A 57,671-nucleotide genomic window follows, 5' to 3' on the forward strand; every position below is an offset into this window, starting at 1 on the left:
ATTTGCTTGGTGACAATAGCGTTTTGGACCCACCTGACCCCATGCCGAACTCAGTAGTGAAACGAAACAGCGCCGATGATAGTGTAGCATTTGCTATGTGAAAGTAGGACATTACCAGGCTCCAAATTAAAGAAAGCCCGACTAGAAATAGTCGGGCTTTTTTACGTCTGCAGGAAAGTAAAAATATTAGCTATCAGCCGTCAGCTATCAGCTGCACAGCGTTAACTTGACCACTGTATCATGGGTTGAGTATCTCGAAACCTATGGGTAAAAGAATGCGACGACCACCTCAGAGCCTAATATATACTCTACCGCTGTAGGGACCGCGACATTCTATTGCGTTGTCGCTAAGAATAACGTATCAGCATCAGGTAGCAAATCCATATAAATTGGTAATAAATACTCAAATAAGGGGGTTGCGCCCTTATTCTGATTGATACATTTCTGATCTTACTTGAAAAAAAACCAATGAGCCCAAAGTCTACTTAATCAACACTTATTTTTATAGAGCCTATCATGTCGTTATTACCTTCATCTTCCAGCGTTAAGCAATTCGTATATTTAGCACAGCAAATAAGAGAGCATGAGGGTAATGCTGCAAAAGCCAGTGGTTGTGATCTGTTTACCCTAATGGAACGAGCGGGGCATGCCGCATTTTTAAATTGGAAATCATTCAATGCACAGCAGACTCTAGTACTCGTAGGGAGTGGCAATAACGCAGGAGATGGCTATATTGCGGCTAGCCTTATTAAACAAGCCGATAGACATGTAGTGGTGTGTGCCGTAGATGAAAATAAAGAATTAACCGGCGATGCTGCAAAAGCACAAAAGCGCTGGATTGATGCCGGTGGTGAAATTTGTAACTTTAGCGCTGATGCACTCGATGAGTGTGATGTAATCATTGATGCATTACTGGGCACTGGTCTTGAAAATACGGTACGCGATAATGTTGCCACTATAATTAAAGCGGCGAATGAAAGCACTAAACCAATACTCAGTATTGATGTGCCATCAGGTATAAATGCTGATACAGGCCAACCTTTAGGTATTGCAATTAAAGCCACTAAAACAATTACTTTTGTAGGGGTAAAACAAGGGTTAACAACGGCTGCGGGTAAACAGTATGTTGGTGAACTTATCTTTGATGACTTGGCTATTGGCGAGTCATTCGTAGAATTAGCAAGCCCTTCGGGTAAGCTTATTAATATCAATAGTTTTAAAGGCTTAGGCCCACGTGCTTTGAATAGTCATAAAGGTAGTTATGGAAAATTACTGTGTATTGGTGGGAATCAAGGAACGGCAGGTGCTATCAGCTTAACAAGCGAGGCAGCGCTTAGAGCTGGTGCTGGAATGGTCAGAGTGCATACCCATGAAAGCTCAATTATGCCAGTCAGTTTTGGCCGACCAGAGCTTATGGTAAGTAGTAATAACTTGCAACACGCATTGGAGTGGGCAAGCTGTGCTGTTATTGGCCCAGGCCTTGGACAAGACGAATGGGCGCAAAATACCTTTAATCAAGTCATTGAGTATTGTACACATAATAATATGCCTTTAGTTATTGATGCTGATGCACTTAATTTACTCGCTAAACAAGCTTCACCGAAAATGCCCACGCGGTGTGTACTTACCCCGCATCCGGGCGAAGCCTCTCGATTATTAAAGGTGTCGACTGGGGAGATAGAGTCTGATCGGTTCAGCTATGTTCAACAATGTGCTAAACGTTACTCAGCAGTTTGTGTTTTAAAAGGCGCAGGAACTTTAATAGCCGATGGTAAGCATACTTGGGTTTGTGAAGAAGGAAGCCCTGCGCTTGCTGTTGGCGGTAGCGGTGATGTTCTTACTGGTATTGTAGGGGCATTACTTGCTCAAGGGTTAGATTGTGCTGAGGCGACTTGCTATGGTGTTACACTGCATGCTAAAGCGGGTGATATTGCTGGGCAAAAAAATGGAGAGCGAGGTATGCTACCTAGCGATCTGTTTTGTATAGTGAGGCGGTTAATTAATAATATAAAACCATAAGATAAAAGCATTCATATTAATTTTGTTCTTTTTTTGATAAATCCATTAACCTTCTTATACTTAGTTAACGCTGTTTGGTTGTAACTGAGGTTAAAAATGTTAATACAGAAAAAAATGTATGCGGGAAGCTTATTACTTATCGTTTTCTCTTTGCTCGTTTTAACCGGAATTATGCAATGGGTGATAACGCCAATTATAAAAAATGAAGCTATTTCTGCAGCTAAGTTACAGGCTAAAGTAATCGGAGAATCATTTGCTAAGGATTTAGGAAAAAGTGCAGCATTAACTAAAAGCTTATCTGTTGTTGCTCAAACACTTCCCCTTGATAAAGATCAATTTATTAAAAATTTGGCACCGTTAATTGCTAGTGGTACAGGTATTGCCGGTGGTGGAATATGGCCAGAGCCAAATATGTTAGATGCATCAGCACAAAGGGCATCTTTGTTTTGGGCTAAGGGCGATAATGGTCAATACACTTTATTAGATGACTACAACCAAGCTGATAGCAGTCCATATCAACAAGAAAGCTGGTATACAAGTGCTGCTAACGCTCAACCAGGCGTATGTGTTTGGTCTGAGGCTTATATTGATGCAGTTTCGAATGTACCTATGGTAACTTGTTCCGTTAAAATTGAGCGTAATAATCAGTTTTGGGGAGTCGCTACTTTAGATATAGAGCTTTCTCATATTGAAAAGTCACTACTTGCTGAAAACCAAGCAACCGGTACCTACAGTTTTATTATTGATAGTGCGCAGCAGTTTGTTTCTATTCCTGCATTTAGAGATACGAATTTAGCCATGCTAAATTTTTCACAAGTTGTGAGTAAAGATAGCTCTTTACAGCCTTTAGTTAACGCCTTGAAAAATGAAGATAGACTCGTAGCAGAGTTTAGTTCTGGTGTCATAAAGGGGGATAGCTCAATTCTAGTGACATTCTCACTGCCGGAGCAAAAGTGGCGCTCTGGCGTGATAATTCCAACAGCGATTGCAAAAAAAGCAGCTAATACGCTGACATATTATTTGTATGGTTCATTCATTGTACTCATTGTTATATTTATATCGGCATTATTAGTCTTTGGTAAGCGATTAGTTGAGCAAATAGAGCAGACTTCGGCGCAAGTTAGGTCATTAATGCAAGGGCAAACAGATTCTAAATTACCAATATCGGGGGATGATGAAATGAGTCATCTTTGCGAAGCAATTAATGATTACGGTGATCATCTTATTAAAATTCTTGGGCTGATTAAAGAAGAGGCGGCCTCAGTAAAAAACAATGCTGAATCTATTGATAACTTGAGTAGTAATAGTCAGCAACGCGCACATGAACTAATGCAAGAAAATGAACTGTTAGCCACGGCTATCAATGAAATGTCGATAGCGGCTTCATCGGCATCAGAAGATATTGGTGGCGTTGCAGATATTACCGCTAAGTCATCAGATCTTGTAAACTCTGGATTTAATGTTATTGAACAAAACGCAGAATCTATCCAGCTGTTGTTCAATAAACTAACTGAGTCGTCCAATGCAATATCACAAATCTCTGAAGATTCACAGCAGGTTGGTTCGGTATTAGATGTGATTATGAATATCTCTGAGCAAACTAATTTGCTTGCGCTTAATGCTGCTATTGAGGCTGCTCGTGCTGGTGATTCTGGAAGGGGGTTTGCGGTCGTTGCTGATGAAGTTAGAACACTGGCACAAAGAACGCAACAATCAGCTGGTGAGATTGAAACCATGATAAGTCAGTTACAACAAGCGGCTGCAAAAGGAGTCAGTGTTATTCAAGAATGCCGAGAGTTCTCAGAAGTGGTCAATGATCGTTCAAATACAACACGCACGAAATATGAAAATATAGTTGATGCATTTAACGACATTAAAGGGCGCTCAGCAAGTATTGCCGTAGCCACAGAAGAGCAGGCTCAAGTAACCGTCAATGTTAAAAAACTAGCGGAACGGATCCGAGAAATATCAGGGCAAAATGCTGCCGATGCCGAAGACTTTAGAGAAGTAAGTAAAGCCTCTAATAGTCAAGCACAAAGGCTATACGACATTAGTCAGCAGTAACTCAATATAAAAAATCCAAGCCTTGCTTGGATTTTTTATATAAATTTGTTTATTAATTTAAAATTATGAGGATTTAAAAGTCTATCTATGAAGCTCGCCAGCTCTTTCTGGTTGATAAGTTACCTCTTTAATAGTTACTGTTATTAACCCACCGCCTGGCTTTGGCCATTCAATTTGATCTCCCTGTGAAAGGCCAAGTAATGCACTACCAACAGGGGCTAAGATTGATATTTTGTTGCCACTTGAGTCAATATTCTTCGGGTAAACAAGCGTTAAAGTAAACTCCTCACCTGTAGATTCAACAACAAAGTTCACTGTTGAATTCATGGTTACCACGGTTGAGGGAACTTCGTGTGGCTCCACTATGTTAGCTCTACCAAGTTCTGCTTCAAGTTCTTTTTCACCCGCAAAACTGTTCGCAGGTAATGATTCCATTAGCGCATACAATCGATCTGCATCCAGTGATGAGATGATTATTTCAGGTTTAGTATTCAACTTAATATCCTTAATCATGTTAAATAAAATTTACTCTGGGTATAGCTTGCAGGAACTCAGTTGCATTGGAATACACTGAGATAATTTTATTGTTGTCTTAGTGAATTTATTTTATCTCTATTGCTAAAAACCCAGCCGAAGCTGGGTTTTATTTGAGCTAGGTGTGTGAGGGAATGATTTACATCATGCCGCCCATACCACCCATTCCGCCCATGCCACCCATATCAGGAGCGCCCGCTTCTTCTTTAGGAATTTCAGCGACCATTGCTTCTGTGGTGATCATTAGACCGGCAATCGATCCTGCAAATTGTAATGCAGAACGGGTTACTTTCGTTGGATCTAGGATACCCATTTCAATCATGTCGTTGTATTCGCCAGTGGCTGCGTTGTAACCGTAGTTACCTTCACCGCCTTTCACTGCGTTAATAACAACAGATGCTTCGTCGCCTGCGTTTGTAACGATTTGACGAAGTGGTGCTTCCATCGCGCGAAGTGCCACTTTAATACCGTGGTTTTGGTCTTCGTTATCGCCTAGTAAATCTGCTAATTTGCTAGCAGCACGCACTAAGGCAACACCGCCACCTGGTACAACACCTTCTTCAACCGCTGCGCGAGTTGCATGTAATGCATCTTCAACACGATCTTTTTTCTCTTTCATTTCAATTTCAGTAGCGGCACCTACTTTGATTACTGCAACACCGCCAGCTAATTTAGCCATGCGCTCTTGTAGCTTTTCTTTATCGTAGTCTGAAGTCGCTTCTTCAATTTGTGCTTTGATTTGTGCAACACGGCCGTTAATACCGTCTTCTTCACCAGCACCATCAATGATTGTTGTGTCGTCTTTAGTGATTACTACGCGTTTAGCTGTCCCTAAGTCTTCAACTGTTGCTTTTTCAAGCTCAAGGCCGATTTCTTCAGAAATCACAGTACCGCCAGTTAATACCGCGATATCTTGTAGCATTGCTTTACGGCGATCGCCAAAACCAGGTGCTTTAACCGCTGATACTTTTACAATACCACGCATGTTATTCACTACTAGTGTCGCTAACGCTTCACCTTCAAGGTCTTCTGCGATGATGAGCAGAGGTTTACTTGCTTTAGCAACCGCTTCTAATGTTGGTAATAATTCACGGATGTTAGATATTTTTTTATCTACAAGTAAGATAAATGGGTTATCTAGCTCAACCGCGCCTTTTTCAGCGTTGTTGATAAAGTATGGAGATAAGTAACCACGGTCAAACTGCATGCCTTCTACAACATCTAGTTCGTTTTCAAGTGATTGCCCTTCTTCAACCGTAATAACACCTGTGTTACGGCCTACTTTTTCCATTGCATCAGCAATGATTTCACCAATTTCTTTATCAGAGTTAGCTGAAATAGTACCTACTTGTGCAATCGCTTTAGTATCAGCACATGGAACAGAAAGCGCTTTAAGTTCTGCAACTGCAGCAATGATTGCTTTATCAATACCGCGCTTAAGATCCATTGGGTTCATACCCGCAGCAACCGCTTTAAGACCTTCGTTTACAATAGACTGAGCAAGCACAGTTGCGGTAGTGGTACCGTCACCAGCAGCATCATTTGCTTTAGACGCTACTTCTTTAACCATTTGTGCGCCCATATTTTCAAACTTGTCTTCAAGTTCGATTTCTTTTGCTACAGATACACCATCTTTGGTGATCACAGGAGAGCCAAATGATTTGTCTAATACAACGTTACGACCTTTAGGGCCTAATGTTACTTTTACTGCATTTGCTAGAATATTTACGCCAGTTAGCATTTTTGCACGTGCGTCGCCTGCAAACAGTACTTCTTTTGCTGCCATGTTTAATTTCCTCTAAATTCTTAAAATGTGTGTTAAACGAAAAGTAGGTTTAGCCTACAATGCCTAAAATATTGTCTTCACGCATGATCAGGTACTCTTGACCTTCGATCTTTTCTGTTTTTTCAACATATGAGCCAAATAACACAGTGTCACCGGCTTTCACTTCTAATGCTCGAACGTCACCGTTTTCTAAAACGCGACCATTACCTACGGCAACAACTTCTCCGCGAGTTGATTTTTCAGCTGCAGAGCCAGTTAATACAATACCGCCAGCAGACTTGGTTTCTTCTTCTAGACGCTTGATGATTACGCGATCTTGTAAAGGACGAATGTTCATGTTTTTAGTTCTCCTAACAGTTTCTGAACAGTACAGAAAAAAGTGTATCTAATTTGCTTTCATTAATGGGGGTGGAGTGAAAAATTCCAAGAGAAAAAATGATAAATTTTTAATCTTTTCGCTCGTATTCACCATCTATGGTCTTAGGGCGGTTTTCATCTTGCTCATGATGCATTGATTGATGAGTTTGCGAAAACCCTGAAGTGCCAGTTTGATGCATGCTAGCGCTCATTCTTACAGTTGCTTGACTAGCAAGTCCTGCAGCTAATTTGTTACGAATAGCAGGGGTAAGGAGTAGTAAGCCAAATACATCTGTCATAATGCCGGGTGTTAATAAAAGTACCCCTGCAATAATTACGCAAATACCGGTAAACAATTCTTTAGCAGGCATTTGCCCTTGAGCCATTTGCACTTGTACGTTTTGTAGTGCGCCCATTCCTTGCTGTTTCACCATTTTCGCACCCACAATCGCGGTTAGTACCACTAAAGCGATTGTTACGAAGCCACCTATCACGTCACTAACCTGAATTAGTAAGGCAATTTCAATAATAGGGATGATGATAAACAGCAAAAATAAAATTCTAAACATAAGACTCTCTAAAAAAAATGACACTTATTAAGGTGCTAATGAAATATAAGTGAGGGTTGTCGGGTCTATTTTCAAGCTAATAAGAGTAAGTAATAAACGTTAATGTTAGTAAAGTTATAGGTAGCGGGTTTAAATCAATTTACTGCAAAGACCCAAAATGTAGACAGAGTTCGTGTCTACACATTATACCCGCTATCAGCTACTATGGGGCTAGACCCCCGTAAACAAGTAAAGGTTCACTATGACAACGCAATTTAAACTTATTTTTACCACTTGCAAAGATAACGATGAAGCCCGTTTATTGGCTATGGCGCTAATTGAAAAGAAACTAGCCGCTTGTGTAAATATTTTACCGGCCATGACTTCTATTTACATATGGGAAGGTGAAGTAGCTGAAGCAACTGAAGTAAAGCTGCTAATTAAAACTAAGGCTGACAAAATGAATGATGTATTTTTAACCTTAAAAGATCTTCACAGCTACGAAGTACCAGAAATACAAGTTGTTGATGTGGCAACGGGTAACTTGGCTTACTTTAATTGGATGGATGAGGTGCTTCATTAATGCGCTTTATTTTATTTTTTTTATTAAGCGTATTAATGGCGCCTGCTTGGGCGGCACAAAATACCCTTGATGATTTTCTAAAACCGACTCAGCACACATTTTTGCCGGTAAATGAAGCGTTTGTATTTGATTTTGATCAGCAAGGAAGTACGTTATTTGTTGGTTGGGATATCGCTGATGACTATTACCTATATAAAGATAAAATAGAAATTATTGCCAAAGGTGCGAGCATTGACGTGCCTGAGTTGGGCGCTGGTGAAATAATTGAAGATGAATTTTTTGGCAAAACTGAGGTGTTTTTTAATTCTCTTAGCGTTATCAGCAAACTAAGTAATGTGAGTGAAGATGGCGTTGTTAAGGTGCGTTATCAAGGCTGTGCAAAAGCAGGGCTGTGTTATCCACCTGAAATCATCAGCATTCCATTAAGTGTACTGGCAAGTGAAACTAATACTAATGACAGTACCGCAGCAAGCAGTGCATTTGCAGCACTTAGCCAATCTGCAGAAAAACCAGCAACTGCATCAACACCTGATAAAGAGCTCACATTTACAGAGCAGTTAGCCAGCCAAAGCTTAATGGTTAACTTAGCTATTTTCTTTGCCGTGGGTGTGGGTTTGGCATTTACACCGTGTGTATTTCCGATGTTCCCTATTTTATCTAGCTTAATTGCGGGTCAAAAGAACCTATCTACCAAAAAAGCATTTGCCCTATCATTTGTTTATATTCAAGGCATGGCGGTTACCTATGCAGCATTAGGGCTTGTGGTTGCTGCGTTAGGCGGGCAAGTGCAAGGCTATTTACAGCATCCATATGTATTAATTAGCTTTAGCTTATTATTTGTACTGCTGGCTATGTCGATGTTTGGTTGGTACGAAATAAAGTTACCCAGCGGCATGATGAACAAGCTAACCCAAGTGAGCAACAACCAAAAAGGCGGTAACTATATTGGGGTGTTCTTGATGGGGGTTTTATCAGGGCTTATTGCATCTCCTTGCACTACAGCGCCTTTATCAGCCGCATTATTATTTGTGGCACAAAGCGGCGATTACCTAGTCGGCGGGCTAACACTTTACGTACTGAGTTTAGGTATGGGGCTACCGCTGTTATTATTAGGTACATCGGGAGGTAAGCTATTACCGAAAGCTGGCGGCTGGATGGAACAAGTTAAAACCTTATTTGGTTTTATTATGTTAGTTGTGCCACTTATTTTGCTAGAGCGCATTATAGATATTGAAATTATTATGCTTATGGCAGGCTTATTAGCTATCGCCACAGCGCTTTATTTCCACTATTGGCAAAGCGCCCAAACTCAAGGCAAATTAAAAACCTTATTGTGGTTTATGGCTGTTTTATTGATGCTTACTGGCTTTAATTTAACCCAAAACTATTTTTGGCCAACACAAGCCGTGAGTTTACAAACAACCTCGCAAAGCAATGAGTTTAAACACGTTGCCAATTTAGCCGAGCTTAAACAAGCCGTATCACAAGCAAATAGCGAAGGGCGCATGGTTATGGTGGACTTATACGCTGACTGGTGTGTAGCGTGTAAAGAGTTTGAGCATTACACCTTTCCCGACCCGCAAGTACAAAGTGAGTTTAGCCATTACCAACTGATTCAAATTGACTTAACTCAAAGCGATAATGAAACAATTGAGCTAATGGAAGCATATTCAGTGTTTGGTTTACCGAGTATTTTATTCTTTAATACTCAAGGTGAAGAGCTAAGTGCACAACGTGTCACTGGCTTTTTAAATGCGGATGATTTCGCTAAGCACCTTGCTGCAGTGCGTGCCAGCGCTGAATAACCATTCTATATGGCACAACATGATTGTTAATGTTGTGCCATTATTCCCCCTTAAGATACGTCCCCAAAATAGAGATTAGACCAGTATTTTGCTGCTATTTACTTCGAAATCACTATAATAGTTGGTTAACGTGAGAAATTGTTGCTATCTTACTTTTTTCAGCTTACTTTTTAGTGAAAAATTAGTTAGTAACCGCTTAACTCATTACTTATAGGATATATCGCGTATTATGGCTGCAAAATTAAAGATTTTAGTTATAAATGGCCCAAATTTAAACATGCTAGGAAAGCGTGAGCCCGATAAGTACGGTTCGCACTCTTTAGAGCATATTATGAGCGAGTTAAACAGCGCTGCTAATAGTTTAGATGTGGCGTTAACGCATTTTCAAAGTAATAGTGAGCAAGCGCTCATTGAACGCATTCATGATGCTTGGCAAGCGGTTGATTACATCATTATTAACCCTGCAGCATTTACGCACACAAGCGTCGCATTACGTGATGCATTGCTAAGCGTTGATATTCCGTTTTTTGAAGTGCATTTAAGTAATGTGCATGCACGTGAAACGTTTCGCCATCATTCTTATTTTTCTGATGTGGCGCAAGGCGTTATTTGTGGATTAGGTGCAATGGGCTATCACGCTGCTTTACATGCAGCGGTGAGCCGATTGCAAAACTCAAACTAAATTTAAACTAACAAACTAATAGGCGGGTCGTTTATGGATATTCGCAAGATCAAAAAACTAATTGAATTAGTAGAAGAATCAGGTATTGCAGAACTAGAAATCACTGAAGGTGAAGAATCAGTACGTATTAACCGTAACAACATGAGTGCCGGCCCTGCATACGCGCAATTTGCTCCACAGCAATATGCTCCAGCACCCGCTCCTGCGGCTGCACCAGCAGCACCTGTAGCAGAGTCTGAAGCACCAGCGGCAGGTCCTACAGGACACCAAGTTAAATCACCTATGGTAGGTTCTTTTTACGCAGCAGCTTCTCCAGAAGCGCCAGCATATGTTGAAGTCGGTTCACAGGTTAAAGTTGGCGACACATTATGTATCGTTGAAGCAATGAAAATGATGAACCAAATTGAGTCAGATAAAGCCGGTACAGTAAAAGCTATTTTAGTAGAAAACGGCGAGCCAGTAGAATTTGATCAACCTTTATTCATCATTGAATAATAGCGCAACGTAAAAGGCCAACTCTCATGTTAGATAAAGTAGTCATTGCAAACCGAGGTGAAATTGCACTTCGTATATTGCGCGCCTGCAAAGAGCTTGGGATCAAAACGGTTGCTGTGCATTCAACGGCGGATCGCGATCTTAAGCACGTATTACTAGCAGATGAAACCATCTGTATTGGTAAACCAGCAGCAACTGAAAGTTACTTAGACATTCCACGCATTATTGCCGCAGCTGAAATAACTGATGCGGTCGCTATTCACCCAGGTTATGGTTTTCTTGCCGAAAATGCCGACTTTGCCGACCAAGTTGAGCAAAGTGGCTTTGTATTTATTGGTCCTCGTGGCGACACTATTCGCCTAATGGGCGACAAAGTATCAGCTATCGAAGCGATGCGTAAAGCCGGTGTTCCATGTGTGCCAGGTTCTGATGGTCCGGTATCGGATGATAAAGAACGCAACATGCAAATTGCTAAGCGTATTGGTTACCCGGTAATTATTAAAGCAGCTGGCGGCGGCGGTGGTCGTGGTATGCGTGTTGTACGCAACGAGGCTGAGTTAATCAACTCGATTGCGCTTACGCAGCAAGAAGCTAAGCAGTTCTTTGGCAACAGCATGGTTTACATGGAAAAATTCCTTGAAAACCCACGCCACATTGAAGTGCAAGTATTGGCCGATGGTCAAGGTAACGCGGTTCATCTAGGTGAGCGTGATTGTTCAATGCAACGTCGCCACCAAAAAGTAGTGGAAGAGGCGCCAGCACCAGGGATTACTGCAGAAGTACGTAAGTTCATTGGTGAGCGTTGTACACGTGCGTGTATCGAAATTGGTTATCGTGGTGCAGGTACGTTTGAGTTTTTATACGAAAACGGCGAGTTTTACTTCATTGAAATGAATACCCGTATTCAGGTTGAACACCCAGTGACTGAAATGGTTACCGGTGTGGATTTAATCAAAGAGCAGCTAAAAATTGCCGCTGGTCAGCCATTATCATTCACTCAAGACGACGTTGTTATTCGTGGCCACGCTATTGAGTGTCGTATTAATGCTGAAGACCCTGAAACCTTTATTCCATCACCAGGTAAAATCACTCGCTTTCATCCAGCTGGTGGTTTAGGTATTCGTTGGGACAGCCATATTTATGCTGATTACACGGTACCGCCACATTACGATTCTATGATTGGTAAGCTGATCACTTACGGTGAAAACCGTGATGTTGCTATTGCTCGCGCTCGTAATGCATTGAATGAGTTGGTAATCGACGGTATTAAAACGAATACGCCATTGCATAAACGCATTCTTGCAGATGAAAACTTCAAAAACGGTGGTACAAATATCCACTACCTTGAGAAGAAATTAGGGCTGTAAAGTCTATGCTAATTAAAAACCGGCTCAGGCCGGTTTTTTTATCTTTAAAAAAGAGGCAGTATCACCTTAAATAAATAATCTGGTATGATTAACAAATATGCGCTTTTCGTAAATTTTGAGGTAATCATGTCGTGTAGTTTTGATTTTCATTTAGTCGATGAAAATGCCACTGTTGCTATGGGTAATAAATTAGCTGCCATAATAGAACAGGGCGCAGTTATTTATTTGCATGGTGATTTGGGGGCCGGTAAAACGACATTTACTCGCGGTATAGTGCAAGGTTTTGGTCATACAGGTAAGGTTAAAAGTCCCACTTATACACTTGTTGAACCTTACGAGCTTGTGCGTGGCAATGTCTATCATTTTGACTTATACCGATTAGGTGACCCAGAAGAGCTTGAATTTATGGGAATTCGTGATTATTTTTCAGAAACGGCAACTTGTATTGTTGAGTGGCCGGAAAAAGGCGGAGAATTTATTCCTGTTCCCGATCTAAATGCTACGCTAAGTTATGTAGGTGATGAGCGTAAAATTGTTATTAACAGTGCGAGTGAGCGTGGTGTAGCAATTGTCGAAAAACTAAATAATAGATAATAAAATAGTTAAGGCAGTGATTATCAAAATGAGTCGTGGTTTAGTTAAACTTTTTATTTACCTCATGGTTTTTACAGTGAGCTTGCCATTGTGGGCGCAAAACACTATTAATAGTGTGCGTGTCTGGCCATCCCCTGATAGCACCCGGGTGGTGTTTGATCTCGACGATAAACCCGATTTCAGCTACTTTATGCTAAAAAATCCAAGCCGTTTAGTGGTTGATTTAGAAAACACTGATGAGTTGAAAACATTGCCAGGTGTGCCACCAAAACACCAAATTGTTAGTAAGTTACGTTACTCAAAACCTAAAAATAACCACAGCGTGCGTTTAGTGTTTGAATTAAATGGGCCAGTTAAACCGGTTATATTTGCACTAGCCCCCACAGGCCCTTATAAAAATAGATTGGTGGTCGATTTATACGATAAAAGCCAAGCTAAAGGTGCAATTACCCCTGCGCAAACGGCGGCTAAAAAACGCCAATTAAGCCAAGAGCGCGATATTGTAATTGCTATTGATGCAGGGCATGGCGGTGAAGACCCTGGCTCCATTGGCCCGACAGGCACTTACGAAAAAGACATTACACTGCAAATTGCCAAGCGTTTAGAGCGGATGATTGATGCTGAGCGAGGCATGATTTCGCGTATGGTTCGCAGTGGCGATTACTTTGTAAAACTCAATACACGTACCAACCGCGCACGTCAGAAAAAAGCAGACTTTTTTGTTTCTATTCATGCAGATGCGTTTACCAGCCCTGGGCCAAATGGTGCTTCTGTATGGGTGTTGTCGCTGCGACGTGCCAATTCAGAAATTGGTAAATGGATTGAGGATAAAGAAAAACACTCTGAGTTACTTGGCGGTGCTGCCGATGTAATTAAAGATGCTGCAAATGAAAAGTACTTAGCTCAAGCCTTGCTTGATATGTCGATGGATCACTCCATGAAAACCGGCTTAAATGTGGCTGAGGAAGTAGTTAAAGAGCTACGAAAGGTGGCTAAACTTCATAAAAAAGAGCCGCAACATGCCAGCCTTGCAGTATTAAAGTCGCCAGATATTCCGTCTATTTTGGTTGAAACTGGGTTTATCTCTAATCCACGTGAAGAGCGACTGCTTAAAAGTGCCAATCATCAAGAGCGCTTAGCTAAAGCCATGTTTACCTCAATTAAAAATTACTATTTACGTAACCCGCCTGACGACTCACTGTTTGCGTCATTAAAGTCTCAATACCCAACAAAACATAAAGTACGCCCTGGTGAGTCACTGAGCATGTTGGCAGGTCGATATGGCGTGAGTATCAGTAAAATAAAACAAGTTAATAAGCTCAGTTCAAATACGCTATTTATTGGTCAGGAACTTGATATTCCTCAGAGTTAATTTTAAAAGCGCACACATTTAAGGTTGTTATGAGTATTGAAATATTACCTGCGCGCTTAGCAAACCAAATTGCGGCGGGTGAAGTTGTTGAGCGTCCCGCATCGGTGGTTAAAGAGTTAGTAGAAAACAGCCTTGATGCAGGCGCGACACGTATTCAAATAGATATTGAACGCGGGGGCCACAAGTTAATTCGTATTCGCGACAATGGAGCGGGTATTGCAAAGGATGAGCTCACATTAGCGCTCTCTCGCCATGCAACCAGTAAACTAAAGTCCCTAGACGACCTAGAAAATATTTGTTCTCTTGGTTTTAGGGGGGAAGCCTTAGCATCTATTAGTTCGGTATCTCGCTTAACCTTAAGCTCTAAACCCGAAAATCAAGAAGCTGCTTGGCAAGCCTTTGCACAAGGCCGAGATATGGCCGTAGAGGTAAAGCCGGTTGCTCACCCTAGCGGTACCACAATTGAAGTTAAAGATTTATTTTTTAACACCCCAGCAAGACGTAAGTTTTTACGCACTGAAAAAACCGAATTTAGTCATATTGATGAGCTTATAAAGCGTATTGCGCTGAGCCGTTTTGATGTATCAATTACATTAACCCATAATGAAAAAGTGGTGCGCCAGTATCGCGCTAAAACTGATCCCGCTCAAGCGATTACGCGAGTCGCACAAGTGGCGGGTAAAGCGTTTGCTGAGCAAGGATTGCATATTCAATCGGGTGAGGCTGGGTTGCAACTACACGGTTGGGTATTGCCAGTTGGATCGGCTAATACTACTCAGTATACCTATGTCAATAATCGTATGATGCGCGACAAACTTATTCTGCATGCTATTCGTCAAGCATTTGAAGAGGTCAGTGGCGAGCAAGAACTTCCCGGATTTGTGATTTACATAGATATAGACCCACGCCAAGTGGATGTTAACGTGCACCCGGCAAAGCATGAGGTACGTTTTCATCAAGGTCGTTTGGTACATGACTTTATTTTACAAGCTATTAAACAAGTTGTGGTGCCACTTCAAGCTGAGTTTGTTAATTCGCCAGCCGCTCACGCTCATCATTCACCAGTTACATCGTTTAACCAAGAACACACTTCCAGTAGTGAACTTTTTGATTATCCTAAGTCGTCATTACAACCAAGTCATTCGCCATCTACAAGTAGTGCCTCTTATAGTGGCAGTCGTCAAGGTGGGGGTAGACAGGTGCGTGCTGAAAGCCAAAATTACCATGATGTGAATGCGTTTTATCAGGGCGTGAATGAGCAACAAGCGCAGCACTTTGATACTGCGTCAGCATTTCTACAACCTAATGAGACGCAAGTATCAGATACAGCACTGCGCACTGTCGATATAATAAGCATTGAAAAGGGCGTTTGCGTGTTCAATAATGAAAATCAACTTTATTGTTCACACTTTAAATACGCATTAGCGGATGATTGGCATACACAAATAAAAGAGCACGGCAGCCTTGAAGGTAAAGCACTCCTATTGCCTGTGCGTGTCAACGTATCAAAACAAGACACGGCGCTTCTTGCTGCTCAGCAGTCTTGGTTTACCTTACTAGGTTTTGAGTTATTAATAGAAAAGCAGTTTGTTATGGTAAAGAAGTTGCCTACAAGTCTGTACTTATTAGATGTAAGTGCTGCAATAGATGCATTGCTTGAGGGATGTAAGGCTCAGTTAGCAAGTATTGATGAATGGCTACGATGGCAGGTAAATATAATTCCCGCACGGTTCTATGCGAGCAATGCCTTTTTAGAGCAGCAAGCGCGCTTACAAAATAATCCGCAAACAATTGAACGCTTGCGAGAAAAAGCAGTTAAAATAGATCTAAACTCTTATCTAACGCAATTTAATTAAGGTATTCGTGTTGAGTAATTTACCGGTCATATTTTTAATGGGCCCAACCGCTGCTGGTAAAACAGCATTGGCAATTTCACTGTGTGAGTATTTAAATACTGAGATTATTAGCGTTGATTCTGCGCTTGTTTATAAAGGTATGGATATTGGTACGGCTAAGCCTGATGCCGACGAATTAGCTCGTGCCCCACATCATTTAATTGACTTACTTGATCCGAGTGAAACGTATTCGGTTGCTGATTTTAGACGTGATGCTATAGAAAAAATTGATAAATTTCATCAACAAGGTAAAGTGCCTGTATTGGTTGGAGGTACAATGATGTACTTCAAAGCGCTAATTGATGGGTTGTCGCCATTACCTGAGGCCGATGCAGACGTTAGAGCCGAACTAGAAACACAAGCTAAAGAGCATGGCTGGCCTTATTTATACAAAGAGCTGGTTAAAGTTGATCCGCAAGCCGCACAAAAGATGAGTGAAAATGATTCGCAGCGAATTAATCGTGCTTTGGAAGTTTACCGTATAACAGGTAAAACGATGACTGAATTGCAAAAGCAAAAGCAGCCAGCATTACCCTATACTTTTCATCAATTTGCAATTGCACCCGATGATCGCAGTGAATTACATCATCGAATTGAAGAAAGGTTTAAAATAATGATTGAACAGGGGTTTGAAAAAGAAGTTTCGACCCTATATCTACGTGAGGATTTACATCCCAATATGCCTTCTATTCGTTGTGTAGGTTATAGACAGATGTGGGATTACCTTGCGGGTGAAATTGATCATGATGAAATGATTTTTCGCGGCATTGCAGCCACACGTCAATTGGCTAAACGTCAATTAACGTGGTTAAGAAGCTGGCCTGATGTTACATGGTTAACAACAGGTGATGAAGAAAACTTGCATCGTGTAGTAAGTTCGCTAAGCTAGTAGTAGTTGAACAAAATTTATCTTTGTTAAATCAGTTCAGCCACTTAATTATAATAACACCTAGAACGAAGGAATAATAACATGGCAAAAGGCCAATCGTTACAAGACCCATTTTTAAATGCACTACGCCGTGAGCGCATTCCAGTATCAATTTTTTTGGTAAATGGCATAAAATTACAAGGTAAAATTCAGTCATTTGACCAATTTGTAATTTTGCTGGAAAACACTGTTAACCAAATGGTGTATAAACATGCAATTTCTACAGTTGTACCTGCACGCGCAGTCAACTTCCAAGGTGTTCAGGGAAATGAAGACACTGAAGAACCTGAAGCTGGAAACTTTTAAATTAGGAGCGTAATGCTTGTTTGACCGCTATGAATCTGGCGAACAGGCAATTTTAGTCCATATCGACTTACCTAAAGAGGGGGATCGTGAAGATCTCCACGAATTAGAAATGTTGGTATCTTCTGCTGGTGTTAGTAGTTTGGCGGTTGTGCAAGGCAGCCGTCAAGCACCACATCCGAAGCTATTTGTCGGTACCGGCAAAGCAGAAGAAATAGCTGAAATTGTCAAAATCCACAATGCCGATGTTGTCATTTTTAACCATCAGTTAAGTCCGTCTCAAGAACGTAATTTAGAGCGTGTTTGCCAATGTCGGGTGCTTGATAGAACCACACTTATCCTCGATATTTTTGCTCAGCGCGCACGTACTCACGAAGGTAAACTTCAAGTTGAGTTAGCGCAGCTTCGTCATATGTCGACTCGTTTAATCCGAGGTTGGACCCACCTTGAACGCCAAAAAGGCGGTATTGGTTTACGTGGTCCTGGTGAAACGCAGTTAGAAACCGATCGACGTTTATTACGTGCACGTATTAAAAATATACGCGCCCGTTTGGCTAAAGTTGGCGTACAACGTGAGCAAGGTAGACGAGCACGTACTCGTAATGAGATCCCAACGGTTTCTTTAGTGGGCTATACTAATGCGGGTAAATCAACCTTATTTAACCGTATTACAAATTCTGATGTGTATGCCGCTGATCAGTTGTTTGCAACACTAGACCCAACCTTACGCAAATTAGATATTGGCGATGTTGGTTCGGTTATTTTAGCGGATACTGTAGGGTTTATTCGCCACTTACCGCATGACTTAGTGGCTGCATTTAAAGCAACGCTGACAGAAACGCGAGAGGCTGATTTACAATTACACGTGATAGATGTAGCCGACCCTCGTCGAAAAGAAAATATTGAACAGGTACAAGAAGTACTCAAAGAAATTGAAGCTGATGATGTACCGCAATTACTTGTATACAACAAAATTGATGCGCTGGATGATGTAACCCCACGTATTGATCGCGATGACGAAGGCCAACCTATAAGGGTATGGTTATCAGCAAAAACAGGTGAAGGTTGCGAGCTGCTAAGTGAGGCTATTAGTGACCTACTAGCTAAAAAGATGTTGAGTGAAACTTTACTACTGGCTCCTCAGTATGGACGTTTAAGAGCATCTTTATTTAACTTAAGTGCAGTACATAACGAACGTTTTGATGAGCAAGGTAATTGGTTGCTAGATGTGCGATTACCTATGATTGAGTGGAATCGTTTGATTAAAGATTTTGGCCCAGAGATTGAAAGTTTTATTAGCTGCGACTAAAAACTGAAAGATTAATGTCGGTTTTAGTATAAGAAATGCATAAGATTTGTTAGATTTAACACAATTTCCGAATTTATTTAGATAACAATGGAGTATAGCTATGGCCTGGAATGAACCGGGTAATAATGGCAATGACAAAGATCCGTGGAATAACAAAGGCGGACGTGATCAAGGCCCACCTGATTTAGACGAGGTGTTCCGTAAATTCAGTAACAAGTTTAACGGCTTATTTGGCGGTAAAAAATCCGGCAATGGTAGCGGCGGTGGACTTGGCGGAGCCGGTATTTCATTTGTACTTATTATCGCTGCCATTGTGTGGGCGTTAAGCGGTATTTATACGGTGAAAGAAGCTGAACGCGGTGTCGTTCTTCAATTTGGTAAGTTTGACCGAATTGCAGATCCAGGCTTGCGTTGGAAAATGACCTTTGTTGAGACGGTTATTCCAGTCGATATCGAAGCTGTTCGTTCGTTATCAGCATCAGGCTTTATGCTAACTGAAGATGAAAACGTAGTAAGCGTTGAGTTTGAAGTACAGTATCGAGTAATCGACCCATACTTATACAAGTTTAGTGTCACTAACGCTGACAGCAGCCTTGAAGAAGCATTAGATAGTGCACTGCGTTATGTTGTTGGCCATTCAAAAATGGACCAAGTACTGACTAACGGCCGTGAAGTTGTGCGTCAAAATACCTGGGATGAGCTAAATCAAATCATCGAACCTTATAACTTAGGTTTAATCGTAACTGACGTTAACTTCAAGGATTCACGTCCGCCAATGGAAGTTAAAGATGCGTTTGATGATGCAATTGCAGCCCAAGAGGATGAACAACGCTTTATTCGTGAAGCCGAAGCGTATGCCCGTGAAATTGAACCGCGTGCGCGTGGTCAAGTAACGCGTATGACGCAAGAGGCTGAAGGTTACCAAGAGCGTATTACTTTAGAAGCGCAAGGTGAAGTGGCTCGTTTTGAGAAATTACTTCCAGAATACCAAGCAGCTAAAGAAGTAACACGCGAGCGTTTATACATAGACGCAATGCAAGAAGTATTAGGTAATAGCTCTAAAATATTGGTTGACGTTAAGGGCGGTAACAACATGATGTATTTACCACTTGATAAAATCATGGAAAAACAGGGTTCATCAACACGCGTTGCTTTACCTAGCTCAAGCGATATTAACGATTTACGTAACAAGGTAAATACGTCACGTAACAGCACTGTTAATAGTGGTAATGATCGCTTTAACAATGATCGCTTCAACGACGGGAGATAAGCATAATGAAAAACTTTAGTTTAGTAATCCTATTAGCTGCCATTGTAATGTGTTTCTCGTCAGTATTTGTGGTTTCTGAAGGCCAAAAGGCGATTGTACTTTTATTTAGTAAAGTACAAAAAGACAGCGATGATCAAGCGGTAGTTTATGGTCCAGGTCTACATCTAAAAGTGCCATTTTTTAGCCAAGTGCGCCGCATTGATGCGCGTATTCAAACGCTAGATGGCACACCGGATCGCTTTGTAACTAGCGAGAAAAAAGACTTAATTGTTGATTCGTTTGTAAAATGGCGTGTTAACGACTTTAGCTCTTTTTACCTGCGTGCACGTGGTGATAAGCAATACGCTGAAACACTGCTTAAGCAAAAAGTAAATAATGGCCTACGTACTAACTTTGGTACTCGTACTATTCGTGAAATTGTATCGGGTGAACGTAGCGAGCTGATGGAAGAAGCGTTAGTACAAGCCTCTGAAAGTGCTAGTGAGCTGGGTATTGAAGTACTTGATGTACGTGTTAAGCAAATTAACTTACCTCAAGAGGTGAGTAGCTCTATTTACCAACGTATGCGTGCTGAGCGTACTGCCGTTGCTAAAGAGCACCGTTCTGAAGGTCAGGAAAAAGCAGAGACGATTCGTGCAGGTGTTGACCGCCGAGTAACAGTAATGCTTGCTGATGCAGAACGTAATGCGCGTTCTGTTCGTGGTCAAGGCGATGCTGATGCTGCTGCGATTTACGCTAGTGCTTATAATAAAGACCCTGAGTTCTTTAGCTTTGTTCGCTCTTTAGAAGCTTACAAGCAAACTTTCAAAGGAAAGCAAGACGTGATGGTGTTATCACCGGATAGCGACTTCTTCCAATACATGAAAGGCGCGAAAGCTCAGTAATCACAGCTTTAGTTAAATTTAAAAAGCCCTGCAATTGCAGGGCTTTTTGTTATCTGAATTTTAATCTTATAAATCACTGTTATTTATGTGATTATTAGCTAAACACTGATGTTTACTAAGGGCACGAGGAAAAAATAAGCTAAACGGGGTGAACTTTGCTTTAGTTTTCTGGTAAAATCTCGTCCTAATTTTCTCTAAGTGAATTTGCAATGGGTAAAAACGTTGTAGTACTAGGCACCCAATGGGGTGACGAAGGTAAGGGTAAGGTAGTTGACCTCCTTACAGATAAAGCATCTTTAGTAGTTCGTTATCAAGGTGGTCATAACGCTGGCCATACCTTAGTGATCGACGGTGAAAAGACAGTTCTACACCTTATTCCATCGGGTGTATTACGTGACAATGTTAAATGTGTGATTGGTAATGGTGTTGTTTTATCACCAGAAGCGCTAATGAAAGAAATTGGCATGCTTGAAGAGCGTGGCGTACCAGTACGCGAACGTCTTTTAATCAGTGAAGCATGTCCGCTAATATTGCCTTTCCATGTTGCATTAGATGTAGCTCGCGAAACAGCGCGTGGCGATAAACCAATCGGTACAACGGGTCGTGGTATCGGTCCAGCGTATGAAGATAAAGTAGCACGTCGTGGTTTACGTGTTGGCGATTTATTCAATCCTGAATTATTTGCTACTAAGTTAAAAGAAGTATTGGAATACCACAACTTCACATTAGTGAACTACTACAAAGTAGATGCAGTAGATTTTCAAAAAACGTTTGATGACGCAATGGCTGTTGCTGACATCTTAAAAGCAATGGTAGTTGATGTAACTGAGCTTTTAGATCAAACGCGTAAAGCCGGTGACAACATCTTATTTGAAGGTGCACAAGGTACATTACTTGATATCGATCACGGTACTTATCCTTATGTTACATCTTCAAACACTACTGCTGGTGGCGTTGCTACAGGTGCGGGTTTTGGCCCATTACACCTTGATTATGTACTAGGTATCATTAAAGCGTACACAACACGTGTAGGTTCAGGTCCTTTTCCTACAGAGCTTTACGATGGCCTTGAAAAACAAGACCCAGTAGGTAAGCATTTAGGTGACAAAGGTCATGAGTTTGGTGCTACTACTGGTCGTTTACGTCGTACTGGCTGGTTAGATGCAGTGGCTATGCGCCGTGCAGTTCAAATTAACAGCATTTCAGGTTTTTGTTTAACTAAACTTGACGTTCTAGACGGTTTAGAAACACTTAAAATCTGTACTGGTTATAAGCTTGAAGATGGTACTGTGACTAACGTTACGCCATTAGCGGCTGAAGGTTACGATAAAGTAACACCAGTATACGAAGAAATGCCTGGTTGGTCTGAAAATACCGTGGGTGTAACATCGCTTGAAGGTTTACCTAAAGCAGCAATTGATTACATTAAACGTATTGAAGAAATCACGGGCGTCCCTGTTGATATTATCTCTACAGGTCCAGATCGTGTTGAAACCATGATACTTCGTAGCCCATTTGCATAATTGGGTTTATGTTGAAAAGAAGCTGCCATGTGCAGCTTTTTTTATGCCTATAAAAAAGCACACCTATTAATAGTGGAACGATCTTTGTATATTATTTGGTAAGTTTATTTTTAAAGTGGTTAATATGCGTTTATCTTCTCGTTGCTCAGTGTGGTCATTATCACTACTTACACTTTCTTTATTTAATATAAGCAATAGCTTAGCTGAAGAAAGCCCTGCAGCTGTGCCGCTGTATACTGAATCTGAGTTAATAGCTTTAATTAATGAGAACACTCATCTAGCCCGCGTCAAGGCAGATAATTGCCAGTTAGTGCAAGATATAGAAGCGCGAGCCAATAAAATGGCATTGCCGTCGTATCAATTTTTATACGGTGATATGCTCGCCTACAAGGTGTGTGTTGAGCGTGATGTAGCTTTAGGTGTGTATTACATGAAAAAAGCGGCTGAGCAGGGCTTAGCGGCAGCATTAGAGCAGCTAGGTCGCTATTACGATGTTGGGCAGTTAGTCCAAAAAGACAAAGCCATGGCAATAACCTACCTCCGTGAGGCCTCAGCGCAAGGTAACTTAAAAGCGCAATTACGATTAGTGGGCTTGTTTAATCAAGGCTATGGTAGTCCAAGAGACTTTGAAGATGCTTATCGTTGGCTGTTTAACACCACGGTAGCCGATAAAGCGACACATAAAAAAATAGAGCGAGCATTAACTAAACTTGCTGAAAAAATGCCAGCTAGTGTCGTTACCCGCGCGCGCTTACCTATGTAACCTAAACTCTAGCTAGAGAAAATCAACCTAATTATGACTATGATTTAATATGTTAGTAAATCTCTTAATCAGAGTTTAGGTTTGTAAATAAAAAAGCGAGAGTGCTTTTTTTAGCACTCTCGCTTTTTAGTTATTACTCGTCTTTTTTATTGTCTTTGGCTTTGTTATTGGCCGGATCTTTTAATAGCGATATTTTAGGCGGTTGCAATGCAACTACTCGTTCACCCTCTTGTGGTGGCTTTTCCATATCACTGGTAAAAGGCCTCATTTTCACTGGTGCGTCTTCATCACTGTCTTTATCCCCTTTGAGAATAAACAGTGGGATCGCTTCAGGATTCATTTCTAAATACTGCTGCCAGCTAAACTCTTCAGATATACGTGTTGCACTCACTTTACCGCCTTTGGCAATAACACTGCTTAAGCGTGCATATGCGCCGTTTTCACCAAACAGAATTTGTCGAGATAAAAACGTCGCACTGTCTTTATTTGCTTTGGCGTGCGAAGAAGAGGAACGTAGTGAAAATACATTTTTTTCATTTAATAAATGAGAGAAGTACTGCACCCCTAATGCGTTGTGGTGGCGATTAGGTGAAAGCGCTAAAACACTGCGAATCGTGGTTAAAGGTAAATAACGTTCAGCATGCTCCGATTGCGGGTTACCGTAATAACAAGGCAGGCCATCCATGCGCGCCATTCTACAGTTCTCCCAAGCAGGATCTGATAGATGAACAGGAATATTTTGCTCTTTTAAGCCACGTGCAATTGCACGCGATACATGGTTTGCACCAATGATTAAAATAGTATTAGGGGATGGTTGACGCACTCCAAGTAGTTTCGCAACAGGGATAGCCGTTAAGCTTTGCAGTACCACAGTAACAATAATAACAGTAAATATGAGTGGCACCATTTTTTCGGCATCGGCCACTCCCGCTTCCATCATACTCAGCGCAAATACTGAACCAACGGCTGCTGCAACAATACCGCGAGGTGCAATCCAAGCAAGTACTAGGCGTGATTTCATCGGTAAGTCTGTACCAAAGGTTGAAATAGCAATACACAATGGGCGCGCAATAAATAGCACAATAGCTAAAAATATAAAGACGTCGCTGTCGAGCATCATTAAATCAGAGAGTTGTAGTCTTGCGGCCAATAAAATAAATAAAGTTGAGATTAAAATCATCGACAAATCTTCTTTAAACTCGAGTACCGAATCTATTTCCAAGTCATCTTGATTAGCTAACCAAATGCCAAACACCGTCACAGCCAGTAAGCCTGACTCATGGCTTATGTGGTTTGAAATAGAAAAGCTAATTAACACTAACGCTAAAATACCAAACTTATGTAGCTCAAATGGCAGCCATTCTCGGCGCATTAGTTGCGTCGTGATCCAACCCGAAACCACACCAATACTTAAACCAACGCCAACGGTTTTAACCAGTGCAACGATAGTGTGGCTAAGTACTTCACCCTGACCAACCAGCATTACGGCTTCAAACACTAACACTGCAAATAAAGCGCCAATGGGGTCTATTACTATGCCTTCCCAGCGTAAAATACGATCGATATCCTGGGTAGGTCGCATCGAGTTAAGTAATGGAGCAATAACGGTTGGCCCCGTAACAACAAGCACTGCGCCAAGTACTGCAGCAACTCGCCAATTTAACTCGAGTAACCAATAGGCGCTAAAACTAATAACAATACAAGTTGTAAGCATACCAATAGAGCAGAGGTTTCTGACGACTTTACTGATCCCTTTAAGTTCTCGAAAATGTAAAGTTAAGGACCCTTCAAATAAAATCACAGCGACACTCAAAGAGACCACAGGAAAAAGTAAATCACCTAATAATGCATCAGGGTCTAATACGCCACTAAATGGCCCTAATAAAAGCCCTGTAAGCAATAAAAACAGAATAGCGGGTACTCTAAACGCCCAAGCGACCCATTGGGCTAACACTGAACACAGTGCAATACCGGCTATATAAATTGCTGACATAGAGTAAAAACTCCTTAATTTTAATAATGTTTAAAAGTATAACGGTTACCAACCAGTAATACAGTGGGTATACACGTGTAAATTAAATTTAGCTAATAAATAATGTTTATTTATTTAGTGTTAACGTCTTTTGTGAGAGTGTTATCAAAGTTATAGTCTCTATAATTACCATTTATAGTAGTCTAACTTTATGATATCTATTGCAAAATGTGCATGCCTTGTCTGTTATCACCTATTTAGCTTTAATTTTAGCCTTGATCTAAGCGGCTATTTTAACGTATTATACTTCGTGTTCGAATAATTAGTTATCTAATAAAGTTTGTTGTTTAAGTAAGTAAACGTGTTAGATATAAACATCTTAACTCTCTTAGTGATTGTTTCAGCGATGTTTTATAATGTTCGAACATAAAATATCATTTACCGAACTCTTTGGTATAGTTTTGCTCAAGGTGTTTATTTGCTTAACGCATATAAATTAAAGTTTGAGTTGAATTATTACCTTTCAATATTTAATCCCCATCGTGGCGGTTAAATCTCGGTCCTTAAGTCATCACCCTATCTGTTGGTGTACCAGACTTAAGAGGCTCTATGTATGTTGTTAATAAAAAAGCCGCACACAGCTTTTTACAGCGATACATAAACAACACTTTATATTTTTTTAGTTAGTACAATCCAATTTTATTGGGTTAATACTATTTATTTTTTGCATCTCAATTTAAAACAATGGTTTTAGAGACGGTGTACGCGTGTGTAAAAAAAGTGTGGGCAATGATAAACAAATTCGACGTTATGTTTTAAACATAGCGACCTGGTTTCATTCATCAGTGTGATGAATACAAATAAAATGGAAAGTTGAGCATTTATGCAAAAGTTAAATTGGCGACGTATCGTACTTAAAGTGGGCAGTGCCTTAATTGCACCCGATCAAGATGGCTGTCGTTCACGCTACTTGTTAACCATCGCACAGTTTATCGTTCACTGTCGCGCACGTGGTATAGAGGTTATTTTAGTGTCATCAGGCTCTGTAGCGGCAGGCTCGCATTTATTTCCATCAGAGAAGCCGCGCTCAGTTGTTATGAAAAAAGCCATGGCAGCAGCAGGGCAAACAGAAATGATGGCCATGTGGGATCGTTTCTTTGATTTTCCTTCGGCGCAGCTACTATTAACTCATGGTGACCTACGTGACCGTGAGCGCTATCAAAGTATTCGTGAAACTGTATTTACCTTGTTAGAACACGGCGTGCTACCTATCATTAATGAAAATGATGCGGTGACAACAGATGATTTAAAAGTGGGTGATAACGATAACTTATCAGCTATGGTGGCAGCTGCCGCTGACGCTGACGCATTAATGATTTTTTCAGATGTAGATGGGCTGTACGACAAAAACCCAAATTTGCATGACGATGCCGTATTATTGCCTGAAATAAAATCAATTGATGATTCTATTTATGCTATGGCAGGATGTGCTACCAGTGCAGTAGGCACCGGTGGTATGAAAACCAAGATTGAAGCGGCAGAAAAAGCCACATCACATGGTATTGCAACGTATATTATTAACGGCTTTAAAGAAGAAACCTTTACTCGTTTATTAGCGGGCGAAAATCCAGGTAGTGTGTTCTTGCCTTATGAAAAACCAATGCAAGACTCTATTCACTGGATGACACATACCGCAAATGAACAAGGTGAAGTGGTTGTCGATGGGTCATTTGATGATTCACTAGAAGGCGAAGACGGCTGTTTACGAGGCGATGAGATCAAGGAAGTACATGGTGAGTTTGCTGTGGGCGATACTATCTTAGTTCGCAGTGAAGATGGTACGCGTTTAGCTAAAGCCACAGCAAATTACAGTAGCTGTTTGTTAAACTTTATTGCAGACAACGAACAGAGTGAATTCAGCGAAAAAATGCAGGATTCAATTGGACCAATTATTTCAGAAAAAGATATCGCATTATTGGAGAAGTCATGAGTTTAATTACGGATATATCACGCCAAGCAGCAAAAGCTGCACATACACTTGCTTTACTCGATACCGAGACTAAAAACAACGTGTTAACCGATATGGCAGCGGCATTAAGAGATCAAAAAGAATTTATAATCAAAGAAAACGAAAGTGACCTAAGCGCTGCGCGTGACAATAATTTAGCAGCGTCAATGATAGACCGTTTAACATTGAATGATGAGCGCATTGAAGCGATGGCTGAAGGTATCGAAGTGATTGTTTCACTTGATGATCCGGTTGGCCAGTTACGTGATATCACTGAACGTCCAAATGGCATTAAAATTCGTAAAATGCGTGTACCACTGGGCGTGGTATGCATGATTTACGAAGCACGACCTAATGTAACGGCTGACGCGGGTGCATTGTGCTTTAAGTCGGGTAATGGTGTTATTTTGCGCGGTGGTAAAGAAGCGCTTAAAAGCTCACAAGCCATTGCTAGTGTAATGCACAGCGTGCTTACTAAACATGGTTTGCCAACGGCGCTAATTTCAGTTATTCCAGATCCTGACCGTGCTTTACTAATGGAATTAATGCAGCAACGCGACAGTATTGATTTAATTATCCCACGGGGCGGTGAAGGGCTTATTAACTATGTAACAGAAAACAGTACAATTCCTGTTATTCAGCACTTTAAAGGCGTGTGTCATTTATACGTAGATAAAGATGCAGACTTAGAAGTGGCACTTAATCTACTACTTAATGGTAAGACTCAGCGTACTGGTGTATGTAATGCACTTGAGGGTTTAGTGGTACACCAAGATGTAGCTGATGAGTTTTTAAATTTGTGTGCAGTTGTACTTCGTCAAGAAGGTGTAAAAATTAATGCTGACGCTAAAGCGGCTGAATATTTTGATAATGCCACTGTGCTTGCAGATAACGAATTTGGTGAAGAATATTTAGATTTAGAAATTGCTATTCGTATAGTGCCAAGCTTTGATGCAGCCGTTGAGCACATTGCTCAATTTGGCTCAAATCATACCGAAGTTATCTGTACTAAAAACGATGCTGCGGCAGAGTTATTCCAACGTAGTGTGGATGCATCGGTTGTTATGGTTAATGCGTCATCACGTTTCTCTGATGGCTCACAACTAGGTTTAGGCGCCGAGATTGGTATTGCAACGACTAAGCTGCATGCTTATGGTCCAATGGGGCTTGAGTCACTAACTACTGAGAAATATTTAGTTAATGGTGTTGGTCAAGTTCGCGAATAACTTACCCAACCTAATAAACGATAAAAATGCCGAGCTTTTGCTCGGCATTTTTGATCTCGATTTAGCAAAATCAAACAACTAAGCAAACATAAAGATTAAAACAGGGCAAAAAATTATTAACAGAGAAATTTATTTAGAATATAAAAATAAGGATATTACTTAGGGGAGAGAGTAGGAAAGTGGTGGAGCTAAGCAGGATCGAACTGCTGACCTCCTGCGTGCAAGGCAGGCGCTCTCCCAGCTGAGCTATAGCCCCACATTCCTAATTTACATACAATGTAAATGCTTAAGTGCTGAGTCTCAAGCGGGGTGAACTTTAAATATTTTTACGATTTTGGTCAAGTATTTTTTCACAAATTTTTCCGTTTTAACTAATTTTTGTTAAACTCGAGCTCAATATTTACTAAAACGACAATACATAATGAAAAAATACGCGTTAGTTTTCATGATTTTCCTTTTTGGTTGTGCCAGTTCAGTAGATGAACCGCCCTACGAAATTAATAATAAACAATTTTATGACACCCTTGATGAGCAAGGTAACAAGCTTTTTGCTTATGTGGTTTCTGTAAAGGCTAAAAGTCGTGAGCAAATTAATGTCAATAAAAAACTAACCCGCAGTGATGTTCAGCGTTTTGCTGAGCAAGAGCATTTTGAAGAGTCGAGTGTTTTAAAATTACAATTAGAAGATCAAGCGGTAGAGTTTCTTAATAAAGAACTAGCACAGCGTAACTATTGTGCAGATAAGCATGAAATAAACGAAGTACTATGGCGTGATTTAAGTGTGCAGCTAAGAGGGCGTTGTTTGTAGTATGTTAGCGGATAAACAAAAACTAGCGGCAGTGTTAGCCCAACTAAATATAGAATATGACGTAATAGAACATCCAGCGCTACATGGCAGTTTAGATGCCGATGAACTGATGGTAAATCGCCCAGGAACACGCTTAAAAAACCTATTTTTGCGAGACAACGAAGGTAAGCGTCATTTTTTAGTGATCACCGCGCATGATAAACAGTTGGATTTAAAGTCACTTGCTAAACAGCAAGGGCTATCGCGCTTAGGCTTCGCCTCTAATGAGCGCTTGGCTAAGTACTTAAAGGTTGCACCTGGTTGCGTGTCAATGCTCAGCTTAATGAACGACAAACAACGAGATGTAACGCTTTGGCTTGACCAAGATATTTGGTTTGGCGATTTATTTCATTGCCACCCGTTTGAAAATACCCAAACATGGTTATTAACTAAGCCTGATTTACTGCGTTTTTTTGACTTTACTGAGCATCAGCCGCGGGTGATGTTTTTGCCATCGCGCTGAGCCCACAAAATAAGCCCTAGTCCACACAAACACACAGCGAGTAATGTTGCCATAAACGCCGTTTGTCCATGAGTTTGATAAACCACCCCAGGTAATAACGAGCCCAGTGCGCCGCCGCTGTAATAAAATGATACATAGCACCCGTTGGTAACGCTTGGCGGTGCGTGACTGATTTTATTAACCAGTGGTGCCGCTGTGGAATGAATTACAAACATAGCGCCACAAAAGAGTGTGAATGCAATTAAAAACAACAACAGTGAATGACTAATTAATAACACAATACTGAGGTTATAAAACACGAATACCGCGGCCAACAATCGCCAGGCTGAAGTCATTTTTTTTAATAGCCAAGGAGTGAAAATAGAAGCCAAAGCACCCACCAAATAGCCACTATAAACAAAGCCAATGTCGCGCGTGTTATTAATTAAAAAGGTATTTTTTAAAATAAAAGGCAAGTAGTTTAATAATGCTGCAAAGCAAAAAAACATACAAAAAATGGCACCATAGAGCTTAAGTGCAGAGCCCTCTTTAAGTTGTTTTATATAATCTAATGGTGATAAAACCTCGGTTGATTTAACGAGATTAAAACGTTTATGGGGAATACTTAACGCTAGAATAATCAGCATGGCTGCTATTAGGTAATAAAAACTCTGCCACGACCAAACATCGCTAAAGAGCGCAGCCAATACACGACCAAAATAACCACCGACAATCGTACTACCTATATATAGCGTCATATTTTTTTGTAATGTATCGGCTTGATAGCTCATACCAATAAAGCTGGTCATGGCAGTCAATGCGGCAGGTAAAGTCAGTCCTTGTAAAAACCTTACCAGTAGAAGTAATTCAAAACTCGGGGCATAAATAAATAAGATACAACCCACACCCAGTAACAACATAGCGAAGCGTAATATCAATAAAGGGTTTCGCTTAGCTAAAAACAGTCCATACACCAAAGGGGCAATAGCTAAAGGCAACATAGTGGCCGTCATTAAGCTGCCTGCAACAGCAGGAGCAACATTAAATTCAGTAGCAAATAAACTTAATAATGGCTGTGGTGCGTATAAAACAAAAAAAATGAAAACTGAACAGATGAGTAGGTGAGGTAAGCGCATTAACTGCCATATACATTGCTTATTAGTTGAGCTGCATTATATACAAAACTGCTAGGGTTTTCATAAATTAACCTTTATTGCGCTAAATCATGCTTTGTTTTCAGTAGTTTGTTAGATTAATACCAATAGCGCTGTTATTTACGCTCGTTGGTGATTAAAATAGCATTAATATTCGTTTTTAGTGGGAACACGCCATGGGGTCACTACAAGAGCAATTGCTCCAAGCTGGTTTAACAACATCACATAAAGCTAAAGTTGCTAAATCAGAAAAGCGCAAGCAACAGAAAAAGCAAAAGAAGGGAGCGACGAGCAACCCGAACGATTTACAAAAGCATATTCAGCAAACTAAGTTGGAGCAGCAGCAAAAAGCTGAAGAGCTCAATAAAGCGCGCCAAGAAGAATTAAAGCAGCGCGAGCAAGTCGCCCGTGTTAAGCAAATTTTAGAGCATCATAATCAAGAGTCAATTCGCGGTGAGCGTACCTTTAACTTCACTTATGAAAATAAAGTGAAAGGGCTTGATGTGAATGAGCAAACGCAAAAGGCGCTCTCGGGCGGGCGTTTAGCTATTTGTGTGTTAGAAGGTCAGTTTTACGTATTAGAAGATGAGCCTGCGCGTAAAGTGGCTGAGGTGGATGAAAAGTATATTGTGTTTCATGTTGAGCCTGAAAATAAAGCCAAAGATGAAGACGATCCGTATGCTGATTTTGAAGTGCCAGACGATCTTATTTGGTAAGCCTATTAAGTATCTGCTCAGTTAAAGCAAGCTAGTATGTGTTTTATGAGGGATACACGTATTTGTTCTGATTGATCGTCAAACCTTACCAAGGACGTATGCTTTTTAAAGATTTATTGACTACAATAATCACAACCGTTTTTTTTTAACCGTAAAAAGAAGAGTAAATACAATGAGCAAGATAAAAACACTTTTATTAGGCGCGGGTATTGGTTTAGCCGCAAGTTTTTCATTTTCAGCAGCCGCTGCAGATGGCGCTGCACTTTACACAGCTAAAAATTGTCAAACATGTCATGGTGCAGAAGGTAAAGCACCTATTATGGCGATGTACCCTAAACTAAATGGTCAAAACAAAGAATATTTAGTAGCGCAAATGAAAGACATCAAGTCAGGCGCTCGTAACAACGGTATGTCTATGGCGATGAAAGCGATGGTTGCGACTGTGACTGATGAAGAATTTGAAGCGATTGCCGATTACCTATCAAAAGTACAATAACCGTTAACGCTAATTAAAAAGAGCCACACCTATGTGTGGCTTTTTTATTTGGTGATTGCCATCATGCTAATACTCATTTAGACTTCTAAACATCTACAATCACTAGCGCTATGCTGTGTTTTAAAAGGCTTGTTATGTTTGATTTACCCCAGCTCAATTTAAAAAATAAAGTATCAGAACAAGAGTGGCAACTACGTGTTGATTTAGCCGCATGTTATCGATTAGTTGACCATTTTCGTTGGGGGGATTTAATTTATACGCACCTTTCTGCTCGCCTACCGGGCACGGATCATTATTTAGTGAATGCCTTTGGCTTAACGTTTGATGAGATCACTGCATCTAACTTAGTCAAAGTAGATTTAAATGGCCGCATTATTGACGATACACCCTTTAATATTAACCCTGCAGGGTTCACTATTCACAGTGCCATTCACGAAGTACGTGAGGATGCACATTGCGTTATACACCTGCACACCAAAGAAACGATTGCGGTTGCAACACAAAAAGAAGGGCTGTTACCGCTAAGTCAGTATTCGATGTTTTCATTGCCGTCTCTGTCTTACCATGGCTATGAAGGTTTAGCGGTGAATGACGATGAGCGTAAACGCCTGCAAACAGATTTAGGCACCACCAATCATATGCTATTGGTCAACCACGGCGGTTTAACAGTAGGCCCAACGGTAGGCGATGCGTTTATGCGCTTTTATGACCTTCAGCGTGCCTGTGAAATACAGTTAGCCATTCAATCAAGTGCGCAAGAAGCGGTGGCTGTACCTCAAGCTATTATTGATAACATTTATAACCAAGCGAACGTCGTTCACAGCGGCAGTACAGGGGGCCAGCTAGCATGGCCTGCCATGTTACGAAAAGCGTATCGTCTTGATCCTAGTTTTGCAAAATAACCCACTGAAGGTTAATAAGGAATTTTTATGAAAGTAAATCGCGTTGAAGTCTTTGATATTCATTGCCCTGATCGTCCTGCATGGACGCCGGTATTTGTTCGAATTCATACCGATGAAGGTATTAGCGGTGTTGGTGAAGCAGGTCTTGCGTACGATTTAGGACACAGTGCCGCTGCTGCGATGATCAAAGAAATGGCCGATGCCTTTTTAATTGGACACGACCCGTTTCAAACTGAAAAACTATGGTCGCGTATGTTGCGTGAAAGTTTTTGGGGTCTAGGTGGTGGGCCGGTGGTTTACGCAGCAATGAGTGCGATTGATACGGCGCTTTGGGATATAAAAGGTAAAGCATTGGGTTTACCGGTTTATCAGTTGCTTGGCGGTAAAGTTAACGACAAGCTGCGTACTTATGCATCACAGCTGCAGTTTGACTGGGACAGTGAATTTAAAGCGCTGGTACAGCCACAAGAATATGCAGAAGCGGCACTAAAAGCGGTGGCGGAAGGTTACGATGCGGTGAAAGTCGATCCAATTCAATACGATAAAGACGGTAACACCTATTACGACCGCACAAATATTATTTCTCGCCCAGAGATGAAACTATACCGCGCACGTATGCAGGCTATTCGAGAGGCCGTGGGTGACGAAGTAGATATTATTTTTGAATGTCATAGCTTACCAGGGGCGACATCGGCAATTCAAATTGGTGAAATTGCAGAAGAATTTGACTGTATGTATTTTGAAGAGCCGGTGAATTACTTAAACCATTCATTACATGCAAAAGTGGCTGACAAAGTGGCTGTGCCTATTGCAGGCGGCGAGCGCTTGTATAACCGCTGGGGGGTACGTCCTTATTTAGAAGATCAAAGTATTGATGTACTACAGCCAGATATCGGCTTATGTGGTGGCTTTACCGAAACTAAAAAAGTATGTGATTACGCTGATATTTTTGATGTGCGTATTCAGGCACACGTATGTGGAGGGCCGGTTGCAACGGCGGCATCATTGCACTTAGAAACAGCGATCCCTAACTTTTTAATTCACGAGCATCATACTTACGCGATTAAAAAGTGGAATAGAGAGCTATGCTTACAAGATCCACAACCTAAAAATGGTTTTTTTGAAGTATCAGAAGAACCAGGTCTTGGGATTGAGCTTAACGATGAAATTGTAATGCGCTCACAACGCGTAGAAATAAAATAGTTTACTCTGTTGAGGAATAGCCGGTAAGTGAGTTGTCACTTACCGGCTTTTTTATCGCTGTGGGTTTATTTTACAAAGTACTTGTTTTAGTTCAATGGTTGCTTTGCTATCAAGGTGGCGAACAAAACAGCGCTCTCCCTTAGTCACGAGCTCAAATTGATCTGGCATATTAAGTTGCTTGCCCAAAATAGGGTTGCCCTGAGGATCTTTATGATTAAGTTGCTCAAGGGTAACCGTGCTTGAGGTGACAAAAACATCGTCTGCTAATTGAACCTGCGAGCTATGCAGCAGCTGCGCAATTGCGTCGGCTACTTTAGCGCTATTAGGCTCAATTAGTAACGCATGTTGCAATTTAGGTGTGGGCTCTGAGCTTTGTGCTAAGCACCCACTTAAAAATAGCGAAATTGCAGTTATTGCTAATAAAATCTTCATTGCTTATCTCATGTTATCACTAAGAATAATATTCTGTTTAAGTACAGTCTGAATTCGCGCGTCTTTTACTTCAGGCATATCGGTGGCGATAGTGGGCGCAAAACCGAGAACACTATTTATTGAGCTTGGGGCTGGGCAACTGCCGGTTGCTCTATAACTAAGTGCGGTATTAAGTAAGCCTTCACTTGCATCACCTAAGCGTTTGCTAAAGTCATCGGCAACAGCACAGCCTGCAATAAGTACGGGCTGGCGCGCATTATCAATGGTATTTTGCGGTGCAAAGCCATCTGAATATTCACCAAAACCTTTGTTATTTTCGCCAGTAAATTGAATGGTAAAATAAGTAGTGTCGCAGTTATCGGTTGGGTAAAAGCCATACGGTTTACCACAGGTGCCAGCCCCTATCTGAATGATTTCAACATCGGCTCCGCGCAGCCCGTTAATTATAGCCTCACTGGCTGAGCAGGTACTGCTGGTGGTGAGTACAAATACCCGATCTAAATTTAACGTTGGTAATGGGGTGCCTGCAGCTATTGCAGGGTTATTTTCAAACCCGACAAAACGATTTGTAAAGGGCATGGGGGTCAGTGTTTGCCCTGTGATAGGGTTGGTATTGGGGTATTTATCGTTAAAAATAGTGCGTTCAAATATTTTGCCTTGGGTATTGCTACCTGCCACCATATAGCCTACTTGGCTGGCCATTTGTAACAAACCACCGCCGTTATAGCGCACATCAATGACTAAATCTTTAATGCTGCTGGCAGCGAGTTGGTTAAAGGCGTTGTAAAGCTGCGTTTCGGCTATCGCGTTGTGGCTATTAAATTGAAAGTAACCCACATCGCCGTTTGCTAAATCAGTACGTACGTTCATTACTGGTTGCGACTCGATATTTTGAGATGTGAGCGTAACAATGCGATTTTCATTAGTGCTGATATCCCTAAATACAAATTCGGTAACTTTACCTGTTTGTTCTGGGAATAAACCTGCGTTAATAATAGCTACCTCGCTTGATGAGGTCGTGTTAATAAAATCAACACCATCAACTTCTAAAAGCTCAAAGCCCCTAATAATATTTTGATTACTAGCAGGGGTATTTGGCTCGGTATAGCTAACAATTGCTTGGCGCGGCGCACTACCAGCGATTATTTTTATATTAAAGCCATAACCAAAGCTTAGGCCTGATTGATTTTGTCTTTGCCACTCATCGGTTGGCAAACTAAAGTGAAAGTTATCTTTTTTCGCACCCGACTCAGTCAGTTGCTCCGTTTTTAAAGTATTAAAGTAATCAATGACGCCTGACGTTAATGCCGGATTAGTATCAATAATTTCGTCGTACCATAAGTAGGTTTCGTTACTCCAAGAGCGTAGCCAGTTTTTTTCATTAATTGCTTGGCATTGACCTTTAAATTGCCCTGAGCTAGCAAATACACCAGAAGTCCAGCCGCTATTGTCTGTTGTTGGGTTGGTCGCATTGTCGCTACCTCCACCGCCACAACCTGTTAATAAAGTGGCTAGCGAAAAAGGGAGTAATGTGTATTTGAGAGAAGATGAATTAAAAATGGCCATACGCATGCTCGTTTTTTAAACTGTTGAGCTAAATATAGCGGTTTTTATTTAGAGTTGATAGAGTCGCGCTGCATTTTTGTAACTCAAATGTTGCCATGTAAGCTCATCGCTACATAGGCTGCGATAATGATGCCATAACTCATTGTAGTTAATGTTAATTTGGCACACGGGGAAGTTGCTGGCAAACATCACTCTTTGCATACCAAAATGCTTTAAAATATGTGTTAAACATTGGGTTTGCTGCTCGCTATTAAGCATTAGTAATTCAAAGCCTGAAAACTTCATCGCAACATTAGGCTGTTTTGCAAGTAGTTCAATTGCAGTTGCCCAGTTAGCAAGGTTGTGTGCAAGCCCTGCGTGATTAATGATGATTTGTAAGTCACTAACTTGGTTGGCATAAGAAATAAGTTGCTCGGTGATGTTGAGGTTTTCTATTTCAAATTGCGCTTCAAAATGCAGTTTTAAGTGGCTCAAGTGGCGCAGGTTATCGAGACAATGAGGGTTCAATAAGCGCGTGGCATCATGACCTTCAGTGATATCTCTAATGCCGACAAGGGATGAATGTTTTAGATGTTTAAGTGCTAGTTTAAATCCGTTATTTGGCTGGTTAATTGTTGCAAAGCTAATCGCTTTGTAAGGTAGCCTTTTTATATGCTTTGCTAACCAGTTTAATTCATTAATAGGTTGCTCATTATCAAAGCCAGCTTCTATATGCACTAAACCAACGAGTTCAAAGTCCGTACTTTTGATTAGTTCAGCAACGCTAATCGGTTGTTTTATTTTATCTAAGTTAGGCCAAGCGGGTGGGTTAGCACCTTGCAGCCAGGTGTATTGACCCTCCAGCAAATTAAAAAAATGCACATGCGGGTCAATAATTTTAGTACTCATTGCACTGTGTAACCGCCATCAATGCGTTGCAAACTGCCGGTAATAAAGCTGGCTTCTGGACTTACTAAAAAGTTTACCAGTGCTGCAACTTCATCGGCTTGGCCTAAACGATTAAGTGGTTGTAAAGCAGCTTCTTCGGCAACAATATCTGCCTTATTTGCGCCACTTTTTTTGCAGTATGCATCAATCGCATTATGAAATAATGGCGTTTCTATGGTGCCAGGACACACGGCATTAGTGCGAATATTAAAGCTTGCGTAATCTAAGGCGGTGGTTTTAGCCATCGAAGCCAATGCATGTTTAGTCAGGTTATAAGCAAATGAGTTTTGTTTGCCAATAATGGCCTGATCTGAGGCAATTAACACAATAGCGCCATCTTGTTGTGCTTTCATGGCTGGTAATACGCTTTGTATAGCCGCGTACGCACCTTTAACATTCAGTGCCATTAACGCATCGAATGTCGCTTCATCGGTTTGCTCAATTGTGGCACTTAGGTGCTTGCCAGCATTTGAAACAAGTACATCAATGCGTTGTGTTTTTTCAATAATAGCCTGTATACACTGGCGTACGACGGTTACATTACTAACATCACATTGATGAAAAACACCACTCTTACTGGGTTCAATATCTAGGTTATGAACCTGATAGCCGCTCGTTAATAATCGCTGAACCACAGCAAAGCCAATGCCTTTAGAGCCACCGGTTACTATTGCAACTTTTGACATACTTGTTCCTTTAATTAGCAATTAATGTGCGTGGCCGCAACCACCTTCAGCATGAACATGGCCGTGAGAAATCTCTTCGTTTGTTGCTTCTCGAACTGAGACAACCTCAACATCAAAAGTCAGCGTTTTACCAGCAAATGGGTGGTTTAAATCACAATCAGCATTAAAGCGGCCTACTTTTACAATGGTTACTTGGTGGCGACCTTGGTTTGATTGCACCATAGCAGTCATGCCTGGTTTCCATACTTTTACATCACCTTGAAGGTGCTTAAGCGGAATGCGCTGAATTAAGTCATCAACACGCTCACCGTATGATTCACTTGGAGATAACGTTACGCTAAATTTATCACCAGCAGTTTTACCTTCAAGTGCGGTTTCTAAACCGGGTAGCATGCCTTCGCTGCCGTGAATGTAACTTAATGGCGCGTCGTTAAGGCTACTTTCTATTTGCTCACCGGCTTCGCTAAGGGTGTAATGAAATTCAACGGCCGAATTTTTACTGATTTGCATGCATGTCTCTTTAAGATTTAAATAAATTAAAAAGCAATTTTACGCGAAATACTGCGCTTTAGAAACTTAACGGGGATGATTTAATGTATTTTGTAAGTCGAGTAACAGATCTTTTTTAGCCGGTGTGGTTTTAGGTGTCGCAGCTTGGGGTATAAATAAAACTAACTGAGTCCCAGGCTTTAATACGCTAGATGCTGATAACTTATTCCAACGTGCTAAATCGCTATGAGCAACGCCATAAAACTGACTTATATTCCACAGGTTATCACCGGGTTTAACGTGGTAATCTACCTCGATGGTTGGAATGACGGGCTCTTTTTGTTCCAGGTAAGGGCTTATTTTATAGTTAATAGTGAGCGATTCAGGTAACGTTTGAGGCTCTCCTAAAATAAGTTTTTCGCCAACACCAATAAAGTTATTTTGCTTATTATTGAGCTGTTTTAGTGCCTTTAAAGGCAAGCCAAAATGCCTAGCAATACCGTATAGTGTGTCATTTTTTTTGACTATGTATTCGCCTGCAAAATTGGCTTTAAAAAAACGGTTTTTTAGTAAAGCTTGTTGCTCAATAGGAAGCAATAAAGTATGCGGGCCATGGGGGGAACTTTGGTTTTTTAAATAACCCCGATTAAGAGCATGTAGCTGTTTTACACCCATACCAGAGAGCTTGGCCATAATTGAAAAATCGAACTGTTTTGCCACATTTAACGAGGTGGTCAGTGCTTTATAAGGAAGCTTTGGGCGTTTAAATTTTGCCTTAGGGTGTTTTACTAAATAGCTTAATGCTAATAGTTTTGGTACATAGTCAGCGGTTTCTTTTGGTAGGGTTAGTGCCCAAAAGTCAGTTGACTTCCCTCGTTTTTGATTGCGTTTTATAGCACGTTTAACTCGGCCTTCACCGGTGTTATAGGCCGCAAGTGCATGCAACCAATTACCATCAAAACGTTTATGTAAATAGCTTAAGTAATCTAGTGCTGCATCGGTTGAGGCCAATACATCTTGGCGTCCGTCGTACCATTGATCTGATTTAACCCCAAAATGATGTGCAGTTGCTGCAACCAGTTGCCACACACCCACAGCGTGCTCACTTGAGCGGGCGGTAGGTCTAAAGCCACTTTCTACAAATGGCAGTAATGCCAGTTCCATAGGGAGCTGCTTTTGCTCTACTTTTTTTACGATATGATATAAAAAAGGCTCTGCACGGCGAGACACTATTTTTAAATAATTCGGTTGTTTTAAATACCAGTTAATGCGTTTCTTTAACGCCTGATTTTGCTCAACCGGTAAATGTAAGTTATCAGCAATATGTGCCCATAAGTCAGTTGGTTGAGTTACTTTTAGGGCTTTAGGTATTGTTTTTTTATTAATGATTTTTTTGGTGTTTGTAGAGTTCGGCGTGTTTGATTGTGCGGTTTTTTGCTCTACAGGTGCAGGGACTACAGGCGCAATGATCTCTGGCTGTGTGGTTTTACAGCTACATAGCAATACAATGGCAAAGCATAAGATCAGGTGACGCATTTTGTTCCTTTTTAAAAAATATATTTCCATATTTTAACACAATCCATTGTGTTCAGTTATTGACTGTTTTTAGCGCGAAGTAATCCCGATTGCAAAAATAAGTTACTTGATTTTATATCAAGTGGTTCTTGTTGGTAAGGTTTTAGTACTTCACTTGGGAATTTTTTTTGTAATTGCTCAATACTGGCTTCAGGGTTATTTTTAACCTGCTCCGTAATTGCTTCTAAAAACGTGAGTGACTGTTTTAATTTAACTTTATCGACTAAATTGCCATGGCCAGGAACAAAAAGTGACAGCGAATTATTATTTATATATTTTTTTAATAAACTTTGCCATTGTTTAAGCTCGCCATGCCCAGGGTAGGGAAGCCAGTCAATGATATCACCACCTATTAAGGTTTTACCTTTGTCGGCAAGCAGTGTTAGATCGCCATTAGTATGTGCCTGATGCGGGTTGATAGTTAATACATAATTTCCTAAATCTAATGTTTTAGGCTCACTAATACTCATTTTTGGTGGTGTTAGTTGATAATTCTGCCAGCGAAATAAGCGTGTTTTAGCGCGAGTGAGCTTTTCTCGCCATTGAGCTTGCTCTGCATCGGGTAAGGTGGCTAATCGCTGATAGCTCAGCTCAATGCTTTTCTCGAACCCCTCTAGCTTATCTGTTAATGCTTGCTGATAACGCGAAAAGTCGTTAGCGACTTGTTGGTGAGAAATCAGTTTTGCGTCTGGGAAGTAATGCTGCATAACCGCCATGCCCAGCAAGTGATCGTCATGAAAATGAGTGGCAACTAAGTAACATAAAGGCGTCTTTAGCTGTTGTTTTAGTTCGGTAACCAGTTGTTCTACTGCTGCAAAGTTACCACTGGCATCTACCAGTAAGGCACACTCACTGCCCTGAATTAACACTTGATTAGAGTCGTAAAAACGTAACCTATCTGGCTGCTTGATAAATTGAATATTAGCCGATAACGATTGCCACTCAACTGCTGCATTGCTTTTTGTATGTATAAATAGGCAGATTAAAGGGAGTAAGCACTTACCTATTTTTTGAGCTTTAGTTAAAAGTGGTTGCATCTTTTTCTCTAATTATATTTTGACGGTAAAAACAATAAAAGCGCAAAATGCGCTTTTATTTAGTGTGTTCAGAGTTTGAGCTTAAGTATTGACTCAGCTTATCAATCAATTGATCTTGATGCTCAAGCTCAACTGATTTTTGAGTTTTTGCTTCAAGCAATTCGTGGCTTAAATTCAAAGCAGCCATAAGTAATGCCTTTTGATCGTTTCTGACAGTTGAACGTTGTTTCATTTGTTCAACTAAATCATTCAGATTTTTGGCGGCCGCTTTTAGTGCCTCTTCTTGCCCAGCCGGACAAGCAAATTGCTGCTCTTTACCAAGCAATTCAACAGTGACTCGCTGGTTTTGCAGCTCAGACATTAGCTTGCCTGTTGTGCGCTTTGTAATTTATCTAATAATGACGACAAGGTGGTGCTTGCATCTTTTTGTTTTTCTTCATTTTCAAGGGCTTCTAACTGTAATAACTCATTTTCATCAAGCAGTTTACTGTTTTGCTCTTTAAGCTCTGTAATATCAGTTTGCAACTGATTATTACGGGTAATTAGTTGGTCGATCAGTTGTTCGAGTTGTTGAAGAGTATTGTTGTTCATAAATGCGCTCATATAACTGTAATTAATGTCATGCAAATGTAAAGCAAAGTGTGTTTATTTGCCAGCATTTACGCTGGTTTTAGGTGATTTTTATTCTATGTTAAGGGATAATTCATGCTATTGGCTTTTTCATTCAGAAATGGTTCACGTAAACACCCGCTTTTGCTGTGACGATTGCCAAAGCAGTGTGCTTTATGGTTCACTAATTTTATTAAACAGCGTATGGCGAAAATAAATAATGCTTAGTTACAGACACTCCTTTCATGCGGGTAACCCTGCCGATGTACTTAAACATTTAGTGTTAGCGCAAGTGCTGGGTTATCAAACAATAAAAGATAAGCCGCTTGACTATATCGATACGCATTCGGGTGCTGGTTTTTTTGAGCTGGCAGCACCAGACGCGCAAAAAACCCAAGAGTACCAAGATGGCATAGAAAAACTTTGGCAACATACCAGTCAGCACGGTGCCTTAAACGACTACATTGAATTAATAAAATCGTTTAATGAAAGTTCGTCTCTGGCTTTTTACCCAGGTTCACCAAAAATCGCCGAACACTTTTTACGCCGCCAAGATAAGGGCTGGTTTTTTGAGTTGCATCCGCGAGATTTGGTATTACTTGAAGAAAACATGCAAGGTAAGCGCTCTATTCGAGTGCGCGGCGAAAATGGGTTTGCGGGCTTAATTGGTTTATTACCGCCAGCCTCGCGCAGAGCCTGTGTGTTAATAGACCCACCTTATGAAATAAAAGACGATTACAATACGGTAGTACAAACCATTGTCAAAGCCCACCAACGCTTTGCGACGGGTACATATATGATCTGGTATCCGGTTGTGGACAGAGAACGTATTGATAATATGGAGCAGGGTTTAATTGACGCGGGAATTAAAAATATTCAATTATTTGAATTAGGTACCGAAGCAGATACAGAAGTACATGGTATGACCGCCTCTGGAATGATAGTGATAAATCCACCATGGAAGCTGAAACAAACGATGGATGACGTGTTACCTGAACTAGTAAACTTGTTGAGTAAGCCTAGTGGTTTTTACCGTAGCGAGCAGCTAGTCGCCGAATAAAAATAAATAAGCCTAGGGCCTGTTGACCTTTGCGGATTAAAATTTGTTCAAACTAGGGGCGGTTTAATCGCGGCGCGAGGTTTGTAACCTAGTGGGCTAAGTAAAAACCGAGCAAAGCTTCCGCGTCCTGCTCACGCCCCTTACCTACATCCATGTAGGCAACAAAGAGTAAATCAGAACCCTTCGGGCAGCGCCTGTTTGGCATTGATGCTGCGTTATCGCCTATTTATGGGGAATAACCACACCACATAGGCTCTGCCTTGCCTAAATACCAAACAGACTGCTGCAAATTTAACCTTGAAAAATCAACAGACCCTAGTTTAACTGGGCTTATTTATTTGCTTAGATGTGGGGTATTGTTACGTTCTTAATCAAAAGTAAACAGCGTTAAAGGTAGCAAGTTGGTTGCCTGCCTCATTTTGTAATACTAATTTTTCACCATTAATTTGCCATTGCGTTGCTGCCTGAAGCACAGCCGCCATCGCGCTTTCTTGTTCCATATTGTCATGACACATTTTTTGCGTGGTAGCTAACTGCGTAAAAGTCACTGCTTGCTCCGATACTTCATAACCGCCATTAAAGTTATTACATCCTAAAAAGCCGTGTACAGTGTTATCACTATTAAACTGAATAAATGGCTCTTTGGTATTCACTACAACAGGGTTGCCGTCGATTGAAACTGCTTTGAAGTAGGTGTTTACTAAGTCAACGTCTGGCTTTGGCGCTACTTTTGAAACAATAATCTCTAAAGGCTCTGATGAGGCCGTATTATCAAAAGGCGGGTTACTCGTTGTGCTGGTGTATAGCAAGTTTCCTTGATTATTAATGGTTGCACGCACGCTATAGCGGTGAGTTGGGTCAATCTTTTCAAGGTTATACTCAAGCTCTACTTTATAAGGCGGTGCGCCTACTAAATCAATTACCTGCTCAGAGATAACCGTTGCTGCCACATCCATTTTTGACACATCAACCAAGGTAACGGTTAGCTGTGAATTAGGCGCAATTAGGCTGCGATCTAAGTAACTAACTTGCACAGGTAAGGTGGTCATTGTTTGCGCCACAGCACTATTTTGCTGCGCTGCGTCATCGTTACATGCGCTCAGCATAAGTGTGCCACTTGCTAAAAAACATAGGCCTGCAACCGACTTTAAGATTGAGTTTGGCTTTGGTGAGAACATAACAGTTCCTAGATATAATTACGGATATAAACAGTAGCATACGGCTAAGTTACTTAATCATCGCTTAACTTGTAAATACAGCCAATACAGAAAGTTGAGATATAAAAAAAGACGCTTGGCGCCTTGATTCGTTACTTATTTTTTAACGTATTTAGTTAAAATTACAATACGTTGTCCATCAACACGCCCTTCAATATGTTCTGGGTTGCTAGTTAAGCCAATATTGCGCACAGCAGTACCGCGCTTTGCAGTTAAGCTGCTACCTTTCACATCTAAGTCTTTTATTAAGGTGACGGTATCGCCAGCTTGTAGCACTACGCCATTACTATCAATGTGTTTAATATCATCATCTTCAGCAAGCGCTTGCTGAGCCCATGTTAATGTGTCTTCTTCAAGGTAAATCATATCAAGTGCGTCTTGTGCCCAGCCATTATCGGCTGCTAGTCGTGTCAGCATGCGATAAGCAACAACTTGTACCGCCGGTGTTTGGCTCCACATGCTGTCATTTAAACAATGCCAATGAGTAGGAGTTAAATCGCGGGTGCCCTCAATTTGATCTTTACATGTTTGACAGGTGTAAATGCATTTATCTGAATGAGCTTCGGTAACTGGAGGTACTTCGTATACAGTTAAGTTATCTGTTGCTGCGCAGAGTTCACATTGGTTGTTGCTACGCTCTATTAAGGCTTGTTCAATGCTCATATTAGGGGCTCTTGTGAGTTTATAAAAAATTTATAATCGCATTATACCTTATAACCATAACCTTTGGGTATGCTCAGAGCGGCTGATAGCAGCAAAACCTTATAAAAAATAAGGTTAATAAAGGTTTTTATTTTAAGAATATAAATTTAGGCTTAGTCGCTTGTTTTTTATTCGAATTAAAATTGCAGCAAGTCTTTAAAGTTTCACTATACTGGTTAGGTATAACAATAAAAATAACGCTTACATCACTGCAAAACAGGAAGGGTAATGCCAAATAATCCAGACGTAAAAAATTCATCTATTTTGGTCACTCAATATATTGCTAGGCAACCCATTTTTCATGCTGATAGAAGCATTTTTGCCTTTGAGTTACTTTATCGCGATTCAGTTAATAATGCCTTTCCTGCGGGAACAACCGACGGGCAGGCCACTGGGCGACTTTTTTTTAATGCGTTAATGCTGGTTGGGGTGGAAAAGCTGGCGCTTAATCAGACCGTGTTTATAAACCTATCTAGCGAAGGGCTTTTAGAGGATTTACCTACATTATTGCAGCCTGAAAATACTGTAATTGAAATTGTTGAGCGTACTGAAAATATCGAGCTTGTTACTCAACGAGTAACTGAGCTAAAAAAAGCAGGGTATGTATTTGCGTTAGATGATTATGACGCGCATGAAAAATGGCAACCTTTGCTCAGTTTGGTTGATTATATAAAGCTTGAAGTAGAAGAGCCTATAATAAAAACCACCATGCTACTTAAAAAGCTCAAACGCAATCACCCTGAGGTTAAAATAGTGGTAGAGCGAATTGAAACCTATGACGAATTTAGGCAGCTTAAAGAAGCTGGATGCGATTACTTTCAAGGATTCTTTTTTGCACGGCCAGAAATGCTCAGTTACGGTAATGTTGAGCCGTTAAAAATGGCGGTTTTTGATTTATTGCGCTGCACATCTCGTCCTGACTTGGATTTTAACGAAATTAATCAACGTATTTCTAAAGATGTGGGTTTAACCGCACGTGTTCTCAAACTAGTTAATGCCCGCTCTGCTAATAAAAATTTAGTGATTACGTCAATTCCACAAGCGGTTGTGTATTTAGGGGAAGATTCTATTAGAAAGTTTGTACGAGTACTGGCGCTGAGCGAACTTGGCTCAGACAAACCTAGTGAGCTTACTCGTTTAGGTTTATGTAGAGCGCAGTTTATGCAATTGATTTTAGAGCCCGGCGGAAAGATTATTGCAGAGCAAGGCTATTTAGTCGGCTTGATGTCGGTGCTTGATGCTATTTTAGATATGGAACTGGAAGCTATTGCCAAAGAGTTTAGTTTAGGGGCTGAGTTATCTGGTGCACTTTTAAGTTTTGATGGCATGATGGGGAACTCATTACATTTAATAAAAGCAGTAGAAGAAGATAACTGGCAATTGGCTAAAAAGTTGCTAGAGACTATTCGCCCTGCATCAGATATAGAGCTGGTGTATACAGCCATGTTAGATGCGCGCCAATATGCGGATGAGTTATTAGCCACCATTATTGAACAAGACTAACGCAAAACGTTTGGGTATGATTGGCACATATTGATTTTTACTTAGTATTACACCATGCGTTTACTTTTACCTATCACGACTATTTTAATTGCCTTAGCTTTATTGATCCCCGGGGTGACACAGCCGGTGTTGAGTATGGAAGGCAAAATTGATAAATCTAAACTTGCTCAAGCTGGTATTGAAATGCTGGCAGATGAAGGAAATCAAAACACCCGCAATATGCTAATGATGGTCTCGAGTATGTTGGGGTTAGACAAACTTGAAGGTGAGATCAGCGCTTATCAAAAAACGCGTAGTATTTGGGGCACCGTTAACGAACTGGCCGATAACAAAAACTACTTAGTGGCGATATTAGTGGCGTTTTTTTCAATAGTGATCCCAACAATTAAGCTGCTGCTTCAATTGTTTTATTGTGCACTGAAGGAGACTTCGTTTAAGTACAAGCTTGGTAAAGTGATAATTGGCTTAAGTAAATGGAGTATGGTGGATGTGTTTGTTATTGCATTAATCGTGGCTTACATGGCTGGTAATGCAAACGCGAACTCAGAAGACTTACTAAATATGCATGCTGAGTTTGGTACTGGTTTTTGGTATTTTACCGGCTATTGCCTGTTCGCTATTGCGGCTAGTAGCTTGATAAAGCCAGTGGTAAAAACCAGTTAATGATTGAGTTTTAAACGCAGTTACCATAAACTTTTAGCGTCTATTTACTTTTAGGTTATTTCATTGCAACGTATTTACTGTATTTTACTCACGCTGACCTTGCTACTCACTTTTGTGGGTCAAGCTGTTGCGTCTGTATCTATGGTATGTGATATGCCGCATATGAACATGGCAACCCATGCATCGATGCAGCATAGTGAAATGGCAATGAGTGACGACGCTGATACAACAACCATGTCTATGGATTGCTGTAGTGAGCAAAGCACGTTAACCCAAGATTGCAGTTGCCCGATGAGTGCTTGTAATTCGCATTCGGCCTTGCACGTAAACTCGCTATTTATAGCCTCTAAATTATCCTCTGAAAAAGTGCACCTTGCTGTCATGCAGCGCCAACCTAATTTTGCACGATCTCTTTATCGTCCTCCTATGCCTGCATAACCGCAGGATAGGTGTATTCAAAATCTAGCCATTTAGCTTTTTGTCATCTATCTGCTTAAAAATTTAATCGTTTTTTATTTTTTAAATTTAAGTGGAGCAAGTGATGAATCACTTCGCAGTATTAAAAGCCGTTTGTGTGAGCAGCTTATTGAGCATTAGTGTCTCTGTACACAGTGCTGAACTGAGTTTAAATGAGGCAATTAACTATGCCTTAAACCATGAGCCTTGGCTTAAAGCCAGCAAACAAAAACAAGCATCAATTGAAGCAAAAAGTATTGCCGCAGGTACCTTACCTGATCCGGTACTCACGCTAGGGTTAATGAACTTACCCACTAATGGTTTTGCTTTTGATCAAGAAAATATGACCCAATTTAAAGTAGGAATTAGCCAATCGTTAAGCCGAGGCGATAGTTTAGCATTGCAGCAAAAAGCACTGTCTCAGTCGGCTGCGGCAGAGCCTTGGCTTCGTAAAGATAGACTCGCGCAGGTAAAAACCACAGTGACCGAGTCATGGCTCAATGCGTTCAGAGCGCAGCGAACTATTGCACTTATTGAGCAGGACAAAGCCTTGTTTACTCAGCTAATCGATATTACCGAATCAAGTTATGTAAGCTCGGTGGGTAAAACACGCCAACAAGATATTATTCGTGCGCAATTAGAGCTAACCCGCCTTGAAGATAAACTAATGCAACTTGATCAACAGCTACAAGGTGCTAAAAAGCGGTTAACACAATGGTTGCCCATCGACATGCTAAGCCAGCCTGTTGGTGATGACTTTTCAGCGCTTGCAGCGTTAAAAAACTACACGGAATTAGAGTTTCAGCAATTAATGGCATTGCTATTAAAGCACCCCGCTATTATGGCGATTGATAATGCAATAGAGGCAAAGCAAACTCAAATAAGTGTGGCTGAGCAAGGCTATAAACCGCAAATTGGTGTGAATATGGGATATGGTTATCGCGATGATATGCCAATGGGTGGCTCACGAGCCGACCTTTTCTCTGTAGGAGTGAGTATAGATTTACCGCTATTTACCGACAATCGCCAAGATCAACTCGTTAATGCCGCGATTGCTGATAGCGAAGAGGCAAAAACACAAAAATTAATTGCCCTTAAAAAGCTACAAGGAATGTACTTTAAGGAAGTCAGCCAACTAACACGATTAAGTCAGCGAGCAGCGCTCTATAAAACTAAATTATTGCCGCAAATGGCCGAGCAATCCCAAGCGACCCTTAATGCTTATACTCGCGATGATGGTAATTTTTCGGATGTGATGCAAGCGCGGATCAGCGAATTAAATGCCAAAATAGACGCACTTAATATTCATGTTGATCAAAAAATTATTATTGCACGGTTAAATTATTACGCCAGTGCTGATGACGCCAGCTTAAAAAACTTATCACAGCAGGAGCTAACCTATGAATACTAATTTAAAATTGTCATTGGTGGCTATATGCAGTGCAGCGCTGACGGCCGGGGTGTTATTGAGCTTGCCAGCTGAGCACACTATGCCAAGCAATGACAAAACCAGTAGTAAAAAAGAGCCGCTTTATTGGGTGGCACCAATGGACAGTAATTATCGTCGTGATGAACCGGGTTTATCACCTATGGGTATGGATTTAGTGCCTGTTTATGAAGAGTCAGACAGTGGCGCCAATGAAGGCCCCGGCAGTGTTAAAATTTCACCTACCGTGATCAACAACTTAGGTGTACGCACGGCACCGGTGGAGTTTGCAGCGCTGGAAAATGAAGTCAACACGGTAGGCTATGTACAGTATAACCAAGACCAGCTCATTCATATTCATCCGCGGGTAGAGGGCTGGGTAGAGACATTATATGTGAAGGCCGCAGGCGATCAGGTTAAACAAGATGAGCCACTTTATACCTTGTATTCACCGCAATTAGTCAATGCCCAAGAAGAGTTTGTTTTAGCGTTAAAGCGCAATAATCCGGTGTTAATTCGGGCGGCTAAAGCACGTTTAAAATCGCTTAATGTGTCTGAGGGTTTTATTTCACGCTTACAAAAAAGTCAGCAAGTGCTACAAAATATTACTTTTTATTCTCGCCAAGGTGGCGTTGTTGATGAGCTTAATATTCGTGAAGGGTTTTACGTTAAACCAGATACATCAATGATGAGTATTGCTCAGCTTGACGAAGTGTGGGTTGAGGCTGAGGTATTTGAACGCCAAGCAGAACTTATTCGTGTTGGTTTACCGGTAACCATGACACTCGATTATTTAAGTGGTCAACGTTGGCAAGGGCAAGTGGATTATATTTACCCTACTTTAGATGCTAAAAATCGTACTTTACGAGTGCGTTTGCGCTTTAATAACGAAGGTCATCAGTTAAAACCAAATATGTTTGCGCAAGTGAGTATTCATAGCCAAAAAGCTGAAAAGCAGTTAATTGTGCCTAAAGAGGCGGTTATTCGCACTGGTAGCCAAAACCGCATTGTAATTGCGCTTGGTGAGGGGCGTTTTAAATCGGTTGAAGTAACCTTAGGGCGAAGCGATGCGACTCATACTGAGATTTTATCGGGTGTTATGGCTGAAGATGAAGTGGTTACTTCTGCGCAGTTTTTAATTGATTCAGAGTCGAGTAAAAGCTCTGACTTTAAGCGTATGCAAGCACCTTCGCACAGCACCATGACAATGAGTGATAGTGCCCCAAGTATGGCTACTGTGAATGGAGTGATTAATAGCATAGACCCTAGCACACGGGTTATGAATATTAGCCGTGAGGCGATTGAAAAGTGGGGGCGCGGACCTGCAACTATGGACTTTGTGTTAGCAAAAAATGTAACCATTGAGGCGTTTAAGCTAAATGATGAAGTTATATTTACCTTTAGTATTGAGCAAGGTGAGTTTGTGATCCATACAATGACTTCTGTGCATGCTATGCACAGTCAGCACGAGTAGGAGTGGTTATGATTACTGCAATTATTCGCTGGTCTGTTGTTAATCGTTTTTTTGTACTGTTACTGACCGCAATACTTATTGGTGGCGGCTTGTATGCTGTAAAAAACACCCCAGTAGATGCCTTACCCGATTTATCTGATGTACAGGTTATTGTTAAAACATCTTACCCTGGGCAAGCGCCGCAAGTAGTGCAAGATCAGGTCACATTTCCTATAACCACGGCGATGTTATCGGTACCAGGGGCGCAAACAGTACGCGGTTTTTCGTTTTTTGGTGACTCCTACGTGTACGTTATTTTTGACGAAGACACCGATTTATACTGGGCGCGAAGTCGTGTTCAAGAATATTTAAGTCAAGTATCTGCGCGTTTACCCAATACGGCAATTGCAGAGCTTGGCCCCGATGCCACAGGAGTTGGTTGGGTGTATTTATATGCACTCACTGATACCACAGGTAAGCATGACATAAGCCAACTACGCAGTTTACAAGATTGGTTTTTAAAGTTTGAACTGCAAACTGTGCCCGGTGTATCCGAAGTAGCATCGGTAGGTGGCATGGTGAAACAATACCAAGTTAACGTACAGCCCGATAAGTTACGTGCCTATGGTATTCCGCTAAGCCTTATTCAAACTGCCATTAAGCAAGGTAACCAAGAAATGGGGGCATCAGTTGTTGAAATGGCAGAAGCCGAATACATGGTTACCAGCACTGGCTATGTAAAAAGTGTGGCTGATTTAGAAGCGATTCCTCTAGGTATAAACGCTAACGGTACTGCACTACAGTTGCGTGATGTTGCTAATGTGCGTTTAGGTCCTCAAATGCGCCGTGGTGTTGCCGAGCTTAACGGCGAAGGCGAGGTGGCTGGTGGCGTAGTAGTGATGCGCTTTGGTGAAAACGCGCAAAAAACTATAGAGCTCGTCAAAGCTAAATTGGAGTCACTTAAAAAAGGCCTGCCTGAGGGGGTTGAAATTGTACCTGTGTACGATCGCTCTCACTTAATAAAAGACGCAGTTGATAACCTCACCTCTAAATTGACGGAAGAACTTATTGTAGTGGCTTTAGTGTGTGTGGTGTTTTTATTCCATGTACGCTCATCGCTGGTGGCTATTATTACCTTGCCCTTAGGCATACTCACCGCCTTTATTATTATGTATTGGCAAGGGATTAATGCCAACATTATGTCGTTAGGGGGCATTGCTATAGCGATAGGTGCCATGACCGATGGTGCGATTGTGATGATTGAAAACATGCATAAACACATGGAGAAAAAACCGCTGACCGATGAAAATCGTTGGCAAGTGGTGATTGATTCTGCCAGTGAAGTAGGGCCTGCATTATTTTTTAGCTTATTAATCATTACAGTTAGCTTTATGCCGGTGTTTATTTTAGAAGCTCAAGAAGGGCGAATGTTTGCGCCATTGGCTTACACAAAAACCTATGCAATGGCGGCATCTGCCGGCTTAGCAATTACCTTAGTACCCGTACTGATGGGGTACTTTATTCGCGGTAAGGTGATATCTGAAAATAAAAATCCGGTAAACCGTTTACTAGTAAATAGTTATAAGCCACTGTTAAACACAGTCTTAAAATTCCCCAAAAGCACCTTGTTGGTGGCACTGATTATTACTTTAGTGGGCTTTTATCCGGTAAATAAAATAGGCAGTGAGTTTATTCCACCTCTTGATGAGGGGGATTTAATGTATATGCCAACCACTTACCCTGGGATTTCTATTGGTAAAGCGCGCGAGCTATTACAGCAAACCGATAAGCTGATTGCCACTGTGCCCGAGGTGAAAACCGTATTTGGTAAAATTGGACGAGCGGAAACGGCAACCGATCCGGCACCACTCACCATGATTGAAACCTTTATACAGTTTAAGCCTAAAGATCAATGGCGCGAAGGCATGACCACCAAAAAGCTCAAACAAGAGCTGGATGCTTTAGTAAAGTTCCCAGGACTCACAAACGCTTGGGTAATGCCTATCAAAACGCGAATAGATATGCTGGCTACAGGGATTAAAACCCCTGTGGGTATAAAAGTCGCGGGGCCGAATTTGAGTGAAATTCAAAAAATAGGTCAACAAATAGAAGTACTGCTTAAAGATCTTCCAGGTACCGCATCGGTTTACTCAGAGCGAGTAGCGGGTGGGCGTTATATCAAGGTCGATATTAACCGTGAAAAAGCAGCGCGTTATAGTTTAAATATTGCAGATGTGCAGCAAGTGGTCGCAACCGCCATTGGGGGAATGAACGTGACTGAAACGGTTGAGGGTCAAGAGCGATACCCAGTTAATATTCGTTATCCGCAAGCGTATCGTGATTCACCAGAGGAGTTAATGCTGCTGCCTATTGTAACCCCTGCTGGGCAACGCATTGCACTTGCCGACGTGGCTGATGTATACATTAGCGATGGCCCTCCTGGCATAAAAAGTGAAAATGCCCGTTTAAATGGTTGGAGCTTTATTGATATTAAAGATACTGACATTGGCAGCTACGTAGAAAGTGCTCAGCAGTTACTAAACGAGCAGCTAATTTTACCCGCAGGGTATTCTATAACTTGGGCAGGGCAATATGAATACATGGAGCGCGCTAAGGCGAAACTGAGTTATGTGTTGCCGTTAACCTTAGCCATTATTGTGGTACTGCTTTACCTGAATTTTAGAAGCTTCACTGAAGTCTTTATTATTATGGCGACATTACCACTGGCGATGATAGGGGGTATTTGGCTCATGTACTTAGAAGGCTTTAATTTCTCTGTTGCTGTGGGGGTCGGCTTTATTGCCCTTGCTGGGGTGGCCGTAGAAATAGGCGTTATTATGTTGGTGTATTTAAACCAAGCGTATAAAGCGCAGGTACAGGCCGCCTCTCAATTAGGAAAAAGCATCAGTATTGAGCAGCTTAAACATGCCATATTAGAAGGCGCTGGTTTGCGCGTTCGCCCGGTAATGATGACGGTAGCAACCATAGTGATTGGCCTGTTACCTGTTTTATATGGCACAGGCACGGGGAGTGAAGTAATGAGTCGAATAGCCGCCCCCATGGTTGGCGGTATGTTTAGCGCCATTGTTTTAACATTGCTGGTATTGCCTGCTGTGTATTTATTATGGCGAAAGCGAAACCTATAATTTTTACACTGGTTGTGTAACTTGTACTGTAAAAAATCAGTACAAGTTACCCATCCTTACTTTACCTACTGATTTTATTGTTTTTTTTGTTGGCATGATTCACGCATCTATTTAATAATTAGGGTTAAATAGTAAGGAACGCACATGCAAGTTAAAACAATCCAAGAAGTGTTCGATTGGACCGTTCAATTTCACACACAAATGGCCGCTAATTTTTTTAGTGTAAAGGACCTACTCGGGGAGCATAACAAACAGCTAATTGATTATTGTGTTGAGTATGAAAAAAAGCTCGCTGAGGATTTAATTGGCTTTAAAGCCATCACGCAAATAAACACATTAGATACGTATTGTTATGAATATTTTTCAGAGCATTCAGAAATTATTAACTTTACTGATTTAGATCGCAGTAACCAGTTAGATGAGCAAGTAATTCAAGAGTATTTATCTCAGCAGCATCAAAAAGTATTGAACGCATATAGTTATTTGGCAGATAAAGCGCAGTCACCAGAGGCTCAAGAAAAGCTAGGGGAGATCTTACAGCTCGAAGAGCAAGGTCTGAAGCAGATGATGCAAAGTATTAACCGTCATGTAGATATGTAGCACTGGGTGTTATGCATAAAAAAGGCGCTGTAATAAGCGCCTTTTTCGTGTTCATACTAGTAGTACTGATTTAACTTTGCTCTACATCAACCACTAAGTCACTCGTAATTGACTCAAGAGCGTTAATTACTTCGTCTTTGTTAAGCCCATTAGGCAGGCTAACGGTGGCAACGGCACTAAAAATTGGCACCCCCCAGTTTGGCGCACTTTGCTGCCTTGAGTTTAAGTTCGTAATATTAGCGCCTTTATGACGAATAACACTTGCCAACTCTTGGACAATACCGGGACGATCGTTCCCGGTGATCACAAAATTAAGCTGCTCGAGTTCAACAGGCTCAATTTCGGTGTTGCCTTTTTCAATACGGACATCTAATTTAGGAAGCCCATTAAGCGCATCTTGAAATGCCTGTAAATGCTCTTCAGCCACCTCAACTTGTATAATGCCAGCAAAGTGGCCAAGCAAATGACTTAAATTACTGCTTAACCAATTACCGTGGTTTTCCAATATAACCGATGAAATACTTTCTACTAAACCGGGGCGATCTTCCCCTAAAATGGTTATTACCAACTGCTTCATAATAGTTCTCTTTTTAAGCCCAAATGAAAAAATAAATGCATAGGCATTAAGTGATGCGATCTAATGTATGTGATTCTTAATGTATGTAAAAGCTAACCACAAAAGGATTGTTATATCTTAATAGGTTACTTTATTATTGTTATATTAGATGCCCATTGAGTATTGTCTTGGATAAATAGTTTGTCCAATTAATAATTGATTTAGTTTATTAATAACACATAAATAAATACAATCATTCAATAAAACAATACTTTAATATTATTTCGTGGTTCCAGTAAAGAATTATTACGACTGTAACATTACTGTCACTTTGATGAAATATAATGCGCCCAACGTTAAGATATAAGGGTGTTTTGATGACTTCAAATCCGAATAAACCGACTTTTAATACGGATCGAAGCCGTCTATTTAAAGACCGGTTTGCTAAGTTTGGCATAACCGCAGGCGGTATAATGGTATTAATAGCACTGCTATTGATCTTTTTTTACCTTCTTTATGTAGTGCAGCCTATTTTCGAGTCAGCTAAAGTTGAAAAGCGCGCTAGCTTTAATGTTGCTAATGCTGAGCAAATAGTTGGGCTTGGTGTTGAAGAACAAACTGAGGTTGCTTACTTACTTGATAATCAAGGTCAAGTTAACTTCTATAGTGTTGATAAAGCAAACTTTGGTAAAAAACTAAAAACACTTAATGCCACTTTACCTGCGAAGGTAACCAGCTTTGCAAATAGTGCCCCTTTTCAAGGTCATTATGCGTATGGCTTAGAAAATGGCACCGTAACTATTGTTGCGCCTAAGTTTTTAGTCACCTTCCCTAATAATGAACGTAAATTAAGCCCGCGTTTAGGTTATCCATTGGGTGAGATGGCGTTAGAAGTTGATGAACAAGGTGCTGCTATTAAGCGTTTTGCCTTTAGCCATTATGAGGACAAAACAGCCGTTGTGGCACTTACCGCCGATAAACGTGTGGTATTTAGCAGCTTTGTAGCCGAAGAAAATATGTTTACCGGTGAAGTCGAATGGCAAGTTGAACGTACCGAATTGAACGTTGATGGTCGCGTAGATGAGTTATTAATTTCGCCGGATACCACCCGCACATTTGTTCGCTCTGCTAATCAAATTTACGTATTCGATACTCGCTACCCAAGTGAAGTAGAGCAAATCCAATTATTATCTGCCAACGAAGAAAACGCTAATATTGTGTCATCACAATTATTAGCTGGTGCTAACTCCCTGATGCTGGCCAATGATAATGGTGAAATATCGCAGTGGTTTGAAGTAAACACTGACTCAGGTCGCGAGTTTCAAAAAATTCGTTCGTTTGAAACCACCAAGCAAAGTAAGTTAAATATTTTTACTGAGTTTTACCGTCGCACCTTTTTTACAACCGGTCAAAATGGTGAGCTAGGTGTTTATTACACAACCAGTGAAGCAAAGTTGTGGCAAGGTAAAGTCAGTGAAGGTGCAATTGAACAGTTTGCTATTGCTCCGCGTTCAAATGCCGCGCTGATTTTGGCTGATAACAAGCTAACGGTATTAGAAATTCATAACGAACACCCAGAAGTAACGTGGTCAGCGCTTTGGCAAGAAGTATGGTACGAGGGTTACCCTGAGCCGGGTTATATTTGGCAATCAACGTCTGCAAGTGATGATTTTGAATCTAAGTTCTCACTGGTACCAATTTCATTTGGTACTTTAAAGGCTGCTATGTATGCAATGTTATTTGCTGTGCCTATTGCTATTTCAGCCGCTATTTACACCGCTTACTTTATGTCGAGCGAATTACGTCGCGTGGTTAAGCCGACCGTTGAAATAATGGAAGCTTTGCCAACGGTAATACTCGGCTTTTTAGCTGGCTTGTGGTTAGCGCCTTTAATTGAAGAGCACCTGCCGGCTATTGTTGGCTTACTCGTATTACTGCCATTAGGTATTTTAGCAACCGCTTTAGGTTGGACTAAATTACCTGCAGCTATTCGCCATAAAATTCCTGAAGGCTCACATTCAATTTTATTAATTCCTGTGGTGTTATTTATTGGTTGGTTGTCATTTGCGATGAGCGAAAGTATTGAACTGTGGATGTTTGATGGCAATGTGCGTCAATACTTAACCAATGAGCTTGGTATGACTTTCGATCAGCGTAACTCGCTTGTGGTTGGTATTGCGATGGGCTTTGCGGTTATTCCCACTATCTTCTCAATTGCGGAAGATGCGGTATTCAGCGTTCCTAAGCATTTATCTAATGGCTCGTTAGCATTAGGTGCAACGCAGTGGCAAACGCTAATTCGCGTGGTGTTACTTACGGCTAGCCCAGGTATTTTCTCTGCGGTCATGATGGGGTTAGGTCGCGCCGTAGGCGAAACCATGATTGTACTGATGGCAACCGGTAATACGCCGATTATGGATTGGAGTATTTTCCAAGGTATGCGTACCTTAGCCGCTAATATTGCCGTCGAAATGCCAGAGTCGGAAGTGGGGAGTTCGCATTATCGAATTCTATTCTTAGCCGCCTTTGTATTATTCATATTTACCTTTATTTTCAACACCGTTGCTGAATTTGTTCGTCAGCAGCTGCGTGAAAAATATAGCTCAATGTAAGTGGAGAAACACGACATGGTAAAGCAGTGGTTTAGGTCTGGTTCTCCTTGGATTTGGATGACCGGTGGTGCCGTCAGCATCAGTTTAATTTCAGTAATTGGTTTACTCGCCATGATTGCATGGAAGGGATTAAGCTTTTTTTGGCCATCTCAAGTTATGCAATATGAGCTTGAAGGCTCGATTACTAAACAAACCGTTATTGGTGAAATTTACGACCGTGAATTAGTACCTAAGTCGCGTTTAGCGGCAACCGGTATTGATGTTTCTAAATTTGAAAAAGACGAGGTTGAGCGTTTACTAATTAAAACCGGTAACCGTGAGTATGTAGATTTAGACTTTCGCTGGATACTTGAAACTGATATTACACAAAGCTCAGCACCAAAAGCACTCGCGGTATTTGAGCGTAGCAAAAACGGTAACTTTTACGGTTATGTAGAATCAGTAATCAAAGACGGTGAAACAATAACTACAGATAAAGTTGAAACATTACATGATCTTGTAGAGCGTGCGGTTGACTTAAATGACGAAGCACTGGATTTACAAAATGGTGATATTGGTCATATAAACTACGAGTTAGAGCGTTTACGTTTGCAGGAAAAAGCCTATTTGCTTGATAACGAGCTAACTGATGAGCGCGTAGCTGAACTTGCTCAAGCCCGTGCTGATTTACGTGCGCAATATGGTGAGCTTGAAAAAGAGTTATTTGCACTGCGTAACCAAGCTAAGCGTGACCAAGTAACTGTGAAAGATATGCGTGGTGAGATTGTTACTATCCCGCTTTATCAAGTGTTGGATGTATGGTTTCCAAACGATATGGGCTTTTTTGCTAAACTAGGCCATTACTTTGTGCAGTTAGGTAAGTTTGTTTCAGATGACCCACGTGAAGCCAATACCGAAGGCGGTGTATTT

At 41.0% G+C, this 57,671-nt stretch carries 53 protein-coding genes, 1 tRNA gene and 1 rRNA gene (1 of these 55 running past the window's edge); 36 read left to right on the forward strand and 19 right to left on the reverse strand.

Translation table 11 applies throughout. The features are described 5' to 3' along the window. Positions 1 to 5 precede the first annotated feature (5 nt). The 3 genes from rrf (at position 6) to QL986_RS14285 (ending at position 4,083) form a co-directional block, all read left to right on the forward strand. A 5S ribosomal RNA gene (rrf, locus tag QL986_RS14275) occupies positions 6 to 120 on the forward strand. 396 nt (positions 121 to 516) lie between these two features. Then, positions 517 to 2,019, forward strand: a complete 1,503-nt coding sequence (locus QL986_RS14280) for a bifunctional ADP-dependent NAD(P)H-hydrate dehydratase/NAD(P)H-hydrate epimerase (RefSeq protein ID WP_013466040.1) — start codon at positions 517 to 519, stop codon at positions 2,017 to 2,019. A gap of 96 nt (positions 2,020 to 2,115) precedes the next feature. After that, positions 2,116 to 4,083 carry a methyl-accepting chemotaxis protein gene (locus tag QL986_RS14285; protein WP_290191658.1) on the forward strand — a complete coding sequence of 656 codons (1,968 nt, stop codon included), beginning with the start codon at positions 2,116 to 2,118 and terminating at the stop codon, positions 4,081 to 4,083. 81 nt (positions 4,084 to 4,164) lie between these two features. Here the strand turns inward: QL986_RS14285 and rnk are convergent, their stop codons facing one another. From rnk to QL986_RS14305, 4 genes are all read right to left on the reverse strand, one after another. Next, the gene (gene rnk, locus QL986_RS14290) at positions 4,165 to 4,578 is read right to left on the reverse strand and encodes a nucleoside diphosphate kinase regulator (RefSeq protein WP_024601929.1); all 414 of its coding nucleotides are present in this window, start codon (positions 4,576 to 4,578) and stop codon (positions 4,165 to 4,167) included. A gap of 178 nt (positions 4,579 to 4,756) precedes the next feature. After that, positions 4,757 to 6,403 (reverse strand): chaperonin GroEL, encoded by a 1,647-nt coding sequence (groL, locus tag QL986_RS14295; RefSeq protein WP_013466037.1) that lies wholly within the window; start codon positions 6,401 to 6,403, stop codon positions 4,757 to 4,759. A gap of 49 nt (positions 6,404 to 6,452) precedes the next feature. Continuing rightward, complete coding sequence (locus QL986_RS14300) at positions 6,453 to 6,740, reverse strand: co-chaperone GroES (RefSeq protein ID WP_008113511.1); 288 nt, start codon at positions 6,738 to 6,740, stop codon at positions 6,453 to 6,455. A 109-nt stretch (positions 6,741 to 6,849) separates the two neighbouring features. Beyond that, positions 6,850 to 7,329, reverse strand: a complete 480-nt coding sequence (locus tag QL986_RS14305) for an FxsA family protein (protein ID WP_024601930.1) — start codon at positions 7,327 to 7,329, stop codon at positions 6,850 to 6,852. A 241-nt stretch (positions 7,330 to 7,570) separates the two neighbouring features. Between QL986_RS14305 and cutA the strand changes: the two genes are divergently transcribed. The 15 genes from cutA to QL986_RS14380 all read left to right on the forward strand — a co-directional run bounded on the left by cutA (position 7,571) and on the right by QL986_RS14380 (position 23,081). Next, entirely contained in the window at positions 7,571 to 7,891 is a 321-nt protein-coding gene (gene cutA / locus QL986_RS14310) for a divalent-cation tolerance protein CutA (protein ID WP_013466035.1), read from the forward strand. Continuing rightward, positions 7,891 to 9,696, forward strand: a complete 1,806-nt coding sequence (locus QL986_RS14315; RefSeq protein ID WP_024601931.1) for a protein-disulfide reductase DsbD — start codon at positions 7,891 to 7,893, stop codon at positions 9,694 to 9,696. Before cutA ends, QL986_RS14315 begins: the two co-directional genes overlap by 1 nt. Positions 9,697 to 9,925: 229 nt before the next feature. Beyond that, entirely contained in the window at positions 9,926 to 10,378 is a 453-nt protein-coding gene (gene aroQ, locus QL986_RS14320) for a type II 3-dehydroquinate dehydratase (RefSeq protein ID WP_013466033.1), read from the forward strand. Between the two features lie 33 nt (positions 10,379 to 10,411). Continuing rightward, the gene (gene accB, locus QL986_RS14325) at positions 10,412 to 10,873 is read left to right on the forward strand and encodes an acetyl-CoA carboxylase biotin carboxyl carrier protein (protein WP_024601932.1); all 462 of its coding nucleotides are present in this window, start codon (positions 10,412 to 10,414) and stop codon (positions 10,871 to 10,873) included. A 26-nt stretch (positions 10,874 to 10,899) separates the two neighbouring features. Then, a complete protein-coding gene (gene accC / locus QL986_RS14330; protein WP_013466031.1) occupies positions 10,900 to 12,240 on the forward strand; it encodes an acetyl-CoA carboxylase biotin carboxylase subunit in 1,341 nt (446 codons plus the stop codon). Positions 12,241 to 12,366: 126 nt separating this feature from the next. Further along, positions 12,367 to 12,834: a tRNA (adenosine(37)-N6)-threonylcarbamoyltransferase complex ATPase subunit type 1 TsaE gene (gene tsaE, locus QL986_RS14335; protein ID WP_013466030.1), complete on the forward strand. Its 468-nt coding sequence runs from the start codon at positions 12,367 to 12,369 to the stop codon at positions 12,832 to 12,834. Positions 12,835 to 12,862: 28 nt separating this feature from the next. Continuing rightward, a complete protein-coding gene (locus tag QL986_RS14340) occupies positions 12,863 to 14,206 on the forward strand; it encodes an N-acetylmuramoyl-L-alanine amidase (protein ID WP_016899733.1) in 1,344 nt (447 codons plus the stop codon). 29 nt (positions 14,207 to 14,235) lie between these two features. Further along, complete coding sequence (gene mutL / locus QL986_RS14345) at positions 14,236 to 16,062, forward strand: DNA mismatch repair endonuclease MutL (RefSeq protein WP_013466028.1); 1,827 nt, start codon at positions 14,236 to 14,238, stop codon at positions 16,060 to 16,062. Positions 16,063 to 16,072: 10 nt separating this feature from the next. Next, the gene (gene miaA, locus QL986_RS14350; protein WP_024601935.1) at positions 16,073 to 16,990 is read left to right on the forward strand and encodes a tRNA (adenosine(37)-N6)-dimethylallyltransferase MiaA; all 918 of its coding nucleotides are present in this window, start codon (positions 16,073 to 16,075) and stop codon (positions 16,988 to 16,990) included. A gap of 81 nt (positions 16,991 to 17,071) precedes the next feature. Further along, entirely contained in the window at positions 17,072 to 17,335 is a 264-nt protein-coding gene (hfq, locus tag QL986_RS14355; protein WP_013466026.1) for an RNA chaperone Hfq, read from the forward strand. A gap of 16 nt (positions 17,336 to 17,351) precedes the next feature. After that, complete coding sequence (hflX, locus tag QL986_RS14360; RefSeq protein WP_024601936.1) at positions 17,352 to 18,641, forward strand: ribosome rescue GTPase HflX; 1,290 nt, start codon at positions 17,352 to 17,354, stop codon at positions 18,639 to 18,641. A gap of 100 nt (positions 18,642 to 18,741) precedes the next feature. After that, a complete protein-coding gene (hflK, locus tag QL986_RS14365; RefSeq protein WP_013466024.1) occupies positions 18,742 to 19,911 on the forward strand; it encodes an FtsH protease activity modulator HflK in 1,170 nt (389 codons plus the stop codon). A gap of 5 nt (positions 19,912 to 19,916) precedes the next feature. After that, positions 19,917 to 20,795 carry a protease modulator HflC gene (hflC, locus tag QL986_RS14370; protein ID WP_013466023.1) on the forward strand — a complete coding sequence of 293 codons (879 nt, stop codon included), beginning with the start codon at positions 19,917 to 19,919 and terminating at the stop codon, positions 20,793 to 20,795. 209 nt (positions 20,796 to 21,004) lie between these two features. Next, complete coding sequence (locus tag QL986_RS14375; RefSeq protein ID WP_024601937.1) at positions 21,005 to 22,318, forward strand: adenylosuccinate synthase; 1,314 nt, start codon at positions 21,005 to 21,007, stop codon at positions 22,316 to 22,318. Positions 22,319 to 22,442: 124 nt separating this feature from the next. Further along, positions 22,443 to 23,081, forward strand: coding sequence for a tetratricopeptide repeat protein (locus tag QL986_RS14380; protein WP_013466021.1), 639 nt, complete (start codon positions 22,443 to 22,445; stop codon positions 23,079 to 23,081). 133 nt (positions 23,082 to 23,214) lie between these two features. On the opposite strand, the gene QL986_RS14385 is transcribed toward QL986_RS14380, so the two are convergent. Continuing rightward, positions 23,215 to 25,074, reverse strand: a complete 1,860-nt coding sequence (locus QL986_RS14385; protein WP_013466020.1) for a sodium:proton antiporter — start codon at positions 25,072 to 25,074, stop codon at positions 23,215 to 23,217. An 862-nt stretch (positions 25,075 to 25,936) separates the two neighbouring features. Between QL986_RS14385 and proB the strand changes: the two genes are divergently transcribed. Both proB and QL986_RS14395 read left to right on the forward strand, forming a co-directional pair. Next, complete coding sequence (gene proB / locus QL986_RS14390; RefSeq protein WP_013466019.1) at positions 25,937 to 27,043, forward strand: glutamate 5-kinase; 1,107 nt, start codon at positions 25,937 to 25,939, stop codon at positions 27,041 to 27,043. Continuing rightward, positions 27,040 to 28,287, forward strand: a complete 1,248-nt coding sequence (locus QL986_RS14395; protein WP_024601938.1) for a glutamate-5-semialdehyde dehydrogenase — start codon at positions 27,040 to 27,042, stop codon at positions 28,285 to 28,287. Before proB ends, QL986_RS14395 begins: the two co-directional genes overlap by 4 nt. 180 nt (positions 28,288 to 28,467) lie before the next feature. On the opposite strand, the gene QL986_RS14400 is transcribed toward QL986_RS14395, so the two are convergent. Further along, positions 28,468 to 28,543 (reverse strand) — tRNA-Ala (locus QL986_RS14400). A gap of 165 nt (positions 28,544 to 28,708) precedes the next feature. Between QL986_RS14400 and QL986_RS14405 the strand changes: the two genes are divergently transcribed. Next, positions 28,709 to 29,095 carry a hypothetical protein gene (locus QL986_RS14405; protein WP_024601939.1) on the forward strand — a complete coding sequence of 129 codons (387 nt, stop codon included), beginning with the start codon at positions 28,709 to 28,711 and terminating at the stop codon, positions 29,093 to 29,095. Between the two features lies 1 nt (position 29,096). Next, complete coding sequence (locus QL986_RS14410) at positions 29,097 to 29,597, forward strand: prolyl-tRNA synthetase associated domain-containing protein (protein WP_024601940.1); 501 nt, start codon at positions 29,097 to 29,099, stop codon at positions 29,595 to 29,597. Here QL986_RS14410 and QL986_RS14415 read toward each other — a convergent pair. Next, positions 29,564 to 30,712, reverse strand: a complete 1,149-nt coding sequence (locus QL986_RS14415) for an MFS transporter (protein ID WP_024601941.1) — start codon at positions 30,710 to 30,712, stop codon at positions 29,564 to 29,566. The two genes, QL986_RS14410 and QL986_RS14415, sit on opposite strands and share 34 nt — an antisense overlap. 194 nt (positions 30,713 to 30,906) lie before the next feature. Between QL986_RS14415 and QL986_RS14420 the strand changes: the two genes are divergently transcribed. The 4 genes from QL986_RS14420 to QL986_RS14435 all read left to right on the forward strand — a co-directional run bounded on the left by QL986_RS14420 (position 30,907) and on the right by QL986_RS14435 (position 34,047). Continuing rightward, complete coding sequence (locus QL986_RS14420) at positions 30,907 to 31,446, forward strand: DUF2058 domain-containing protein (protein WP_010391699.1); 540 nt, start codon at positions 30,907 to 30,909, stop codon at positions 31,444 to 31,446. Between the two features lie 172 nt (positions 31,447 to 31,618). Next, positions 31,619 to 31,942 carry a c-type cytochrome gene (locus QL986_RS14425; RefSeq protein ID WP_010391700.1) on the forward strand — a complete coding sequence of 108 codons (324 nt, stop codon included), beginning with the start codon at positions 31,619 to 31,621 and terminating at the stop codon, positions 31,940 to 31,942. A 134-nt stretch (positions 31,943 to 32,076) separates the two neighbouring features. Further along, positions 32,077 to 32,844, forward strand: coding sequence for a class II aldolase/adducin family protein (locus QL986_RS14430; RefSeq protein ID WP_013466014.1), 768 nt, complete (start codon positions 32,077 to 32,079; stop codon positions 32,842 to 32,844). A gap of 27 nt (positions 32,845 to 32,871) precedes the next feature. After that, positions 32,872 to 34,047 (forward strand): mandelate racemase/muconate lactonizing enzyme family protein, encoded by a 1,176-nt coding sequence (locus tag QL986_RS14435; RefSeq protein ID WP_010391702.1) that lies wholly within the window; start codon positions 32,872 to 32,874, stop codon positions 34,045 to 34,047. Positions 34,048 to 34,098: 51 nt separating this feature from the next. On the opposite strand, the gene QL986_RS14440 is transcribed toward QL986_RS14435, so the two are convergent. From QL986_RS14440 to QL986_RS14480, 9 genes are all read right to left on the reverse strand, one after another. Continuing rightward, positions 34,099 to 34,479, reverse strand: coding sequence for a hypothetical protein (locus QL986_RS14440; RefSeq protein ID WP_013466013.1), 381 nt, complete (start codon positions 34,477 to 34,479; stop codon positions 34,099 to 34,101). Between the two features lie 3 nt (positions 34,480 to 34,482). Continuing rightward, a complete protein-coding gene (locus QL986_RS14445; protein ID WP_036956723.1) occupies positions 34,483 to 36,045 on the reverse strand; it encodes a S41 family peptidase in 1,563 nt (520 codons plus the stop codon). A 48-nt stretch (positions 36,046 to 36,093) separates the two neighbouring features. Beyond that, positions 36,094 to 36,933 (reverse strand): amidohydrolase family protein, encoded by an 840-nt coding sequence (locus QL986_RS14450; protein WP_290191659.1) that lies wholly within the window; start codon positions 36,931 to 36,933, stop codon positions 36,094 to 36,096. Further along, on the reverse strand, positions 36,930 to 37,658 hold the full coding sequence (locus QL986_RS14455) for an SDR family oxidoreductase (RefSeq protein WP_290191660.1): 729 nt from the start codon (positions 37,656 to 37,658) through the stop codon (positions 36,930 to 36,932). Before QL986_RS14455 ends, QL986_RS14450 begins: the two co-directional genes overlap by 4 nt. A gap of 21 nt (positions 37,659 to 37,679) precedes the next feature. After that, a complete protein-coding gene (locus tag QL986_RS14460) occupies positions 37,680 to 38,168 on the reverse strand; it encodes a peptidylprolyl isomerase (protein WP_024601945.1) in 489 nt (162 codons plus the stop codon). A 66-nt stretch (positions 38,169 to 38,234) separates the two neighbouring features. Next, positions 38,235 to 39,683 (reverse strand): transglycosylase SLT domain-containing protein, encoded by a 1,449-nt coding sequence (locus QL986_RS14465; protein ID WP_290191661.1) that lies wholly within the window; start codon positions 39,681 to 39,683, stop codon positions 38,235 to 38,237. A 56-nt stretch (positions 39,684 to 39,739) separates the two neighbouring features. Beyond that, positions 39,740 to 40,759: an MBL fold metallo-hydrolase gene (locus tag QL986_RS14470; protein WP_054202645.1), complete on the reverse strand. Its 1,020-nt coding sequence runs from the start codon at positions 40,757 to 40,759 to the stop codon at positions 39,740 to 39,742. 55 nt (positions 40,760 to 40,814) lie between these two features. Further along, a complete protein-coding gene (locus tag QL986_RS14475; RefSeq protein ID WP_010391716.1) occupies positions 40,815 to 41,120 on the reverse strand; it encodes a cell division protein ZapA in 306 nt (101 codons plus the stop codon). Further along, a complete protein-coding gene (locus QL986_RS14480; protein WP_008113449.1) occupies positions 41,120 to 41,350 on the reverse strand; it encodes a hypothetical protein in 231 nt (76 codons plus the stop codon). Before QL986_RS14480 ends, QL986_RS14475 begins: the two co-directional genes overlap by 1 nt. A gap of 238 nt (positions 41,351 to 41,588) precedes the next feature. Between QL986_RS14480 and rlmJ the strand changes: the two genes are divergently transcribed. Next, the gene (rlmJ, locus tag QL986_RS14485; RefSeq protein ID WP_010391717.1) at positions 41,589 to 42,428 is read left to right on the forward strand and encodes a 23S rRNA (adenine(2030)-N(6))-methyltransferase RlmJ; all 840 of its coding nucleotides are present in this window, start codon (positions 41,589 to 41,591) and stop codon (positions 42,426 to 42,428) included. Positions 42,429 to 42,799: 371 nt separating this feature from the next. Here the strand turns inward: rlmJ and QL986_RS14495 are convergent, their stop codons facing one another. Together QL986_RS14495 and QL986_RS14500 are read right to left on the reverse strand one after the other, a co-directional pair. Continuing rightward, the gene (locus QL986_RS14495) at positions 42,800 to 43,606 is read right to left on the reverse strand and encodes an META domain-containing protein (protein WP_290191662.1); all 807 of its coding nucleotides are present in this window, start codon (positions 43,604 to 43,606) and stop codon (positions 42,800 to 42,802) included. Positions 43,607 to 43,741: 135 nt separating this feature from the next. Further along, positions 43,742 to 44,308, reverse strand: a complete 567-nt coding sequence (locus QL986_RS14500; RefSeq protein ID WP_024601949.1) for an alkylphosphonate utilization protein — start codon at positions 44,306 to 44,308, stop codon at positions 43,742 to 43,744. 267 nt (positions 44,309 to 44,575) lie between these two features. On the opposite strand from QL986_RS14500, the gene QL986_RS14505 reads away from it, so the two are divergent. The 7 genes from QL986_RS14505 (at position 44,576) to QL986_RS14535 (ending at position 53,594) form a co-directional block, all read left to right on the forward strand. Then, positions 44,576 to 45,850, forward strand: a complete 1,275-nt coding sequence (locus QL986_RS14505; protein ID WP_024601950.1) for an HDOD domain-containing protein — start codon at positions 44,576 to 44,578, stop codon at positions 45,848 to 45,850. Positions 45,851 to 45,904: 54 nt separating this feature from the next. Further along, on the forward strand, positions 45,905 to 46,513 hold the full coding sequence (locus QL986_RS14510; RefSeq protein ID WP_024601951.1) for a paraquat-inducible protein A: 609 nt from the start codon (positions 45,905 to 45,907) through the stop codon (positions 46,511 to 46,513). A gap of 63 nt (positions 46,514 to 46,576) precedes the next feature. Further along, on the forward strand, positions 46,577 to 46,951 hold the full coding sequence (locus tag QL986_RS14515) for a hypothetical protein (protein ID WP_024601952.1): 375 nt from the start codon (positions 46,577 to 46,579) through the stop codon (positions 46,949 to 46,951). Positions 46,952 to 47,054: 103 nt separating this feature from the next. Then, on the forward strand, positions 47,055 to 48,380 hold the full coding sequence (locus tag QL986_RS14520) for a TolC family protein (protein ID WP_290191663.1): 1,326 nt from the start codon (positions 47,055 to 47,057) through the stop codon (positions 48,378 to 48,380). Further along, positions 48,370 to 49,869, forward strand: a complete 1,500-nt coding sequence (locus tag QL986_RS14525) for an efflux RND transporter periplasmic adaptor subunit (RefSeq protein ID WP_024601953.1) — start codon at positions 48,370 to 48,372, stop codon at positions 49,867 to 49,869. Before QL986_RS14520 ends, QL986_RS14525 begins: the two co-directional genes overlap by 11 nt. Positions 49,870 to 49,877: 8 nt before the next feature. Beyond that, entirely contained in the window at positions 49,878 to 52,994 is a 3,117-nt protein-coding gene (locus tag QL986_RS14530; protein ID WP_290191664.1) for an efflux RND transporter permease subunit, read from the forward strand. A gap of 144 nt (positions 52,995 to 53,138) precedes the next feature. Continuing rightward, positions 53,139 to 53,594: a hypothetical protein gene (locus tag QL986_RS14535; protein ID WP_058155306.1), complete on the forward strand. Its 456-nt coding sequence runs from the start codon at positions 53,139 to 53,141 to the stop codon at positions 53,592 to 53,594. A gap of 70 nt (positions 53,595 to 53,664) precedes the next feature. Here QL986_RS14535 and QL986_RS14540 read toward each other — a convergent pair whose 3' ends face one another. Continuing rightward, entirely contained in the window at positions 53,665 to 54,171 is a 507-nt protein-coding gene (locus QL986_RS14540; protein WP_013465996.1) for an ACT domain-containing protein, read from the reverse strand. Between the two features lie 356 nt (positions 54,172 to 54,527). Here QL986_RS14540 and QL986_RS14545 point away from each other — a divergent pair, with 356 nt between their 5' ends. After that, positions 54,528 to 56,762: an ABC transporter permease subunit gene (locus QL986_RS14545; protein ID WP_138687017.1), complete on the forward strand. Its 2,235-nt coding sequence runs from the start codon at positions 54,528 to 54,530 to the stop codon at positions 56,760 to 56,762. 15 nt (positions 56,763 to 56,777) lie between these two features. Beyond that, positions 56,778 to 57,671, forward strand: partial view of a phosphate ABC transporter permease PstA gene (gene pstA, locus QL986_RS14550; protein ID WP_013465994.1) — the 5' portion only. Its footprint extends 756 nt past the window's final position; the window shows 894 of its 1,650 coding nt (coding positions 1–894); it begins with the start codon at positions 56,778 to 56,780; its stop codon lies off the right edge, out of view.

Origin of the sequence: Pseudoalteromonas sp. APC 3250 (assembly GCF_030407915.1) — a bacterium.
GTDB classification, from domain to species: Bacteria; Pseudomonadota; Gammaproteobacteria; order Enterobacterales; family Alteromonadaceae; genus Pseudoalteromonas; species Pseudoalteromonas tetraodonis.

Excerpts from the sequence above, each read along its gene's own strand:
- QL986_RS14530 (WP_290191664.1), top strand. The coding sequence starts at position 49,878 with ATGATTACTGCAATTATTCGCTGGTCTGTTGTTAATCGTTTTTTTGTA.
- tsaE (WP_013466030.1), top strand. The coding sequence starts at position 12,367 with ATGTCGTGTAGTTTTGATTTTCATTTAGTCGATGAAAATGCCACTGTT.
- QL986_RS14420 (WP_010391699.1), top strand. The coding sequence starts at position 30,907 with ATGGGGTCACTACAAGAGCAATTGCTCCAAGCTGGTTTAACAACATCA.
- QL986_RS14525 (WP_024601953.1), top strand. The coding sequence starts at position 48,370 with ATGAATACTAATTTAAAATTGTCATTGGTGGCTATATGCAGTGCAGCG.
- aroQ (WP_013466033.1), top strand. The coding sequence starts at position 9,926 with ATGGCTGCAAAATTAAAGATTTTAGTTATAAATGGCCCAAATTTAAAC.
- QL986_RS14415 (WP_024601941.1), bottom strand. The coding sequence starts at position 30,712 with ATGCGCTTACCTCACCTACTCATCTGTTCAGTTTTCATTTTTTTTGTT.
- QL986_RS14465 (WP_290191661.1), bottom strand. The coding sequence starts at position 39,683 with ATGCGTCACCTGATCTTATGCTTTGCCATTGTATTGCTATGTAGCTGT.
- QL986_RS14480 (WP_008113449.1), bottom strand. The coding sequence starts at position 41,350 with ATGAACAACAATACTCTTCAACAACTCGAACAACTGATCGACCAACTA.
- QL986_RS14545 (WP_138687017.1), top strand. The coding sequence starts at position 54,528 with ATGACTTCAAATCCGAATAAACCGACTTTTAATACGGATCGAAGCCGT.
- groL (WP_013466037.1), bottom strand. The coding sequence starts at position 6,403 with ATGGCAGCAAAAGAAGTACTGTTTGCAGGCGACGCACGTGCAAAAATG.
- mutL (WP_013466028.1), top strand. The coding sequence starts at position 14,236 with ATGAGTATTGAAATATTACCTGCGCGCTTAGCAAACCAAATTGCGGCG.
- QL986_RS14430 (WP_013466014.1), top strand. The coding sequence starts at position 32,077 with ATGTTTGATTTACCCCAGCTCAATTTAAAAAATAAAGTATCAGAACAA.
- QL986_RS14455 (WP_290191660.1), bottom strand. The coding sequence starts at position 37,658 with ATGTCAAAAGTTGCAATAGTAACCGGTGGCTCTAAAGGCATTGGCTTT.
- QL986_RS14340 (WP_016899733.1), top strand. The coding sequence starts at position 12,863 with ATGAGTCGTGGTTTAGTTAAACTTTTTATTTACCTCATGGTTTTTACA.
- QL986_RS14385 (WP_013466020.1), bottom strand. The coding sequence starts at position 25,074 with ATGTCAGCAATTTATATAGCCGGTATTGCACTGTGTTCAGTGTTAGCC.
- hflC (WP_013466023.1), top strand. The coding sequence starts at position 19,917 with ATGAAAAACTTTAGTTTAGTAATCCTATTAGCTGCCATTGTAATGTGT.
- QL986_RS14280 (WP_013466040.1), top strand. The coding sequence starts at position 517 with ATGTCGTTATTACCTTCATCTTCCAGCGTTAAGCAATTCGTATATTTA.
- accB (WP_024601932.1), top strand. The coding sequence starts at position 10,412 with ATGGATATTCGCAAGATCAAAAAACTAATTGAATTAGTAGAAGAATCA.
- cutA (WP_013466035.1), top strand. The coding sequence starts at position 7,571 with ATGACAACGCAATTTAAACTTATTTTTACCACTTGCAAAGATAACGAT.
- QL986_RS14405 (WP_024601939.1), top strand. The coding sequence starts at position 28,709 with ATGAAAAAATACGCGTTAGTTTTCATGATTTTCCTTTTTGGTTGTGCC.
- QL986_RS14395 (WP_024601938.1), top strand. The coding sequence starts at position 27,040 with ATGAGTTTAATTACGGATATATCACGCCAAGCAGCAAAAGCTGCACAT.
- QL986_RS14540 (WP_013465996.1), bottom strand. The coding sequence starts at position 54,171 with ATGAAGCAGTTGGTAATAACCATTTTAGGGGAAGATCGCCCCGGTTTA.
- QL986_RS14495 (WP_290191662.1), bottom strand. The coding sequence starts at position 43,606 with ATGTTCTCACCAAAGCCAAACTCAATCTTAAAGTCGGTTGCAGGCCTA.
- QL986_RS14440 (WP_013466013.1), bottom strand. The coding sequence starts at position 34,479 with ATGAAGATTTTATTAGCAATAACTGCAATTTCGCTATTTTTAAGTGGG.
- accC (WP_013466031.1), top strand. The coding sequence starts at position 10,900 with ATGTTAGATAAAGTAGTCATTGCAAACCGAGGTGAAATTGCACTTCGT.
- QL986_RS14460 (WP_024601945.1), bottom strand. The coding sequence starts at position 38,168 with ATGCAAATCAGTAAAAATTCGGCCGTTGAATTTCATTACACCCTTAGC.
- QL986_RS14285 (WP_290191658.1), top strand. The coding sequence starts at position 2,116 with ATGTTAATACAGAAAAAAATGTATGCGGGAAGCTTATTACTTATCGTT.
- rlmJ (WP_010391717.1), top strand. The coding sequence starts at position 41,589 with ATGCTTAGTTACAGACACTCCTTTCATGCGGGTAACCCTGCCGATGTA.
- QL986_RS14535 (WP_058155306.1), top strand. The coding sequence starts at position 53,139 with ATGCAAGTTAAAACAATCCAAGAAGTGTTCGATTGGACCGTTCAATTT.
- proB (WP_013466019.1), top strand. The coding sequence starts at position 25,937 with ATGCAAAAGTTAAATTGGCGACGTATCGTACTTAAAGTGGGCAGTGCC.
- QL986_RS14450 (WP_290191659.1), bottom strand. The coding sequence starts at position 36,933 with ATGAGTACTAAAATTATTGACCCGCATGTGCATTTTTTTAATTTGCTG.
- QL986_RS14425 (WP_010391700.1), top strand. The coding sequence starts at position 31,619 with ATGAGCAAGATAAAAACACTTTTATTAGGCGCGGGTATTGGTTTAGCC.
- hflK (WP_013466024.1), top strand. The coding sequence starts at position 18,742 with ATGGCCTGGAATGAACCGGGTAATAATGGCAATGACAAAGATCCGTGG.
- QL986_RS14500 (WP_024601949.1), bottom strand. The coding sequence starts at position 44,308 with ATGAGCATTGAACAAGCCTTAATAGAGCGTAGCAACAACCAATGTGAA.
- QL986_RS14510 (WP_024601951.1), top strand. The coding sequence starts at position 45,905 with ATGCGTTTACTTTTACCTATCACGACTATTTTAATTGCCTTAGCTTTA.
- QL986_RS14300 (WP_008113511.1), bottom strand. The coding sequence starts at position 6,740 with ATGAACATTCGTCCTTTACAAGATCGCGTAATCATCAAGCGTCTAGAA.
- QL986_RS14375 (WP_024601937.1), top strand. The coding sequence starts at position 21,005 with ATGGGTAAAAACGTTGTAGTACTAGGCACCCAATGGGGTGACGAAGGT.
- QL986_RS14380 (WP_013466021.1), top strand. The coding sequence starts at position 22,443 with ATGCGTTTATCTTCTCGTTGCTCAGTGTGGTCATTATCACTACTTACA.
- QL986_RS14520 (WP_290191663.1), top strand. The coding sequence starts at position 47,055 with ATGAATCACTTCGCAGTATTAAAAGCCGTTTGTGTGAGCAGCTTATTG.
- QL986_RS14475 (WP_010391716.1), bottom strand. The coding sequence starts at position 41,120 with ATGTCTGAGCTGCAAAACCAGCGAGTCACTGTTGAATTGCTTGGTAAA.
- QL986_RS14315 (WP_024601931.1), top strand. The coding sequence starts at position 7,891 with ATGCGCTTTATTTTATTTTTTTTATTAAGCGTATTAATGGCGCCTGCT.
- hfq (WP_013466026.1), top strand. The coding sequence starts at position 17,072 with ATGGCAAAAGGCCAATCGTTACAAGACCCATTTTTAAATGCACTACGC.
- QL986_RS14305 (WP_024601930.1), bottom strand. The coding sequence starts at position 7,329 with ATGTTTAGAATTTTATTTTTGCTGTTTATCATCATCCCTATTATTGAA.
- QL986_RS14505 (WP_024601950.1), top strand. The coding sequence starts at position 44,576 with ATGCCAAATAATCCAGACGTAAAAAATTCATCTATTTTGGTCACTCAA.
- QL986_RS14445 (WP_036956723.1), bottom strand. The coding sequence starts at position 36,045 with ATGGCCATTTTTAATTCATCTTCTCTCAAATACACATTACTCCCTTTT.
- QL986_RS14435 (WP_010391702.1), top strand. The coding sequence starts at position 32,872 with ATGAAAGTAAATCGCGTTGAAGTCTTTGATATTCATTGCCCTGATCGT.
- QL986_RS14410 (WP_024601940.1), top strand. The coding sequence starts at position 29,097 with ATGTTAGCGGATAAACAAAAACTAGCGGCAGTGTTAGCCCAACTAAAT.
- QL986_RS14470 (WP_054202645.1), bottom strand. The coding sequence starts at position 40,759 with ATGCAACCACTTTTAACTAAAGCTCAAAAAATAGGTAAGTGCTTACTC.